At 58.2% G+C, this 54,568-nt stretch carries 60 protein-coding genes and 1 other RNA gene (1 of these 61 running past the window's edge); 35 read left to right on the top strand and 26 right to left on the bottom strand.

Translation table 11 applies throughout. The features are described from left to right. From C1Y43_RS10785 to C1Y43_RS10805, 5 genes are all read left to right on the top strand, one after another. A protein-coding gene (locus tag C1Y43_RS10785; RefSeq protein ID WP_104188201.1) for an adenylosuccinate synthase crosses the window boundary here: on the top strand, positions 1-241 show its end. It extends 1,058 nt beyond the left edge of the window; the window shows 241 of its 1,299 coding nt (coding positions 1,059-1,299); its start codon lies off the left edge, out of view; its stop codon occupies positions 239-241. 195 nt (positions 242-436) lie between these two features. Beyond that, positions 437-880, top strand: a complete 444-nt coding sequence (nsrR, locus tag C1Y43_RS10790; protein WP_021509758.1) for a nitric oxide-sensing transcriptional repressor NsrR — start codon at positions 437-439, stop codon at positions 878-880. Positions 881-896: 16 nt separating this feature from the next. After that, on the top strand, positions 897-3,335 hold the full coding sequence (gene rnr / locus C1Y43_RS10795; RefSeq protein ID WP_021509757.1) for a ribonuclease R: 2,439 nt from the start codon (positions 897-899) through the stop codon (positions 3,333-3,335). A gap of 138 nt (positions 3,336-3,473) precedes the next feature. After that, entirely contained in the window at positions 3,474-4,208 is a 735-nt protein-coding gene (gene rlmB / locus C1Y43_RS10800) for a 23S rRNA (guanosine(2251)-2'-O)-methyltransferase RlmB (protein ID WP_021509756.1), read from the top strand. Between the two features lie 95 nt (positions 4,209-4,303). Then, the gene (locus C1Y43_RS10805) at positions 4,304-5,932 is read left to right on the top strand and encodes an isovaleryl-CoA dehydrogenase (protein WP_021509755.1); all 1,629 of its coding nucleotides are present in this window, start codon (positions 4,304-4,306) and stop codon (positions 5,930-5,932) included. Here the strand turns inward: C1Y43_RS10805 and bsmA are convergent. Both bsmA and C1Y43_RS10815 read right to left on the bottom strand, forming a co-directional pair. Continuing rightward, positions 5,906-6,232, bottom strand: a complete 327-nt coding sequence (gene bsmA / locus C1Y43_RS10810) for a biofilm peroxide resistance protein BsmA (RefSeq protein WP_021509754.1) — start codon at positions 6,230-6,232, stop codon at positions 5,906-5,908. The two genes, C1Y43_RS10805 and bsmA, sit on opposite strands and share 27 nt — an antisense overlap. Positions 6,233-6,287: 55 nt before the next feature. Continuing rightward, on the bottom strand, positions 6,288-8,219 hold the full coding sequence (locus C1Y43_RS10815) for a methyl-accepting chemotaxis protein (RefSeq protein WP_031280156.1): 1,932 nt from the start codon (positions 8,217-8,219) through the stop codon (positions 6,288-6,290). A 159-nt stretch (positions 8,220-8,378) separates the two neighbouring features. On the opposite strand from C1Y43_RS10815, the gene yjfP reads away from it, so the two are divergent. Then, positions 8,379-9,128: an esterase gene (gene yjfP / locus C1Y43_RS10820; protein WP_021509752.1), complete on the top strand. Its 750-nt coding sequence runs from the start codon at positions 8,379-8,381 to the stop codon at positions 9,126-9,128. 52 nt (positions 9,129-9,180) lie between these two features. On the opposite strand, the gene C1Y43_RS10825 is transcribed toward yjfP, so the two are convergent. After that, positions 9,181-9,387, bottom strand: coding sequence for a hypothetical protein (locus C1Y43_RS10825; RefSeq protein ID WP_021509751.1), 207 nt, complete (start codon positions 9,385-9,387; stop codon positions 9,181-9,183). 386 nt (positions 9,388-9,773) lie between these two features. Between C1Y43_RS10825 and rpsF the strand changes: the two genes are divergently transcribed. From rpsF to rplI, 4 genes are read left to right on the top strand one after another with little or no spacing between them, the layout of a single operon-like run. Further along, positions 9,774-10,169: a 30S ribosomal protein S6 gene (gene rpsF / locus C1Y43_RS10830; protein WP_021509750.1), complete on the top strand. Its 396-nt coding sequence runs from the start codon at positions 9,774-9,776 to the stop codon at positions 10,167-10,169. 6 nt (positions 10,170-10,175) lie between these two features. Further along, positions 10,176-10,493: a primosomal replication protein N gene (gene priB / locus C1Y43_RS10835; protein WP_031280155.1), complete on the top strand. Its 318-nt coding sequence runs from the start codon at positions 10,176-10,178 to the stop codon at positions 10,491-10,493. 4 nt (positions 10,494-10,497) lie between these two features. Then, the gene (gene rpsR, locus C1Y43_RS10840) at positions 10,498-10,725 is read left to right on the top strand and encodes a 30S ribosomal protein S18 (protein ID WP_000135199.1); all 228 of its coding nucleotides are present in this window, start codon (positions 10,498-10,500) and stop codon (positions 10,723-10,725) included. A 39-nt stretch (positions 10,726-10,764) separates the two neighbouring features. Beyond that, on the top strand, positions 10,765-11,214 hold the full coding sequence (gene rplI / locus C1Y43_RS10845; RefSeq protein ID WP_021509748.1) for a 50S ribosomal protein L9: 450 nt from the start codon (positions 10,765-10,767) through the stop codon (positions 11,212-11,214). A gap of 55 nt (positions 11,215-11,269) precedes the next feature. On the opposite strand, the gene C1Y43_RS10850 is transcribed toward rplI, so the two are convergent. Then, on the bottom strand, positions 11,270-11,929 hold the full coding sequence (locus C1Y43_RS10850; RefSeq protein WP_150360361.1) for an OapA family protein: 660 nt from the start codon (positions 11,927-11,929) through the stop codon (positions 11,270-11,272). A 184-nt stretch (positions 11,930-12,113) separates the two neighbouring features. Here C1Y43_RS10850 and fklB point away from each other — a divergent pair, with 184 nt between their 5' ends. Then, positions 12,114-12,734, top strand: coding sequence for an FKBP-type peptidyl-prolyl cis-trans isomerase (gene fklB, locus C1Y43_RS10855; RefSeq protein ID WP_021509746.1), 621 nt, complete (start codon positions 12,114-12,116; stop codon positions 12,732-12,734). A gap of 35 nt (positions 12,735-12,769) precedes the next feature. On the opposite strand, the gene C1Y43_RS10860 is transcribed toward fklB, so the two are convergent. After that, entirely contained in the window at positions 12,770-14,728 is a 1,959-nt protein-coding gene (locus C1Y43_RS10860) for a bifunctional 2',3'-cyclic-nucleotide 2'-phosphodiesterase/3'-nucleotidase (protein WP_104188203.1), read from the bottom strand. Between the two features lie 280 nt (positions 14,729-15,008). Between C1Y43_RS10860 and cysQ the strand changes: the two genes are divergently transcribed. After that, the gene (cysQ, locus tag C1Y43_RS10865; protein ID WP_021509744.1) at positions 15,009-15,755 is read left to right on the top strand and encodes a 3'(2'),5'-bisphosphate nucleotidase CysQ; all 747 of its coding nucleotides are present in this window, start codon (positions 15,009-15,011) and stop codon (positions 15,753-15,755) included. Between the two features lie 31 nt (positions 15,756-15,786). On the opposite strand, the gene C1Y43_RS10870 is transcribed toward cysQ, so the two are convergent. After that, the gene (locus C1Y43_RS10870; RefSeq protein WP_058759862.1) at positions 15,787-16,344 is read right to left on the bottom strand and encodes a YtfJ family protein; all 558 of its coding nucleotides are present in this window, start codon (positions 16,342-16,344) and stop codon (positions 15,787-15,789) included. Between the two features lie 313 nt (positions 16,345-16,657). Here C1Y43_RS10870 and C1Y43_RS10875 point away from each other — a divergent pair, with 313 nt between their 5' ends. Next, positions 16,658-16,864 carry a DUF1107 domain-containing protein gene (locus C1Y43_RS10875; RefSeq protein WP_031280153.1) on the top strand — a complete coding sequence of 69 codons (207 nt, stop codon included), beginning with the start codon at positions 16,658-16,660 and terminating at the stop codon, positions 16,862-16,864. Between the two features lie 56 nt (positions 16,865-16,920). On the opposite strand, the gene C1Y43_RS10880 is transcribed toward C1Y43_RS10875, so the two are convergent. Next, positions 16,921-18,264 (bottom strand): hemolysin family protein, encoded by a 1,344-nt coding sequence (locus tag C1Y43_RS10880; protein WP_021509741.1) that lies wholly within the window; start codon positions 18,262-18,264, stop codon positions 16,921-16,923. Positions 18,265-18,718: 454 nt separating this feature from the next. Here C1Y43_RS10880 and C1Y43_RS10885 point away from each other — a divergent pair, with 454 nt between their 5' ends. The 3 genes from C1Y43_RS10885 to C1Y43_RS10895 are packed head-to-tail and all read left to right on the top strand — an operon-like array spanning position 18,719 to position 24,581. Beyond that, a complete protein-coding gene (locus C1Y43_RS10885; RefSeq protein ID WP_031280152.1) occupies positions 18,719-20,458 on the top strand; it encodes an autotransporter assembly complex family protein in 1,740 nt (579 codons plus the stop codon). After that, a complete protein-coding gene (locus C1Y43_RS10890) occupies positions 20,455-24,225 on the top strand; it encodes a translocation/assembly module TamB domain-containing protein (protein WP_104188205.1) in 3,771 nt (1,256 codons plus the stop codon). Before C1Y43_RS10885 ends, C1Y43_RS10890 begins: the two co-directional genes overlap by 4 nt. Before the next feature lie 2 nt (positions 24,226-24,227). Continuing rightward, the gene (locus C1Y43_RS10895) at positions 24,228-24,581 is read left to right on the top strand and encodes a gamma-glutamylcyclotransferase (RefSeq protein WP_031280151.1); all 354 of its coding nucleotides are present in this window, start codon (positions 24,228-24,230) and stop codon (positions 24,579-24,581) included. Positions 24,582-24,661: 80 nt separating this feature from the next. Here the strand turns inward: C1Y43_RS10895 and ppa are convergent, their stop codons facing one another. The 3 genes from ppa to C1Y43_RS10910 form a co-directional block, all read right to left on the bottom strand. Next, positions 24,662-25,192 (bottom strand): inorganic diphosphatase, encoded by a 531-nt coding sequence (gene ppa, locus C1Y43_RS10900; RefSeq protein ID WP_021509737.1) that lies wholly within the window; start codon positions 25,190-25,192, stop codon positions 24,662-24,664. Positions 25,193-25,292: 100 nt separating this feature from the next. Next, on the bottom strand, positions 25,293-25,742 hold the full coding sequence (locus tag C1Y43_RS10905; RefSeq protein ID WP_021509736.1) for a DUF441 domain-containing protein: 450 nt from the start codon (positions 25,740-25,742) through the stop codon (positions 25,293-25,295). Positions 25,743-25,808: 66 nt separating this feature from the next. Then, complete coding sequence (locus C1Y43_RS10910) at positions 25,809-26,222, bottom strand: lysozyme inhibitor LprI family protein (RefSeq protein WP_104188206.1); 414 nt, start codon at positions 26,220-26,222, stop codon at positions 25,809-25,811. A gap of 172 nt (positions 26,223-26,394) precedes the next feature. Here C1Y43_RS10910 and C1Y43_RS10915 point away from each other — a divergent pair, with 172 nt between their 5' ends. Continuing rightward, positions 26,395-27,954, top strand: coding sequence for a methyl-accepting chemotaxis protein (locus C1Y43_RS10915; RefSeq protein ID WP_104188442.1), 1,560 nt, complete (start codon positions 26,395-26,397; stop codon positions 27,952-27,954). A gap of 97 nt (positions 27,955-28,051) precedes the next feature. Here C1Y43_RS10915 and C1Y43_RS10920 read toward each other — a convergent pair whose 3' ends face one another. Then, positions 28,052-28,342 carry a helix-turn-helix domain-containing protein gene (locus C1Y43_RS10920; RefSeq protein ID WP_104188208.1) on the bottom strand — a complete coding sequence of 97 codons (291 nt, stop codon included), beginning with the start codon at positions 28,340-28,342 and terminating at the stop codon, positions 28,052-28,054. Positions 28,343-28,433: 91 nt separating this feature from the next. Here C1Y43_RS10920 and C1Y43_RS10925 point away from each other — a divergent pair, with 91 nt between their 5' ends. Next, positions 28,434-28,697, top strand: a complete 264-nt coding sequence (locus tag C1Y43_RS10925; protein ID WP_021509732.1) for a helix-turn-helix transcriptional regulator — start codon at positions 28,434-28,436, stop codon at positions 28,695-28,697. A 177-nt stretch (positions 28,698-28,874) separates the two neighbouring features. On the opposite strand, the gene fbp is transcribed toward C1Y43_RS10925, so the two are convergent. Next, positions 28,875-29,882, bottom strand: a complete 1,008-nt coding sequence (gene fbp / locus C1Y43_RS10930; RefSeq protein ID WP_021509731.1) for a class 1 fructose-bisphosphatase — start codon at positions 29,880-29,882, stop codon at positions 28,875-28,877. Between the two features lie 168 nt (positions 29,883-30,050). On the opposite strand from fbp, the gene mpl reads away from it, so the two are divergent. Next, positions 30,051-31,406: a UDP-N-acetylmuramate:L-alanyl-gamma-D-glutamyl-meso-diaminopimelate ligase gene (gene mpl, locus C1Y43_RS10935; RefSeq protein WP_058771333.1), complete on the top strand. Its 1,356-nt coding sequence runs from the start codon at positions 30,051-30,053 to the stop codon at positions 31,404-31,406. 238 nt (positions 31,407-31,644) lie between these two features. Here the strand turns inward: mpl and yjgA are convergent, their stop codons facing one another. Further along, positions 31,645-32,187, bottom strand: coding sequence for a ribosome biogenesis factor YjgA (gene yjgA, locus C1Y43_RS10940; RefSeq protein ID WP_058759857.1), 543 nt, complete (start codon positions 32,185-32,187; stop codon positions 31,645-31,647). A 115-nt stretch (positions 32,188-32,302) separates the two neighbouring features. Here yjgA and pmbA point away from each other — a divergent pair, with 115 nt between their 5' ends. The 11 genes from pmbA to C1Y43_RS10995 all read left to right on the top strand — a co-directional run bounded on the left by pmbA (position 32,303) and on the right by C1Y43_RS10995 (position 41,841). Continuing rightward, the gene (gene pmbA, locus C1Y43_RS10945; protein ID WP_058775743.1) at positions 32,303-33,643 is read left to right on the top strand and encodes a metalloprotease PmbA; all 1,341 of its coding nucleotides are present in this window, start codon (positions 32,303-32,305) and stop codon (positions 33,641-33,643) included. A 72-nt stretch (positions 33,644-33,715) separates the two neighbouring features. Then, the gene (gene cybC, locus C1Y43_RS10950) at positions 33,716-34,102 is read left to right on the top strand and encodes a cytochrome b562 (protein ID WP_021509728.1); all 387 of its coding nucleotides are present in this window, start codon (positions 33,716-33,718) and stop codon (positions 34,100-34,102) included. 263 nt (positions 34,103-34,365) lie between these two features. Continuing rightward, entirely contained in the window at positions 34,366-34,704 is a 339-nt protein-coding gene (locus C1Y43_RS10955; protein WP_010617110.1) for a glycine dehydrogenase, read from the top strand. A 19-nt stretch (positions 34,705-34,723) separates the two neighbouring features. Continuing rightward, complete coding sequence (locus tag C1Y43_RS10960; RefSeq protein WP_021509727.1) at positions 34,724-35,080, top strand: SFCGS family glycine-rich protein; 357 nt, start codon at positions 34,724-34,726, stop codon at positions 35,078-35,080. 2 nt (positions 35,081-35,082) lie between these two features. Then, positions 35,083-35,379 (top strand): DUF4312 family protein, encoded by a 297-nt coding sequence (locus C1Y43_RS10965; protein WP_021509726.1) that lies wholly within the window; start codon positions 35,083-35,085, stop codon positions 35,377-35,379. 25 nt (positions 35,380-35,404) lie between these two features. After that, positions 35,405-36,181 (top strand): DUF4311 domain-containing protein, encoded by a 777-nt coding sequence (locus C1Y43_RS10970; RefSeq protein ID WP_021509725.1) that lies wholly within the window; start codon positions 35,405-35,407, stop codon positions 36,179-36,181. Between the two features lie 12 nt (positions 36,182-36,193). Continuing rightward, a complete protein-coding gene (locus C1Y43_RS10975; RefSeq protein ID WP_021509724.1) occupies positions 36,194-36,841 on the top strand; it encodes a DUF4310 family protein in 648 nt (215 codons plus the stop codon). A gap of 92 nt (positions 36,842-36,933) precedes the next feature. Beyond that, positions 36,934-38,067 carry an amidohydrolase/deacetylase family metallohydrolase gene (locus tag C1Y43_RS10980; RefSeq protein ID WP_021509723.1) on the top strand — a complete coding sequence of 378 codons (1,134 nt, stop codon included), beginning with the start codon at positions 36,934-36,936 and terminating at the stop codon, positions 38,065-38,067. Next, the gene (locus tag C1Y43_RS10985; protein ID WP_058759854.1) at positions 38,051-39,172 is read left to right on the top strand and encodes a DgaE family pyridoxal phosphate-dependent ammonia lyase; all 1,122 of its coding nucleotides are present in this window, start codon (positions 38,051-38,053) and stop codon (positions 39,170-39,172) included. The genes C1Y43_RS10980 and C1Y43_RS10985 overlap by 17 nt, the downstream gene beginning before the upstream one ends. Next, a complete protein-coding gene (locus tag C1Y43_RS10990) occupies positions 39,169-39,906 on the top strand; it encodes a KDGP aldolase family protein (RefSeq protein ID WP_104188209.1) in 738 nt (245 codons plus the stop codon). Before C1Y43_RS10985 ends, C1Y43_RS10990 begins: the two co-directional genes overlap by 4 nt. A gap of 24 nt (positions 39,907-39,930) precedes the next feature. Continuing rightward, positions 39,931-41,841 carry a transcription antiterminator gene (locus C1Y43_RS10995; RefSeq protein ID WP_021509720.1) on the top strand — a complete coding sequence of 637 codons (1,911 nt, stop codon included), beginning with the start codon at positions 39,931-39,933 and terminating at the stop codon, positions 41,839-41,841. Between the two features lie 217 nt (positions 41,842-42,058). Here the strand turns inward: C1Y43_RS10995 and C1Y43_RS11000 are convergent, their stop codons facing one another. Beyond that, entirely contained in the window at positions 42,059-42,958 is a 900-nt protein-coding gene (locus C1Y43_RS11000; RefSeq protein ID WP_021509719.1) for a LysR family transcriptional regulator, read from the bottom strand. A gap of 129 nt (positions 42,959-43,087) precedes the next feature. Here C1Y43_RS11000 and C1Y43_RS11005 point away from each other — a divergent pair, with 129 nt between their 5' ends. After that, entirely contained in the window at positions 43,088-43,789 is a 702-nt protein-coding gene (locus tag C1Y43_RS11005; protein WP_104188211.1) for a pirin family protein, read from the top strand. A gap of 30 nt (positions 43,790-43,819) precedes the next feature. Here the strand turns inward: C1Y43_RS11005 and dolP are convergent, their stop codons facing one another. From dolP to C1Y43_RS11025, 4 genes are read right to left on the bottom strand one after another with little or no spacing between them, the layout of a single operon-like run. Continuing rightward, a complete protein-coding gene (dolP, locus tag C1Y43_RS11010; protein ID WP_021509717.1) occupies positions 43,820-44,392 on the bottom strand; it encodes a division/outer membrane stress-associated lipid-binding lipoprotein in 573 nt (190 codons plus the stop codon). A 14-nt stretch (positions 44,393-44,406) separates the two neighbouring features. Beyond that, positions 44,407-44,994, bottom strand: coding sequence for a DnaA initiator-associating protein DiaA (gene diaA / locus C1Y43_RS11015; RefSeq protein WP_021509716.1), 588 nt, complete (start codon positions 44,992-44,994; stop codon positions 44,407-44,409). Between the two features lie 14 nt (positions 44,995-45,008). After that, positions 45,009-45,404 (bottom strand): YraN family protein, encoded by a 396-nt coding sequence (locus C1Y43_RS11020; RefSeq protein WP_021509715.1) that lies wholly within the window; start codon positions 45,402-45,404, stop codon positions 45,009-45,011. Beyond that, a complete protein-coding gene (locus tag C1Y43_RS11025) occupies positions 45,362-47,407 on the bottom strand; it encodes a penicillin-binding protein activator (protein ID WP_059012417.1) in 2,046 nt (681 codons plus the stop codon). The genes C1Y43_RS11020 and C1Y43_RS11025 overlap by 43 nt, the downstream gene beginning before the upstream one ends. 62 nt (positions 47,408-47,469) lie before the next feature. On the opposite strand from C1Y43_RS11025, the gene rsmI reads away from it, so the two are divergent. The 4 genes from rsmI (at position 47,470) to mdtI (ending at position 49,968) form a co-directional block, all read left to right on the top strand. Continuing rightward, positions 47,470-48,333 carry a 16S rRNA (cytidine(1402)-2'-O)-methyltransferase gene (gene rsmI, locus C1Y43_RS11030; protein ID WP_058759850.1) on the top strand — a complete coding sequence of 288 codons (864 nt, stop codon included), beginning with the start codon at positions 47,470-47,472 and terminating at the stop codon, positions 48,331-48,333. Positions 48,334-48,366: 33 nt separating this feature from the next. Beyond that, an RNA gene (gene rnpB / locus C1Y43_RS11035) (RNase P RNA component class A) lies at positions 48,367-48,743 on the top strand. Positions 48,744-49,301: 558 nt separating this feature from the next. Continuing rightward, the gene (mdtJ, locus tag C1Y43_RS11040) at positions 49,302-49,652 is read left to right on the top strand and encodes a multidrug/spermidine efflux SMR transporter subunit MdtJ (RefSeq protein ID WP_058759849.1); all 351 of its coding nucleotides are present in this window, start codon (positions 49,302-49,304) and stop codon (positions 49,650-49,652) included. Continuing rightward, on the top strand, positions 49,639-49,968 hold the full coding sequence (gene mdtI, locus C1Y43_RS11045) for a multidrug/spermidine efflux SMR transporter subunit MdtI (protein ID WP_104188212.1): 330 nt from the start codon (positions 49,639-49,641) through the stop codon (positions 49,966-49,968). Before mdtJ ends, mdtI begins: the two co-directional genes overlap by 14 nt. A gap of 74 nt (positions 49,969-50,042) precedes the next feature. On the opposite strand, the gene C1Y43_RS11050 is transcribed toward mdtI, so the two are convergent. From C1Y43_RS11050 to C1Y43_RS11085, 8 genes are all read right to left on the bottom strand, one after another. Further along, positions 50,043-51,017 (bottom strand): glutathione S-transferase family protein, encoded by a 975-nt coding sequence (locus C1Y43_RS11050; RefSeq protein ID WP_104188214.1) that lies wholly within the window; start codon positions 51,015-51,017, stop codon positions 50,043-50,045. A gap of 80 nt (positions 51,018-51,097) precedes the next feature. Continuing rightward, a complete protein-coding gene (locus tag C1Y43_RS11055; RefSeq protein ID WP_010618799.1) occupies positions 51,098-51,508 on the bottom strand; it encodes a DoxX family protein in 411 nt (136 codons plus the stop codon). Between the two features lie 206 nt (positions 51,509-51,714). Further along, a complete protein-coding gene (locus C1Y43_RS11060) occupies positions 51,715-51,999 on the bottom strand; it encodes a YqjK-like family protein (protein WP_010618800.1) in 285 nt (94 codons plus the stop codon). Continuing rightward, positions 51,996-52,391 (bottom strand): phage holin family protein, encoded by a 396-nt coding sequence (locus C1Y43_RS11065; RefSeq protein ID WP_021312955.1) that lies wholly within the window; start codon positions 52,389-52,391, stop codon positions 51,996-51,998. Before C1Y43_RS11065 ends, C1Y43_RS11060 begins: the two co-directional genes overlap by 4 nt. 1 nt (position 52,392) lies before the next feature. Then, positions 52,393-52,698 (bottom strand): YqjD family protein, encoded by a 306-nt coding sequence (locus C1Y43_RS11070; RefSeq protein WP_021509708.1) that lies wholly within the window; start codon positions 52,696-52,698, stop codon positions 52,393-52,395. A gap of 34 nt (positions 52,699-52,732) precedes the next feature. Then, a complete protein-coding gene (locus C1Y43_RS11075) occupies positions 52,733-53,107 on the bottom strand; it encodes a DUF1090 domain-containing protein (RefSeq protein WP_136546454.1) in 375 nt (124 codons plus the stop codon). Between the two features lie 173 nt (positions 53,108-53,280). Next, entirely contained in the window at positions 53,281-53,649 is a 369-nt protein-coding gene (gene mzrA, locus C1Y43_RS11080) for an EnvZ/OmpR regulon moderator MzrA (protein WP_031280145.1), read from the bottom strand. Continuing rightward, positions 53,649-54,323 carry a DedA family protein gene (locus C1Y43_RS11085; protein ID WP_021509705.1) on the bottom strand — a complete coding sequence of 225 codons (675 nt, stop codon included), beginning with the start codon at positions 54,321-54,323 and terminating at the stop codon, positions 53,649-53,651. Before C1Y43_RS11085 ends, mzrA begins: the two co-directional genes overlap by 1 nt. Positions 54,324-54,568: the final 245 nt, after the last annotated feature.

The following is a 54,568-nucleotide window of genomic DNA, read 5'->3' on the forward strand; positions in this document are numbered from 1 at the left end:
CCGCGAGATGACCACCACGCCGCTGGCGGCAGAAGGCTGGGAAGGCATCGAGCCGATTTATGAAACTCTGCCGGGCTGGAGTGAAAACACCTTTGGTGTTAAAACACTGGAAGGCCTGCCGCAGGCAGCACGTGATTACATCAAACGTGTTGAAGAAGTGACTGGCGTGCCGATTGATATTATTTCAACCGGTCCCGACCGTAGTGAGACCATGATTCTGCGCGATCCGTTCGACGCTTAATCACGTTTTGCAGGCCGGACACTGTCCGGCCTTCGTTTATCTGCTCTTTGACTCCGCTCACTTCATTTTTTCCTGCTGGTTTCGGGAGTTGCAGGAAAAAAGCGCTCCGGGTTTTCCACACTGGTTTATCATCAATGTTAATCGAAGCGCTCACGGGCGTTATAACAACAATATCGATGATTCACTGAGGTACATGTGCAGCTAACAAGTTTTACCGATTTCGGTCTGCGCGCCCTGATTTACATGGCGACATTGCCGCAAGGTCAGCAGACCAACATTACCGAAGTCACCGATACCTACGGGGTATCGCGTAACCATATGGTTAAAATCATCAATCAACTGAGCCGGGCCGGCTTTGTTGCCGCGACACGCGGTAAAAACGGCGGAATTCGTTTAGGCATGGACCCGGAAAAAATCGTCATTGGCGATGTCGTGAGAAAAATGGAGCCTTTGCAGCTGGTAAACTGTAAAGAGTGTGCGATAAATCCCGCCTGTCGCCTGCGTAGCGCGCTGAATAATGCGGTCCAGCTGTTCCTGCAGGAACTGGATAAATATACGCTCGCCGACCTGGTGCAAAACAACGATTCGCTTTACCACATCTTATTGTCCGAACCGCCGGTGGCAATTCCACATAAATGACATCGGAGGAACCGTAATGTCAAAAGATCCCTTTCAGGATAGAGAAGCTGAAAAGTACGAAAATCCTATTCCCAGTCGGGAATTTATCCTCGCGCTATTAGAAAAGCGTGAAAAGCCGGCGAGTCGCGAAGAGATCGCCGAAGAGTTAAACATCACCAGCGAAGATCAGCTTGAAGCACTGCGTCGCCGCCTGCGCGCCATGGAGCGTGACGGCCAGCTGGTGTTCACCCGTCGCCAGTGCTACGCCCTGCCGGAGCGTCTGGATTTACTGCGCGGCAAAGTGATTGGCCATCGCGATGGCTACGGCTTCCTGCGCGTTGATGGTCAGAAAGATGACTTCTACCTCTCGGCGGAGCAGATGAAGTTCTGCCTGCACGGTGATGTCATCCTCGCCCAGCCGGGCGGCTCCGACCGCAAAGGGCGGCGTGAAGCGCGCGTGGTACGCGTGCTGGAACCGCGCAACAGCCAGATTGTTGGCCGCTACTTCACCGATGCCGGCACCGGCTTCGTGGTACCGGACGACAGCCGTCTGAGTTTTGACATTCTGATCCCGGCGGAAGAGACGCTGAATGCGCGCATGGGATCGGTGGTGGTGGTGGAGATCGTGCAGCGCGCGACGCGCCGCAGCAAAGCCATCGGCAAAATTACTGAAATTCTCGGCGACAACATGGGCACCGGTCTGGCCGTGGATATGGCGCTGCGCACCCATGAAATTCCCCACTCATGGCCGGAAGAAGTCGAGAAAGAGATTTCCAGACTGAAAGAGCAGGTACCGGAATCGGCGAAAAAAGGCCGCGTCGACCTGCGTGAACTGCCGCTGGTGACCATCGACGGTGAAGACGCGCGTGACTTCGATGACGCCGTTTACTGCGAGAAAAAACGCGGTGGCGGCTGGCGCCTGTGGGTGGCGATTGCCGACGTCAGCTATTACGTGCGTCCCGGCACCGCGCTGGATAACGAAGCGCAGCAGCGCGGCACCTCGGTCTACTTCCCGTCGCAGGTGATACCGATGCTGCCGGAGATCCTCTCGAACGGCCTGTGCTCGCTCAATCCGCAGGTGGATCGCCTGTGCATGGTGTGCGAGATGACCATCTCGGCCAGCGGTAAACTCACCGGCTTCAAACATTACGAAGCGGTGATGAACTCACATGCGCGTCTGACCTACAACAAAGTGTGGAGCATTCTGCAGGGCAACCCGGAGCTGCGTGAACAGTATGCGGCGCAGGTGAAGCACCTCGAAGAGCTGCACCGTATGTATGAGGTGCTGGAAACCGCCCGTGAACAGCGCGGTGGCATCTCGTTTGAAACCGACGAAGCCAAATTCATCTTCAACGCTGAGCGTCGCATTGAGCGCGTGGAGCGCACCGTACGTAACGATGCGCACAAGCTGATTGAAGAGTGCATGATTCTGGCCAACATCGCCTCCGCGCGTTTCGTTGAGAAACATCAGGAGCCGGCGCTGTTCCGCGATCACGATCGCCCGAGCGAAGACAGCATCACCAGCTTCCGTACCGTGCTGGGCGAGCTGGGTCTCAGCCTGCCGGGTGGGTCGAAACCGCAGCCGATCGATTATGCCGATCTGCTGACGCAGATTGCCGACCGTCCGGATGCTGAAATGCTGCAAACCATGCTGCTGCGTTCGATGAAGCAGGCGGTGTACGATCCGGAAAACCGCGGCCACTTTGGCCTGGCGCTGGCGTCGTATGCGCACTTTACCTCGCCGATCCGTCGCTATCCGGATCTGCTGCTGCACCGTGCCATCAAGTACCTGCTGGCCAAAGAGCAGGGCACGGTAAAAGGCAACACCACGCCAACCGGTGGTTATCACTACGATATGCAGCAGATGCTGCAGCTGGGTCAGCACTGTTCGATGACTGAACGCCGTGCCGACGAAGCGACGCGCGATGTGGCCGACTGGCTGAAGTGTGATTTTATGCAGGATCAGGTGGGTAACGTATTCAACGGCGTGATCTCCAGCGTGACCGGCTTTGGCTTCTTTGTTCGCCTCAACGATCTGTTCATTGATGGCCTGGTGCACGTCTCCACGCTGGACAATGATTACTATCGCTTCGATCCGGTGGGGCAGCGTCTGATTGGTGAATCCGGCGGTCGCACTTACCGTCTGGGTGATGCGGTGGAAGTGCGCGTTGACGCGGTGCACATGGATGAGCGCAAGATCGATTTCGCGCTGATCTCCAGCAAACGCGTACCGCGCGGTGAAGGGAAAACCGCGCGCGAGCGTGAGAAGCGTGGCGGCAAGCCACCGGCGAAGCGGCGTCGCGATGCGGGTCGCAAGGGCAACTTTGAGCCGGACGCCGCTTTCCGCGGTGAGAAGCAGCCGGCTGCGGCGAATAAAAGCGAGAAAAAAAGCAAAAAAGTCTCCGAAAAAACCCGTAAAATCGCCGCCGCAACCAAGGCGAAGCGCGCAGTGAAGAAGAAGGCCAGCGAAGCCTGATGGCCTCTTCACCCGCCAGCGGCCAGGTGCGTCAGCGCTGACGCACCTTGCTCAACCCTGTTTCGCAGGCTGCGCCCCAACGCGCAGCCTGATTAATGTTCTGTATTCAACGATATACATCCAACCTTGAGCAAAGTAATGAGTGAAATAATTTTTGGCATTCACGCCGTGCAGGCGCTGCTGGAGCGTGATCCCCAGCGTTTTCAGGAAGTCTTTATCCTTAAAGGCCGCGATGACCGCCGCCTGCAGCCGCTGATCGCCGCACTGGAAGCTCAGGGAATTGTGATTCAGCTGGCCAACCGCCAGTGGCTCGACGGCCAGGTCGAAGGCGGCGTGCACCAGGGTATCGTGGCGCGCGTTAAGCCGGGTAAAAACTATCAGGAAGGCGATCTGCCGGATCTGCTGGCTTCACTGGATCAGCCGTTCCTGCTGATTCTGGATGGCGTCACCGATCCGCATAACCTGGGCGCCTGCCTGCGCAGCGCCGATGCGGCTGGTGTGCATGCGGTGATCGTGCCGAAAGACCGTTCGGCACCGCTTAACGCCACGGCGAAAAAAGTCGCCAGCGGGGCGGCGGAAAACGTGCCGCTGATTCGCGTCACCAATCTGGCGCGCACCATGCGTCTGCTGCAGGAGTACAACGTCTGGATCGTCGGCACGGCCGGTGAAGCAGACCACACGCTGTATCAGAGCAAAATGACCGGCGCGATGGCGCTGGTGATGGGTGCGGAAGGAGAAGGCATGCGCCGCCTGACGCGCGAACACTGCGATGAGCTGATCAGCATCCCGATGGCCGGCAGCGTCTCTTCCCTCAACGTTTCGGTGGCCACCGGCGTTTGTCTGTTCGAAGCGGTGCGTCAGCGCCAGGCGTGATCGCCGCCGCAAAACCTCAGCTGTACCAGGCATAACTGCACATCCTCTCCATACTTATAGCCACATCAGTACGGGCAACAGGAGAGGAGAGTGCCATGGCCTGGACCACTCACAGCGTATTCAATCAACCATCTCCGCTCAGCAACAGCAATCTCTTCACCGGCGACAGCGCGCTGTGCGAGGCGGTGGTGCGTGAAGGGGCCGGCTGGGACCGCGAATGGCTGGCGTCCGTCGGCCTGCAGCTCGGCAGCGCGGAGTCACTGGAATTAGGTCGCCTGGCCAATGCACAGCCGCCGGAGCTGCTGCGTTACGACGCGCGCGGTGAGCGGCTCGACGAGGTGCGCTTTCATCCTGCCTGGCATCTGCTGATGCAGGGCGTGTGCGCCAGCCGGTTACATAACCTGAGCTGGCAGCCTGACGTGCAGGGCAGCGCCATGGTGGCACGCGCGGCGCGTTTCATTCTGCATGCGCAGGTGGAAGCCGGTTCACTCTGCCCGGTAACCATGACTCACGCCGCGATCCCGCTGCTGCAAACCCATCTGCCCGCTCCCTACGCCGACTGGCACGATCGGCTGCTGAGCGATCGGTATGATGCGCATCATCTGCCCGGCAGCCAGAAGCGCGGCCTGCTGATTGGCATGGGCATGACGGAGAAGCAGGGCGGCACCGATGTGTTGAGCAACACCACACGCGCCGAACCGCCTGGCACGCGTGCGCCGGGCGAACCCTGGCGCATCACCGGCCACAAGTGGTTTTTCTCGGTGCCGCAAAGCGACGCGCACCTGATTCTGGCGCAGACCGCCGCGGGGCTGAGCTGCTTCTTTCTGCCGCGCCTGCTGCCGGACGGCACGCGCAACGCCATTCGTCTTGAACGTCTGAAAGACAAGCTGGGCAACCGCGCCAATGCCAGTGCCGAAGTGGAGTTTCAGGATGCCTTCGGCTGGTTGATGGGTGAGGAGGGCGATGGCGTGCGGCTGATCCTGAAAATGGGCGGTATGACGCGCTTTGACTGTGCGCTCGGCAGCCACGGCCAGATGCGACGCGCGCTGGCGATAGCGCTGCATCACGCCGGTCAGCGCCAGGTGATGGGCAAAAACCTTAGCGATCAGCCGCTGATGCGCGCGGTGCTGGCGCAGCAGGCACTGCAGCTGGAGGGACAAACCGCACTGCTGCTGCGTCTGGCGCGCGCCTGGTCAACGCCAGCCAGCGCGCATGAACGGCTGTATGCACGCCTGTTCACCCCGGCGGCCAAGTTCGTGATCTGCAAAGCCGGTATGCCGTTTGTGGCTGAAGCCATGGAGGTGCTGGGCGGCATTGGCTACTGCGAAGAGAGTGAACTGCCGCGCCTGTATCGCGAGATGCCGGTGAACAGCATCTGGGAGGGCTCGGGTAACGTGATGTGCCTGGATGTGCTGCGTGTACTGGGACGGCATGCGGAGGTGCTTAGTATGCTGCAGGATGAGTTTGATGCAGTGAAGGGCAGCAATCGCCACTTCGATCGCTGCTGGCGTCAGCTGCGGTTGCAACTCGGCAACCTGCGCGAAGAGCAGGGACGGCAGGTCAGCGATATGCTGATTCGGCTGGCGAGTGCCGCGGTGCTGCTGAAAGCGGCAGAACCGCCGCTGGCGGACAGCTGGTGCGCGCGTTATCTTTCATCGCGCCCGGCACAGGCGCTGAGTGATGATCTGAGCGCACGCTTACTGCAGCGTGCTACTGCCGCCTGAGGGCGCGCCGTACAGAATGGCGGTGGCATACCAGAAGCCAGGCATGGTGGTCTCATCGACCATCAGGATCTGATAGTAAACCGCACCGCTCTGATTGGCGCGTGCAGCGATTGCACGCTGCACATCATCCGGCGAGCCGCGTGAATGGGCGCTGACGGTGCCAAGCTTCGGCAGGCCATAGCTTTGCGCGCGGGTGATCTCCTGCGCCTGAGTGGTGGGCGCTGGCGGGGGTTGTGGCGTGGTGTGCAGTGCAGCACAGCCGCTCAGCAGCAGGCCCAGCAGCAGAATAAGCGTACGCATGGTGGCTCCGGAAAACAGGCAGATGACTCAAGTGTAAGCCATCTGCCCCGGCTCATCAGTCGTTGAGGCGGAAAATACTCACCAACTGGGTCAGATGATGGCCTTTCTGACTCAGGTGCTGCGCCGTGTGCTCGGACTGGTTAATCATGTCGCTGCTCTGATGGGTCGCATGGCTGATGTGGTTCATCGCCAGATTGACCTGACCAATGCCCGCGGCCTGCTCCTGAGCGGCGATATTGATTTCCCCCATCAGGGTTTTCACCTGTTCGATATGGCTGACAATATGGCTCATGGCGTCACGCGTTTGTTCCGAGAGCGCATGGCCGGCGGCCACTTTGTCGATCGAACTGGCAATCAGCCCGTCAATCTCCTTCGCCGCATTGGCGCTGCGCTGCGCCAGCGCACGCACTTCCGCAGCGACGACCGCGAAGCCTTTGCCGTGCTCACCGGCGCGCGCCGCCTCAACCGCAGCGTTGAGCGCCAGAATATTGGTCTGGAAGGCAATCGACTCGATCACGTGGGTAATGTCGGCGATGCTCTGCGAGGCAATGCGAATCTCCGCCATGGTCTCTACCGAGCGCGCCACGGTGCTGCCGCCCTGGCTGACGGTGCTGGCGGCTTCACCGACCAGCGCCATCGCCTGACGCACGTTAGCGGCGGTTTGCGCCACGGTTGCGCCAAACTGCTCCATGCTGGCCGAGGTCTCTTCAACGCTGCTCGCCTGGCGGCCAATCTGCTCGCTGATGCTGGAACTGCTGGCCGCAATGGTGTCGGTGCCGTCGCTGATCTCACGCGCGGCGGCGCGTACCTGGCCTACCACTTTCTCCAGGCCGTCGCCAATGCCGTTAATCGCGCTCACCAGCTGGCCGATCTCGTCGCGGCGCGCTGAGTCGAGGTGCGCCTGCAGATTACCCGCCGCATACTGCTCGGCCAGATGGATCACCTGCTGCAGCGGCCGGGTAATGGCGCGCCGGCTATACAGCACAAAGCCAATCGCAAAGGCGAGCACCAGCGCCAGGCCAATCAGTATGAACAGATTGCGGCTGTGGGTGATCGGTGCCAGCAGGCTGGCGCGGCTGACTTCACCGGCGATAATCCAGTTCCAGCCCGGCAGTTGCTGCCATGCCAGCAGGCGGGTTTCGCCCTGATGCGCGATCTCCAGCAGGCCGTGCGGCTGCGTCAGGATCTGCTGCTGTACGCTGCGATCCCAGTCCGGCAGCTTGCCTTCTGACTGACGGGCAAACAGATACTGGCCCTGTGCGCTGCCCGGTGTGCCGTTCAGCACGAAGAAGCTGCCGCTGTCGCCGAGACGTCGCGCCAGCACTTTCTCCCGCATCAGCGCGTACTGTTTATCAATCTGCACGCCAACAAACAGAATGGCGATCACTGCGCCGCTGTCGTCCTGCACCGGCTGGTATTGGGTGATGTAGCGATGGCCGAACAGCGTCGCCAGGCCGCGATACACTTCGCCCTTATTCACGCTGCGCCACGCTGCACTGCTGCGGTCAAGCTGGGTGCCCACCGCGCGGCTGCCATCCTCTTTCTTCAGTGAGGTCGCGATGCGAATGTAATCCTCGCCGTCGCGCACAAAAATGGTGGAGACTGCACCGGTACGATCGAGAAAATCGTCCACGGCGATCTGATCGAGGTTGAGGGTTTTCAGCCCGGCACGCAGCGTCGGCGTGCTGAACGATCCCACCTGAATGCGTGAGCTGTCGTCACGGCTGAATCGCTTTGGTAAAAAGCTCTGAAACAGCCGGGTATAGTTCGCCACTTCTTCCGATAAGGTCGCGTTAAACATCGTGGCCATTTCATTAATGCCGAGCACCTGGTTTTGCATATCGTCGACAGCTAACTGCTCCAGCTGGCGCGCGGCGTTATGGCTGAGCGTTAACGTCAGGGCAAACAGCACGATTGCCACACTGAAAGACGTCAATACAGACAGCTTAATTCCGAGACTCATGGCGCTGAGAGAGAGACGCTTCATAAAGTACCTTTAATAAATAACTGGAGGGGTACAGGATCAACGGCAAAATGCGGCAAATGTTTAGGGCAGAAATTAATCGAAATAAATGTGATGTGGCTCGCGTTTTGGCCGGCAGCACGTACACTGAGACCAGTGATAATCATTCTCAACGGAGACGGTATGATTGAGTTGGCAACGGAGAACCTGGCGGGCATTGAGTGTATTCACGCGGCACCGGCCGGACAGCGGCTGGCGCGCTTACCCACCATCCTGTTTTATCACGGATTTACCTCGTCGAAAGAAGTGTACAGCTACTTTGCCGTGGCGCTGGCGCAGGCCGGTTTCCGTGTGGTGATGCCGGATGCAGAGATGCACGGCGCACGCTACAACGGCGATACCGACGCGCGCATGACGCACTTCTGGGAGATTTTGCGCCAGAACATTGATGAAGTGCCGCTGCTGGAAGCGGCGCTGCGCGACAACGATTGGGTGGCGGACGAGCGTTTCGCCATTGCCGGCGCCTCAATGGGCGGGATGACCGCGCTGGGCGCGATGGCGCGCTATCCACACCTGCACAGCGTTGCCTGCCTGATGGGCTCCGGTTACTTCATGCAGCTCAGTCAGACGCTGTTCCCGCCGCTGGTAGCGCACACGCCAGAGCAAAAAGCGGCGTTACAGGCGCGGCTGGCCCCGCTGGCAGCCTACGATCCCTGTCAGCAGCTGGCGCAGCTGGCTAACCGGCCGCTGCTGTTATGGCACGGTGAAGCGGATGAAGTCGTACCGTTTGCCGAAACGGTACGGCTGGAGAAGGCGTTGCGCGAGGCGCAGCTCGACAGCCGGCTCACCTTTCTGGCGGAAAAGCAGATCGGGCACAAAATCACGCCGCCAGCGCTCACCGCGCTGGTCAGTTTCTTTAAACATCATTTGTAAAACGGAACGGGCTGGCGGCGCGGAGCACGCCAGCCCGGGATAACAGGCCGGACTACAGTTGTGACGACAAGCGGTCGGCGGCGCTGGTGTTCGCGCTGACCGGGTTACCGCCTGGCGCATCCAGCCGGTTAACGTAGACATAGCCTGAAGCCGCTTTGCTGCTGTTACTTCTCATCTGCAGCGCCTGGTCAGCGGAGCTGGCAAGAGCGGGGGTAGACAGGAAGAGACCCAGTAAAGTGGCGATAATGACAGCTTTCATAATCGACTCCTCACTCCAGGGATTTCACTCTCAGGCGCGCTGATTAAGCCAAACCGTTGCGCCTGTAGAGAGTTTAGTTCTTCACCAGTACGACGCCAGATCGTCATGCTGAACGCCTCGTTCAGGGATTTTGAACAATCTCTGACTAACCTGCTGAATCTCAATCCTTAGCACGAAAGGTGTCCCCGCCTGGCACGGCAGCGACAATTTGATGAATTGTGCGCTTGAGTTTCCCCGGCGAGGTCAGTATGATTACGCGTCAATTTTTCAGCTGCATTCAGAGGTGTGTTTCATCTTTTGGGTGATTCGCAACCTATAACGTTCCTTGCTTCCGTGGGCCGCAGCTGACCCTGACAGGAGGCTGAATAATCCGTAAGGAGCTATCGATGCGTCATTACGAAATCGTATTTATGGTCCATCCTGACCAGAGCGAGCAGGTTCCGGGCATGATCGAGCGTTACACTGGTGCTATCACTGGTGCACAGGGCACGATCCACCGTCTGGAAGACTGGGGTCGCCGTCAGCTGGCTTACCCGATCAACAAACTGCACAAAGCACACTACGTTCTGCTGAACGTAGAAGCACCGCAGGAAGTGATCGACGAGCTGGAAACTAACTTCCGCTTCAACGACGCCGTTATCCGCAGCATGGTTATGCGCGTTAAGCACGCGGTAACTGAAGCTTCTCCGATGGTTAAAGCGAAAGACGAGCGTCGTGAGCGCCGCGAAGACTTCGCTAACGAATCGGCAGAAGACTCAGATGCTGGGGATTCTGAAGAGTAATCCACGATGACGGCCAATCGGCTGCGCCTGTCTGGCACCGTGTGCAAGACGCCAGTTCGAAAAGTCAGTCCGTCAGGGATTCCTCACTGCCAGTTCGTGCTTGAGCATCGTTCTGTGCAGGAGGAAGCCGGGTTTCACCGGCAAGCCTGGTGTCAGATGCCGGTGATTATCAGCGGCAGCGCCCATCAGGCGATTACTCAACATATAACGGTCGGCACGCAACTCACACTCGAAGGTTTTATTAGCTGCCATCAGGCACGCAATGGCCAGAGCAAACTTGTGTTACATGCCGAGCAGATTGAATTGATAGATTCTGGAGACTAGCCAAATGGCACGTTATTTCCGTCGTCGCAAGTTCTGCCGTTTCACCGCGGAAGGCGTTCAAGAGATCGATTATAAAGATATCGCAACGCTGAAAAACTACATCACTGAAAGCGGCAAGATTGTTCCAAGCCGTATCACCGGTACTCGTGCAAAATACCAGCGTCAGCTGGCTCGTGCTATCAAGCGCGCGCGTTACCTGTCTCTGCTGCCGTACACTGATCGTCATCAGTAATCGGCAACTGTCCATTAACGACTTTAAGAGGATAAGGTAATGCAAGTTATTCTGCTTGATAAAGTAGCAAACCTGGGCAGCCTGGGTGATCAGGTTAACGTTAAAGCGGGCTACGCTCGTAACTTCCTGGTTCCACAGGGTAAAGCTGTTCCTGCTACAAAGAAAAACGTTGAGTTCTTCGAAGCGCGCCGCGCTGAACTGGAAGCCAAACTGGCTGACGTTCTGGCTGCTGCTAACGCACGTGCAGAGAAAATCAATGCACTGGGCACCGTTACTCTCGCGTCTAAAGCAGGCGACGAAGGTAAACTGTTCGGTTCCATCGGTACCCGCGACATCGCTGATGCAGTTACTGCAGCTGGCGTTGAAGTGGCGAAGAGCGAAGTTCGCCTGCCAAACGGCGTTCTGCGCACCACCGGTGAGCACGAAGTTGACTTCCAGGTTCACAGCGAAGTATTCGCGAAACTGGTTGTGAATGTAGTAGCTGAGTAATTTTTTACTTAGTTTGAAAGCGCCGGCCTTGTGCCGGCGTTTTTGTTTCTGTCGCTTACTGCGCGCGGATAAAGCTGCCGTCCGGCTGGCGGGTAAACAGCACCGGGCCGTTACTGCTCTCGACCGTTAAGCCGGTCACCACGCCCTGCGCGTTCTGACGAATCTTCACCTGCTGACCACTCTGCAGCGCGCTCAGCGGCTGCCCATCGCCTTCCACCCGCGCCATGGCAAACACATCATTGACCGGCAGATTGTTGTCACGGAACAGCTGTGCCAGCGTCTGGCCCGAGGCCACGGTATAGCTGTGCCATTCGCCCTGGGCATCACTCTTTGGCGTCGTATTCTGCGGCGGCTGCGCATTGTTATCGTAGATTTCCGCCTGCATCGGCACCTCTTTGCCGCTGCTCTCTGCCGGACGTTCCACCGGATACTGCGGCGTGCTGGCAGGCCAGAGAAACGCCAGCAGCATCACCAGCAGGGCAATAACGATACCGCGTCGGTGCAGCGGCGGCAGCGGATCCATCCAGCGTACGTTATCCAGCAGATGCCAGATGCGCTGCAGCACAGCGGGTATACGCGACGGGGTTTCAGAAGCCATTCTTTCCTCCTCCTCGCTGGCGGTCGTGACGCGCCTGTCAGGCAGCCAGCGTTGCAACCGGGAAAATAAGGTACGCGGTGCGCGCGTCCTGCGACGTCGTGGGGCGATTTGGCCCATGGATGCTCTCTTGTTCTATAGTATGGGCAAAGCGGGCGCGAAGTGCCTGCCAGCATTGAAAAATTTGACCTGCATATTGTTTCTCTTTCCCCGGGAAATGTCATCCGCGGCGCGCGAGATTTTACGCCAGCCGCCTGCGCTGTTATGCTGCCGGTTCTATTTTCTCCGGGATTAAGGAAACAAGATGACGACCCCTTCATTTGACAGCGTCGAATCACAAGCAAGTTACGGTATCGGTTTACAGGTTGGTCAGCAGCTGCAAGAGTCTGGACTGCAGGGTCTGCAGCCAGAAGCGCTGCTTGCGGGCCTGCGCGACGCGCTGGAAGGGAACTCACCGGCAGTTCCGGTTGACGTGGTACACCGTGCGCTGCGTGAAGTCCACGAGCGTGCCGAAGGCGTACGTCGTGAGCGCGTCGAAGCCATGGCGGCCGAAGGTCAGCAGTTCCTCGAGCAGAATGCACAGCGTGAAGGTGTGAGCAGCACCGAATCCGGCCTGCAGTTCAGCGTCATCACCCAGGGCGATGGTCCGATCCCATCACGTCAGGATCGCGTACGCGTGCACTACACCGGTAAGCTGATTGACGGCACCGTGTTTGATAGCTCCGTTGCCCGTGGCGAACCGGCTGAATTCCCGGTCAGCGGCGTGATTGCCGGCTGGATTGAAGCGCTGACCCTGATGCCGGTTGGTTCGAAGTGGGAGCTGGCCATTCCGCACAATCTCGCTTACGGCGAGCGCGGCGCGGGTGCCTCTATCCCGCCATTCAGCACCCTGATTTTCGAAGTCGAGCTGCTGGAAATCCTGTAATAAACAGCGGGCGCCATATCTGGCGCCCGCGGTCACTACTTCTTCTCTGCCTGCTTCTGTAGATCTACCTGCCAGATGGCAAAGCCCGTTTCATCACTGCCGACGGCTTTCATCGGATAATCAGCATACTTCTCAATAAACTGCGTGGCTTTTGCGCCCGGCGCGGTCTCAAAGCGAATATCCAGCGGCGTTGCGCTGGCGATCGGTGCCAGCCGCCAGTTGTGATCGGCCTGTGGCTGCACCGCGCCGTGGGCGCGGGTTTCGCTGCTGATGTAGGCGGCCACCACCGAGCGGTTCTCATCCGGCGAAGCAAACGCAACATACTGCTCACCGGTACCGGCAAATTTCCCGCCCCAGGCACGGTAATTATTGGTGGCAACGAGGAAGGTCGCTTTGGGGTCGATCGGTTTGCCCTGCCAGCGCAGATCCTGAATACGTGATGCCGCCGGGTTAATCAGCTGGCATTCGGCGTCGTAGCGCGCCGGTTGCGTTACATCGATCTGATACTGCACGCCGTCAATTACATCAAAATTGTAGGTGCGGAAATCCCAGTTGATCAGCGACTGCGGCTGACGACGATGCACGTCGATCTGATTAAACTGCGCTGCCGAGCACTCCAGCCACTCTTTCACCTGCGCGCCGCTGACTTTCATCACCACCAGCGTATTCGGGTAGAGATAGAGATCGGCGGCATTACGGAAGGTAAGATCGCCTTTTTCCACTTCAACATAGCTGGCCGGATCGTTCTTACGGCCGCCGGCCTTGAACGGGGCCGCTGCCGAGAGCACCGGTAAGCGGCCCAGATCGGGATCACCCTGAATGAAGCGTTCGACGTAAGCACGCTGCGCATTATTGACGATCTGCACGGTGGGATCGTCCTGCACCAGCGACAGATAGCTGTACATCACATCCGCCGACTTGCCGATCGGTTTTGCCACAAACTCACGCGTAGCGCGATGATCGTCGGCCAGCACTTTCACCAGATCGGCATCTTCCGCCGCCAGCGATTTTTTCGCCACCGCATCGTAAACTGGCCGCGCTTCGGCTTTACCCAGGGTCACCTGCCAGTTGCCGCTGTCATTTTTCAGCACCAGGTCAACTACGCCGAGATGATCGCCCCACATGCCGGGCATTACCGCCGGTACGCCGTTAAGCGTGCCCTGAGCGATATCCGCGCCTTTAATCTCCGCAAACTCTTTGCCGGGAAACACCGCGTGCGCATGGCCGAACATGATGGCATTGATACCTGGCACCTGACTGAGGTAATACACCGAGTTTTCCGCCATGGCATGGTACGGCTCACTGCTCAGACCGGAGTGCGGAATAGCGATGATTATTTCAGCACCTTTTGCGCGCATTTCCGGCACATAGCGCTTCGCTGTCTCGGTGATGTCATCAACGCGCACTTTACCCTGCAGATTGTTGCGATCCCACACCATAATCTGCGGTGGTACGAAGCCGATATAGCCGATTTTCAGCGTATGCGGCTTGCCGTCGCGGTCTTTTACCGTGGTTTCTTTAATTAAATAGGGGGTAAACAGCGGCTTGCCACTGGTTTCATCGATAACGTTGGCATTGATGTAGGGAAAACGTGCCCCGGCAATCGCCTGCTGCAGATAGGGCAGGCCGTAGTTAAATTCGTGGTTACCCAGATTGCCTACCGCATAATCCAGCGTATTAAGGGCTTTATACACCGGATGGATTTCTCCCGGCTGCAGGCCTTTGGCCGCCATGTAATCACCCAGCGGGCTGCCCTGAATAATGTCGCCGTTATCCACCAGCACGCTGTTTGCTACTTCGCCGCGCGCCTGCTGGATGAGCGTGGCGGTGCGCACCAGACCAAACTTTTCGGTCGGCGTGTCTTTGTAGTAATCGAAATCCATCATGTTGCTGTGCAGATCGGTGGTTTCCAGAATGCGTAAATCCACCGTGGCAGCCTGCACCGTGGCGGCTGCAACGCACAGTGCCAGTAACGACATGCTCGCTTTGAACATGGCTTGCTCCTTGTTCGCTTTAATGGGCCTCTCAAAATAATGTAAAACCATGACGAATTATCATTTCAATTTGTGATGAGGCTCTGGATTTTGCCTCTTTCCTGGGCAAGCTGACGGAGTGCCTGCCATTCAGCATTGCGCCATAGCCGTCACGAGCGAACTATGATATTGATAATCAAAGCGAATACGCTTAGCTGCGGCTGTCACAGCGCACCTGCTAAAATATCTGGAGACGGGCTGCCGGGGTTCAGCGGCAGCATCAGCCGAAATGAGGTGAACAATGTTAGATAAAATTTGCCAGCTGGCGCGCAGCGCGGGCGATGCCATTATGCAGGTCTACGATGGCGCACAACCGCTGGACGTGACGCGTAAATCGGATGATTCACCGGTCACGGCGGCCGATCTGGCGGCACATCAGGTTATCGTGCAGGGCTTAGCGGCCCTGACGCCTGACGTGCCGGTGCTGTCGGAAGAGGATCCACCCGGCTGGGATGTGCGTCAGCACTGGCAGCAATACTGGCTGGTCGATCCGCTCGACGGCACCAAAGAGTTCATCAAGCGTAACGGCGAGTTCACGGTCAATATCGCGCTGATTGAGCACGGCAAACCGGTGCTGGGCGTGGTGTACGCGCCGGCGCTGGGGGTGATGTATTCTGCGGCCGAAGGCAAAGCGTGGAAAGAAGAGGGCGGCCACACCACGCAGATCCACGTGCGTGAAGCGCGACCGCTGCTGGTGGTGGTGAGCCGTTCGCACGCCGATAAAGACGAAGAGCTGAAAGAGTATCTGACCCAGCTGGGCGAGCATCAGACCACCGCTATTGGCTCCTCGCTCAAGTTCTGCCTGGTGGCAGAGGGCAAGGCGCAGCTCTATCCGCGCTTCGGGCCGACCAATATCTGGGATACCGGTGCCGGCCATGCGGTAGCCATTGCCGCTGGCGCGCACGTACATGACTGGCAGGGCAAAACCCTCGACTACGCCCCGCGCGAGTCGTTCCTGAATCCGGGCTTCCGCGTCTCGCTGTTCTGATACGCTATGCGCGCCACCCGCTGTGGCGCGATCACGCCTGCAGCAGCTGATGGATCAGTTTCATCGCCTGCTGCACTTCATCCTGCGTCAGCGGACCGTCCTTGGCGTAACGCACATGGCCGGTCTTGTCCAGAATCACAATCGCCGAACCGCCTTTCTCCAGCTGCCACGCCTTGCGCGCGTTGCCGTTGCTGTCGACAATAAACTGTGACCACGGATACTGCTGTTTATTGCTCTCAATGCTGCTGCGCACAAACATCCCGGTGCCGGGAATGGCATCATCGGTATTAACCACCGTGGTGGTTTGATAGCGGTCGTGCGGCAGCTGGGCGGCTTTGATGGCTTCAATCAGCGCGGCGTTCTGTTCTTTGGCTGACGAGCGTCCGGCAATATGCAGGATGACCCGCACTTTGCCACTCAGCTGGGCGCTGTTCCAGGGCTGGTAGCGAAACTTCTCCTGCTGATACAGCAGTTCTCCTTTGTCGTTAACACCGACTGCCGGTACGCGCTCGCCAACCTTAAACGCGTGGGCTGAGGCAAGGCTGGGCAGCAGCAGCGCCAGGGCTATCACGGAATGTGCCAAACGCATGGTAATGCTCCTTAGTGATCCGACCAGTTATTCATGTTTTTGCAATATTAGGCGTGGATGATGCGCCTGTCGCGATGAGATAGCAGCTTTGTAACCCATGCCACAATTCCTTAACCAATGAAGGTTTATACTGGATTTTGTGATCGTTATGACAGAGTTCTCTGTAATGATGTGTCAATTCAGTAAAAAATCCATTTTTTCGGAACATCGGCAAGGAATCATGTTCTATAGTTATGCCTCATTTGCGCTTCAAGGGCTCGTACCGAATTTGGCAACGGCGAAGCGTATTACATCTGTTCAGGAGTTAAACAGCATGAAGATCTTCCAGCGCTATAATCCGCTGCAAATTGCGAAATATGTAAAGACGCTATTTAAAGGAAGGTTGTACATCAAGGATGTTGGCGCGTTTGAGTTCGACAAAGGCAAAGTCATGTTGCCGCGCGTCAAGGATAAACAGCACCTTAGCGTGATGTCAGAAATCAACCGCCAGGTGCTGCGGCTGCAAGCCGAGTACAACTAAGCAAAAGAAAGGGCGCCGCTGGCGCCCTGAATCTTTCTGTAACCGCACGATCACTGCTACGCGGCAGGCCCTTCAGACTCATCCAGCGTACTCTTCGACACATTCAGCACCGGCGGGCGGTCATCAATGCGCGTCACCAGCAGCTGGTCGATGCGGTAGCTGTCGATATCCACCACCTCGAATTTGTAGCCAGAGAATTTGACGAAATCGGTGCGTTTGGGGATCTTACGCAGCATATACATCATAAAGCCGCCGATGGTCTCGTAGTTGCCGGACTGCGGGAACTCGTCGATATCCAGCACGCGCATCACGTCATCAATCGGCGTACCGCCTTCCACCAGCCAGGAATTCTCGTCGCGCGCCACAATCTGCTCTTCCAGCCCCTGACCGACCAGATCGCCCATCAGCGTGGTCATCACGTCATTAAGCGTGATAATCCCGACCACCAGCGCATATTCGTTCATGATCACCGCGAAGTCTTCGCCGGCGGTTTTAAAACTCTCCAGCGCCTCTGACAGCGTCAGTGTATCCGGCACAATCAGCGCCGAACGAATCTGCACGCCGCTGTTGAGCGTCATGCTTTGGTTGCCCAGCACGCGCAGCAGCAGCTCTTTGGAATCAACGTAACCAACGATATGGTCGATATCGCCGTCGCACACCAGAAACTTCGAATGCGGGTGTTGCGCGATTTTGGTTTTCAGGCTGGTTTCGTCTTCGTGCAGATCGAACCACACGATATTTTCACGCGAGGTCATGGACGAAGGCACGGTGCGTGATTCCAGCTCAAACACGTTCTCGATCAGCTCGTGCTCCTGCTTACGCAGCACGCCGGCCAGCGCGCCCGCTTCTACCACCGCGTAAATGTCATCCGAGGTGATGTCATCTTTACGCACCATCGGCAGCTTAAAGATGCGAAAGAACACGTTGGCCAGGCCATTGAACAGCCATACCAGCGGGCGGAAAACCAGCAGGCAGAAGCGCATCGGATTGATGATGCGCAGCGCGATGGCTTCCGGCGCGATCATGCCGACGCGTTTTGGCGTCAGGTCGGCAAACAGAATAAACAGGCTGGTGACGATGGTGAAGGAGCAGATAAAGCTGAGCTGATCCGCCAGTTCCGGCTCCATAAAGCGGTTGAACAGGCTGCTGAAGGCGGGCGAAAACGCCGCATCGCCGACGATACCGCCGAGAATCGCGACGGCGTTGAGGCCAATCTGTACCACGGTGAAGAACATGCCAGGCTGTTCCTGCATCTTCAGCACGCGCTGCGCGTTGATGTTGCCTTCATCGGCCAGCAGTTTCAGTTTGATCTTGCGGGCAGCCGCCAGCGAGATCTCCGACAGAGAAAAAAATGAACTGATTACGATCAGTAAAAGAATGACAAGCAGGCTATCAAGCATAAAAGATCCGTTGGGTTAATCACTTGTCATTTTTGGCCTGGGCAGCGCGAAGAGGCGTACATCCGGTACTTACCCGTCAAACAGGGCTATCCGTGCCAAAAATGTCTGCGCCAGTTCGACAAAGTCACGTTAACGTCGGGGCAGAAATGCGTGCAGGCGAGGCCTGCTGGTCGCTGATTATAGCAGCAGCGCTATTGCTGCCGCCAGCGGCGTGATTGGCCGGCTCGGATTAATCCGAGTGGCGGCTGGTGGTGCGCAGAAGCACGGCTTCGTTGTTGTATCGGTACGCACATTTACCGACAATAGCAGTCGATTTGGCTTAGCGGCCGTTTTTACGCAGCCGCTCGCAAAAAAGAGCGGCTATGCTGATGGGTATGCAAGGTGTGGTGATACCCTTTCCACCAGAGTTAACGCCCCTGCGGAATAGGGGCAGGCATTATTAACAGGAGTACGCGTGCCGCGATTTCATGCTTATTGCTTGGCCAGCCTGCTGCTTGCCGCACCTGCTGTTGAGGCAGCCAAAGTGCGACTGCAGCTGGAAGGCCTGACCGGGGAGTTACAGAAAAACGTCAGGGCGCGCTTGTCCACTATCGGCAGTGACGAGGTGTCGAACGACGGCCGTTTCCAGGCGCGCGTGGCTGCCGCGATCAAAGAAGGCCTGCGCGCGCTCGGCTATTACGAGCCGCAGATCGACTTTGAATCACGCCCGGCACCGCCGCAGGGTGGCCGTCCGGTGCTGATTGCCCGCGTCACCGCCGGTGAGCCGGTGAAGATTGGCGGCAGCACCATCGTGGTGGAAGGTGCCGCGAAAGACGATCCTGACTATCAGGCGTGGGTGAAGCAGGGCAGGCCTAAAGTCGGCAGCCAGCTTAATCACGGCGACTACGATAAATTCAAAAACGGCTTCTCCAGCCTGGCGCTGCGTAATGGTTACTTCGACGGTGACTTTAAGCAGAGCCAGCTTGGTGTCTCGGTCGAACGGCGTTTAGCATTCTGGGATATCGACTACGACAGCGGCCCGCGCTATCGCTTCGGCGATGTCAGCTTTGAGGGCTCGCAAATCAATGAAGCCTATCTGCGCAACCTGGTGCCGTTCAAAAAGGGCGATCCCTACAGCTCACGCGATTTGGCCGAACTCAATCGTCGCCTCTCCGCCACCGGCTGGTTTAATTCTGTCGTCGTGGCACCTGAGTTCGATAAAGGGCGCCAGACCAAAGTGCTGCCGCTCAGCGCCGCCGTGTCGCCGCGCGTGGAGAACACCATCGAAGCTGGTGTCGGTTACTCGACGGACGTCGGACCGCGGCTGAAAGGTACGTGGAAAAAGCCGTGGATCAACGACAGCGGCCACAGCCTGACCTCCAGCGCCTATATCTCCGCGCCGGAGCAGCAGCTTGATCTCAGCTATAAAGTGCCGCTGCTGAAAAGTCCGCTGGAGCAGTACTACACCTTCTCCGGCGGCCTGAAACGCACCGATCTCAACGACACCAAATCGGACACCACCACGCTGGCGATGTCGCGTAACTGGGACAGCAGCTCCGGCTGGCAGCGCGCGGTTAACCTGCGCTGGAGTCTCGACCACTTTACTCAGGGCAGCGTCACCAACACCACCATGCTGCTCTATCCGGGCGTCAGCCTGAACCGCACCCGTTCGCGCGGCGGCCTGATGCCGACCTGGGGCGATTCACAGCGCTACTCGGTAGACGTGTCGGACACCACCTGGGGTTCAGACGTCGACTTCCTGATCCTGCAGGCGCAGAACGTGTGGATCCGCACGCTGGGCGAGAAGCATCGCTTTGTGGCGCGCGGTAACCTTGGCTGGATTGAAACCAACGATTTCGAAAAAGTGCCGCCCGATCTGCGCTTCTTCGCCGGCGGTGACCGCAGCATTCGCGGTTACAAATACAAAGATATCTCGCCGCGCGATGACGAAGGCAAACTCACCGGTGCCTCAAAACTGGCCACCGGCTCGCTCGAGTATCAGTACAACGTCTCGGGCAAATGGTGGGGCGCGGTATTCGTCGACTCCGGCGAAGCGGTCAACGACATCAAGCAGAGTAATGTTAAAACCGGTGCAGGCTTCGGCGTGCGCTGGTCTTCTCCGGTAGGGCCGATCAAGTTTGATATCGCGCGCCCGATTGGTGACGACAAGGAGCATGGATTGCAATTTTATGTAGGACTGGGGCCTGAACTATGAAGCTGTGGAAAAAGGTCCTGATCGGTATCGGTATTTTCGTGCTGGTGCTGTTGGCCAGCGTGGCGTTTCTGGTGGGCACCACGCCCGGATTGCATCTGTTGTTTAAAGGTGCCGATCGCTGGGTGCCGGGCCTGTCGATTAACAAGGTGGAAGGCGGCTGGCGCGATCTGACGCTGAGCGGTGTGAAATACCAGATGCCGGGCGTCAGCGTGGATGCCGGGCGCTTCCATCTGGCGCTCAACCTCAACTGCCTGCTGCACTCCTCGGTGTGCGTGAACGATATCGCGCTGCAGGATGTCAGCGTGGTGGTCGACAGCAAAAAAATGACGCCCGCCAGTGCGCCGCCGCCGGAAGAGGAGAGCGGCAGCAGCAATCTCAGCACGCCATACCCGATTACCCTGAGCCGGGTCAGCCTGCATAACATTAACGTCAAAGTCGATGACACCGCCATTTCACTGCTCGACTTCACCAGCGGCCTGCAGTGGCAGGATCGCGCGCTGACGCTCAATCCCACCCATATCCAGAGCCTGCTGATCGCGCTGCCGAAGGCGGCGAAAGTGGCTGACGAACAGGTGGTGCAGCCTAAAGTGCAGCAGCCGCAGCCGGATGAGAAACCGCTGGGCGAAACGCTGCAGGCGATGTTTGCCGAGCCGCTGCTGCCGGCACTGCCGGATTTCCAGCTGCCACTCGATATCAACGTGCAGCAGCTGTTGGGTGAGCAGTTGCGCATCACCGGCGATACGGATGTGGCGATTACGCGTCTGCTGCTGAAGGCCAAAACTACCGACCGGCATGTGCAGCTGGAGACCTTTGACGTCGACTCGCCGCAGGGACAGCTCAACGCCAGCGGCGATGCCCGGCTGGCGGATAACTGGCCGGTCAATTTTGTGCTCAACGGCTCGCTGAATCTCGATCCGATTAAAGGCGAGAAGATCAAACTGAACCTCGCCGGGGCAATGCGCGACGAGCTGAAGCTGGGCCTGAACCTCTCGGGGCCGGTGCGTGCTCAGCTGGACGCCGCCGCGCAGCCGGCGGTAGCCGGTCTGCCGCTGTCGCTCAAACTCACCAGCCCGCAGCTGCGCTGGCCGCTGACCGGTCCGGTGCAGTATCAGGCGGATAATCTCGACTACCAGTTCAGCGGCAAAGCCACCGACTATGTGATGTCGCTGCGCACCGCGGTGAAGGGCGAAGCGGTGCCGCCGGCCACCATTACACTGGACGGTAAAGGCAACGTGCAGCAGTTCAGCCTGGATAAACTTCGCGTGGCGGCGCTGCAGGGCAACATTGACCTTAGCGCGCTGGTGGACTGGAGCAAAGCCATCAGCTGGCGCAGCGAACTGACGCTGGCGGGCATCAATACCGCTAAACAGTATCCTGACTGGCCGGCAAAGCTCGACGGTAAAATCACCACGCGCGGCAGCCTGTACGGCGGTAGCTGGCAGCTTAGCGTGCCGCAGCTGGCGCTGAAGGGCAATGTGAAACAGAACGCGGTGAGCGCCGAAGGCTCGCTGACCGGCAACAGTTACAATCAGTGGAAAATCCCCGGCATTGACATCGCGCTGGGGCGCAACCATCTGGACGTGAAGGGCGAACTGGGCGACGCGCTAAATCTGGATGCCAGTGTCGATGCACCGCATCTGGATAACGCGCTGCCGGGCCTCGGCGGCGTAGCCAAAGGCACCATCAAAGCGCGCGGTACGCTGCAGGCGCCCCAGCTTCTGGCCGATCTTACCGCCAGCGGCCTGCGCTGGCAGCAGTTGCAGATCCGCCGTGTCACGCTGCAGAGCGATGTGAAATCCAGCGATCAGGTCGCCGGTAAACTGCAGCTGCGCGTGGAGCAGCTACAGCAGGACGCGCTTAAGATCGGCCTGCTGACGCTCAACGCCGACGGTAACGAGAAGCAGCATCAGCTGAAACTCAACGTGCAGGGCGAGCCGGTCTCCGGCCAGCTGGCGCTCAACGGCAGCTTTGACCGCCAGACGCAGCGCTGGCAGGGTAATCTCAACAATACGCGTTTTGACACGCCGGTGGGCGAATGGCGCCTGACGCGCGCGATGACGATTGACTACCTGAACAGCAAACAGAGCGCCACCATCGGGCCGCACTGCTGGCAAAACCCCAACGCGCAGCTGTGCGTGCCGGAGCCGATCGAGGCCGGTGCCAGCGGCCATGCGCACGTGGTGCTGAACCGCTTCGATCTGGCGATGATCAAGCCGTTCCTCACCGATGCCACCCAGCTGAACGGCGTATTCAGCGGTGATGCACGCGTGAACTGGACCGCCGACGGCGCGCTGCCGACCGGCACGGTATCGCTTAAAGGAAACGGCGTAAAAGTGGTGCAGGATGTGCAGGGGAATAACCTGCCGATCGCCTTCGACACGCTCAACCTGAATGCGGCGCTGCGTAATGGACGCGCGCAGCTCGACTGGCTGATTCACATCGTGAATAACGGTCAGCTGAGCGGCAACGTGCAGATCGCCGATCCGGAGAATCGCCGCCAGCTGTCAGGCAACATCGGCATCAGCAACATTTCGCTGGCGATGCTCAACCCGGCGCTGATGCAGGGCGAGAAGATCAAAGGCAACCTCAACAGCAATCTGCGTCTCGGCGGCACGTTGCAGCAGCCGCAGATCTTTGGTCAGCTGGGACTGAGCGATGTTGATGTGGACGGCAGCTTTATGCCAGTCGATCTCACCTCGGCCAATCTCAACCTGGTGTTTAACGGCATGAGTTCCACGCTCAACGGCCTGATCCAGACGCAGCAGGGTAACCTCAATCTGGGTGGCAACGCGGACTGGAGCCAGCTGGATAACTGGCGCGCGCGCGTTACTGCGCAGGGCAGCCGTATTCGCGTTACCGTTCCGCCGATGGTGCGGATGGACGTTTCGCCGGACCTGGCGTTTGAAGCCACACCGGCGGCGTTCAATCTTGACGGCAAGGTTGATATTCCGTGGGCGCGCATCACGGTGCAGGAAGTGCCGGAGAGCGCTACCGGCGTGTCGTCGGATGAGGTGATGCTGGATGAGAACCTCAAGCCGATTCAGCCGAAAACCGCCGCGATCCCGATCAACAGCAATCTGGTGATCCACGTCGGCAACGATGTGCGCCTCTCGGCCTTTGGCCTGAAAGCGCGCCTCAACGGCGATCTCAAACTGGTGCAGGATAAAACCGGCCTGGGCTTAAACGGACAAATCAATATTCCTTCCGGCCGTTTCCACGCGTATGGTCAGGATCTGATTGTGCGTAAAGGCGAGCTGCAGTTCGCCGGTCCGCCGGATCAGCCGTACGTCAACCTGGAGGCGATTCGTAACCCGGAAGCCACCGAAGATGATGTGACAGCCGGTCTGCGCGTCACCGGGCTGGCCGACGAGCCGAAGGTAGAGGTCTTCTCCGACCCGGCAATGTCGCAGCAGGAGGCGCTGTCTTACCTGTTACGCGGTCAGGGACTCAGCAGCGATGGCGACAGCAACGCCTTAACCTCGGCGCTGGTTGGACTGGGGGTTGCACAAAGTGGTCAGGTTATGGGTAAAATCGGCGAGACCTTCGGCGTCAGTAACCTTGCGCTTGATACCACCGGTGTCGGCGACAGCCAGCAGGTGCAGGTGAGTGGTTATGTGCTGCCGGGTCTGCAGGTAAAATACGGTGTTGGCATATTTGATTCACTGGCGACGCTCACTTTGCGTTATCGCCTGATGCCCAAACTCTATTTGGAAGCCGTGTCGGGTCTCGATCAGGCACTGGATTTGCTCTATCAGTTTGAGTTTTAGCAATGCGAATAATTGTCTACGGCAGTTTACGGCGCAAGCAGGGAAATAGTCATTGGATGACCAATGCGCAATGGCTCGGCGACCATCAGATTGAAGGGTTTGCGCTCTACAATCTCGGTCACTATCCGGGCGTGGTTGAGGGGGACGGCACGGTGTACTGCGAAGTGTATCGCATCGACGCCAGCACCCTCGGCGAGCTGGATGCCTTGCGCAGCAAGAACGGCGAGTATAAGCGCCAGCTGATCCAGACGCCCTACGGCAGCGCCTGGCTGTACGTGTATCAGCGTTCGATTGCCGGGCGCACCCGCATCGCGAGTGGCGACTGGTTACGGCGCGATGACGCCGCAGAAGCGTAAATAAAAACACCGCCCAGTGGGCGGTGTTTTTTTATCTGCCGATCGCCATACATAGCGATGCGGCAGCGCTGACAGAAAACTTATTTCTTCTGTGCGCGCTCGAAAGAGGAGATGATTTCAGCTTTAGCCGCTTCCGCGTTGTCCCAGCCGTCAACCTTCACCCATTTGCCTTTTTCCAGATCTTTGTAGTGCTCGAAGAAGTGGGTAATCTGCGCTTTCAGCAGTTCTGGCAGGTCGTTCACATCTTTAATGTGATCGTACTCTTTGCTCAGCTTGGTGTGCGGAACCGCTACCAGTTTGGCATCTTCACCTGATTCGTCGGTCATCTTCAGCACGCCCACCGGACGGCAGCGGATGACTGAACCTGGCTGCAGCGGATACGGGGTTGGCACCAGTACGTCAACCGGGTCACCATCCAGAGACAGCGTGTGGTTGATGTAACCGTAGTTGCACGGATAGAACATGGCGGTAGACATGAAACGGTCTACAAACAGGGCGCCAGACTCTTTGTCCACTTCATATTTGATCGGATCGGCGTTGGCCGGGATCTCGATGACGACATAGATATCTTCTGGCAGATCTTTACCTGCAGGCACCTGGTTCAAACTCATCTGGCTTTCCTTCATTAGTCGTAAGTTGAGTGACGGCTATTATAGCCAACTGACTCTGAAAGTATGCCCCCTTTTTGGCGTTTCGGAATGGTCCAGCAGGCTACTTCGTGGTGACAAACAGCGACACAATCCCTGCCGCGATTAGCGGCCCGACCGGCACACCGCGAAAGAACGCCACACCAATCACCGTGCCAATCAGCAACCCACCAATCACCGACGGCTGCACGCTCATTAAACTGACGCCGCGACCGCCGAGCCAGGCAACAAACACGCCAACGATAATCGCCACAATCGACTGCCAGTTAGCAAAGGATTTCAGCAGCGACGAGGCCGGCAGCGTGCCGCTTGCCAGCGGTGCCATGACGGCCACGGTGAGAATGATGATACCAATCTGGATGCCCTGCTTTTCGACGTAGGGAAAGAACTGTGCCAGCGGCGTGAGCTTAATCACCAGCAGGATGAGAATCGAAATGGTGACGGCGCTGTTGTGGACGAAGTAGCTCAGGATGGCGAGGCAGATAAGTATGAGGGTCGAGGCGTAGGCAGCCATGGTTTCTCCGTGAATAATGGGCCGCTGACCGTGGCCAGCGCTAAGCGTGTTTAACGCCCCCATTTATCAACAATCATCGGGATTGGCGCAACTGCCTTTGTTGATTGATTGCAGCATCAGTGCCTGGTTGCGCACCAGACTGACGCCCTGCGCGCCCACTGACAGCGCCGCCATGGAGCCCTGACTGCTGAGGAAATAGCTGCGGCTGGCATCGGTCCAGCTATCACGGTAGGCCAGCCAGGCGCGCTGCGCATTACGCAGTTTGTCTTTGGGCTCACCGGTTAATTTCTTCATCAGCTGGCTATATTGCGCATTCATCTCTTTGTCCCACGCCTTATTGGCCGTGCTGTAGCACTGCGACATGCCGGCGGTGCTGGACTCTTTATTCAGGCATTGATTGAGCTGCTGATCGATAGGGTTTTGCTGTGCCATTGCCACGCTGGACGCGAACAGAAAGGCGAGCGGAAGCCATTTTTTCATCGTTACATTCCTTGCTTTTAGCGCTACGAACTTCAGGAAATCTGAAGCGTAGATGATCGTAATCAGGTTGACCATCAATGAAGGATAAAGTTTCCCCCGGTCACTGCCGATAATCTCTCCGTTTTAGGGCTACTGGATTCTCCCTTTTTTAAAGCGCACGGGAATTATCATGATCACACAGCTATCTATACGCACGGCTTTACTCTCTCTTCTGGCCTTTATGACGCTGCTGCTGCTGGCAGTGAGCGCTATGGGCATCTACGCCATCAATTCCGGCAACCAGTCACTTGACGCCATCAACCGTATTCAGGGCATTGAACTCAACAGCCTGTATCAGAGCAACGCCGATTTGATGCGTGCCCGCGCCAGCGCCGCGCTGGCGGTGCGCAAAATCGAAATCGGCCTGCTGGACGAGGGTGCGACCGTCACCAAACAGGCGCAGGCGGATGTCGCCAGCTCGCAACGCCATCTTACCGCGTTTATTGATGCCGGTACCGTTACCGCGCAGGGCAAAAGCCTCGCCGATGCGGTCGCGGCCGCGTTCAGCGCGTATCAAAAAGGTGCCATGGCACCCATGATGGATGCGCTGCAAAAGCAGTATACCGATGAGTATTACCAGGTGCTGGAAGGCAACCTGTCGCAGCTGGCGGCTAACTATTCGAAGGCAGTGAACGACTTCAGCCTGTATGCCGACGAGGTCTCTGCCGCACGTCTGGCGGCAGCGGCGCACAACGAACTGCAGATGAAGATCATGATTGGCGTCGCCGTCGCGCTGACTCTGTTGCTGATTGCACTGGCCTGGCAGCTGCTGCGCCGCGCGCTACTGCGTCCGCTGGACGGGGCGATCCAGCATCTGGAGCAGATTGCAGCCGGCGATCTGTCGCAGCCGCTGCCGGCAGCGGCCAATAACGAAATTGGCCGTCTGAATCAGGCGCTGACGGGAATGCAGCTGGCACTGCGCAACTCGGTCAGCCAGGTGCGTGAAGCCAGCCTGCAGATTGACGTCGGCAGCCGCGAGCTGTCCGCGGGCACGGTGCATCTGTCGCAGCGCACGGAAGAGTCGGCGGCCTCGCTGGAGCAGACTGCCGCCAGCATGGAGCAGCTCACGGCTACCGTCCGGCTTAACGCCAGTAACGCGCAGCAGGCCAATCAGCTGGCCAGTAGCGTGTCCGATACCGCCGACCGCGGCGCGGAAGTGGTGTGCTACGTAATGGAGAAGATGCGTGAAATCACCCACAGCTCCGATCGGATCGCCGATATTCTCAGCGTGATCGACGGTATTGCGTTCCAGACCAACATCCTGGCGCTCAACGCTTCGGTGGAAGCGGCGCGTGCCGGTGAGCAGGGGCGCGGTTTTGCCGTGGTTGCCAACGAAGTGCGCACCCTGGCCGGGCGCAGCGCCAGCGCCGCCAAAGAGATTCGTGAGTTGATCAGCGAATCACAGACGCGGGTCAAAGAGGGCAGCGACATGGCCACGCGCGCTGGCGAAACCATGGATGAGATCTCCAGCGAAGTGATGCGGGTGACCGCGCTGATGAAGGAGATCTCCATCGCCTCGGAAGAGCAGAGCCGCGGTATTGAACAGGTTAACCAGGCGGTGACGCAGATGGATGAAGCCGCACAGCAAAACGCCGCGCTGGTGGAGCAGGCCAGCGCCGCTACGCAGTCGCTCGAAGCGCAGTCGCAGCAGTTGCAGGCATCTATGGCACAGTTCCGCGTGGCGACAGCATAATCAGGGTGGGGTCAGGGATGACCGGTAACGTTGCCTGCGTTCGCCCTGATGGATGGCGACGCGGGAGAAGATAACGCGGTAATGTAAGCGGTGCGTGTTATTGTGCACCGCTGTTCAGACCGGCGGGAAATGCCAGAATCATGGCTGCCAGCCGATCATCTTCCGCCAGGAAATAGGCTGCCGGCACTTCCAGCACCTGCGCCAGTAATTGCAGCGTTAATAAGTCCGGTTTATGCACGCCCAGTTCATAGCGATTAATACGCGCGCTGGCAGAAAACTCTTCAATCCCTGCGGCAATACCCAATCCTTTCTGCGACAAACCTTTCGCCAGACGCGCTTGTTTCAGGCGTCGACAAAAAGTGTCTTGCAGCGAGGAGGTCGGTTTCATGACTACGAGAATCGTAGATTTAGCGCTTGTCAGATACTACGAGTAACGTAGTATCGTTACGGGAATGGATAAGCGAACTAAGGAGAGTTGCGTGAATAATGCGAAGTCAGACTGGCATCCGGCCGATATCATTGCGGCGCTGCGTAAAAAGGGAACCTCAATGGCGGCGTTATCCCGACAGGCGGGATTATGTTCCACCACGTTAGCCAACGCGCTGGCGCGTCCGTGGCCGAAAGGGGAATTAATTATTGCCGAAGCAATTGGTATTTCGCCGGCTGAGATCTGGCCGAGTCGTTATTATGCGGAGAATGGTGAATTAATTAATCGTCAGGCAAGAATCAGAAATAAAAAATAAGTAAGCCTGGGCAACGGCGTAGTGCCGATTTAATTGCAATTAATCTCTGTATGCCGGTGCGCATAAATGCGCACCCAACATAAACCGTGCCATCAACCTGTAGGGTCGCCATTAATGGCGACCGAAAATCATTTACTAACAGGCTTCACACGCAGGCATGTTAAATACCCGCTTACATTACGCCTGATGTTCGTCCGGGAACTCACGCATGAAGCGTTCAACGTCGTCGACCATCGCATCATTACCGCAGAAGAACGGGCAGCGCTGGTGCAGCGTTTCCGGCTGAATATCGAGGATACGGTTTTTACCGTCGCTGGCTTTACCGCCCGCCTGTTCGGCGAGGAAGGCCATTGGGTTGCACTCATACAGCAGGCGCAGCTTGCCTTTCGGGTGGCTGGCGGTGCTGGGATAAAGATAAATGCCGCCTTTCAGCAGGTTGCGGTGGAAATCCGCCACCAGCGAACCGATGTAACGTGAGGTGTAAGGGCGCTTCGTTGATACATCTTCTTCCTGGCAGAACTTCAGGTACTTTTTCACGCCCTGCGGGAAGCGGATGTAGTTCCCTTCGTTGATCGAGTAGGTGTAGCCTTTTTCCGGGAAGGTCATGCGTTCGTGGCTCAGGCAGAACACACCGAGCGACGGATCGTAAGTGAAGGCATGAACGCCCACGCCAGTGGTGTACACCATCATGGTTGAGGAACCGTACACCACGTAACCTGCAGCAACCTGCTTGTGGCCCGGTTGCATGAAATCGGCTTCAGTGATCGGCGTGCCTGGCTCGCTAATACGATGATAAATCGAGAAAATGGTGCCGACGGAAACGTTAACGTCGATGTTCGAAGAACCATCCAGCGGGTCCATCAATACTACGTACTTACCGTTCTCCGAACCTTCAAAGATGACAAACTCATCTTCTTCTTCGGAAGCAATCCCCGCGACCACACCGCGCGCCTTCAGTGCCGCTTTCAGCTTTTCGTTAGCGAACAGATCCAACTTCATCTGCTGCTCACCCTGCACGTTCTCTACGCCGCTGGCCCCAAGAATATCCACCAGACCCGCTTTGTTGATGTCGCGGTGGATGATTTTTGCGCCCAGCTTGATGGAGGAAATCAGCGCCGTCAGTTCACCTGTGGCGTGAGGAAAGTCGTGTTGCTTCTCGACGATGAATTCGCCTAACGTTTTCATAACACATTCCCTGAATCTACGATGGAGTGGCAGCAGCTGTAACAAGCTACCAACGTATGCGTACGCAGTTTAGCCGATTGAACTTCAAAAACCATAGTCCTAATCCGTTTCTTCCCTCCGGACTCGGCGTTACACTGTGCGCCGAACTTTTGAGTAATGGATCTTTTTATGCGCATTCACATCCTTGGGATTTGTGGCACTTTTATGGGCGGACTGGCGATGCTGGCCCGCTCGCTCGGACACGAAGTGACCGGTTCAGATGCCAATGTCTATCCGCCGATGAGCACGCTGCTGCAACAGCAAGGCATTGAATTAACTGAAGGTTACGATGCTTCTCAGCTGGACCCGGCACCGGATCTGGTGATCATTGGCAACGCCATGACGCGCGGCAACCCGTGTGTGGAAGCGGTGCTGGAACGCAACATTCCTTACCTTTCCGGACCGCAATGGCTGCACGATTTCGTGCTGCGCGATCGCTGGGTACTGGCGGTGGCCGGTACCCATGGCAAAACCACCACAGCCGGCATGGCAGCGTGGATTCTCGAGGCCTGCGGCCTGGAACCAGGCTTTATTATTGGTGGGGTGCCGGGTAACTTCGACGTATCGGCAAAATTAGGAAAAAGTCCATTCTTCGTCATTGAGGCGGATGAGTACGACTGCGCGTTTTTCGACAAGCGTTCCAAGTTTGTACATTACTGCCCGCGCACCCTGATCCTCAACAACCTTGAGTTCGATCATGCCGACATCTTCGACGATCTGCGGGCGATCCAGAAGCAGTTCCACCATCTGGTGCGCATCGTGCCGGGTCAGGGCAAGATCCTGCTGCCGGAACACGATCACAACATTAAGCAGGTGATGGCGATGGGCTGCTGGAGCGAGCAGGAGAGCGTGGGCGACAATGGTCGCTGGCAGGCGAAGAAGCTGGTGCCGGATGCCTCGCGCTGGGAAGCGTGGCTCGACGGTGAGAAAGTGGCGGAAGTGAACTGGGCGCTGGTCGGCGAACACAACATGCACAACGGCCTGATGGCGATTGCCGCCGCACGTCACGTTGGCGTGAAGCCGTGCGATGCCGGCGAGGCGCTGAACAGCTTCATTAACGCGCGTCGTCGCCTCGAGCTACGCGGCGAAGTGAACGCGATTAAGGTGTATGACGATTTTGCCCATCACCCAACGGCGATTCTCGCTACGCTGGCGGCGCTGCGCAGTAAAGTCGGCGGCACCGCACGCATTCTGGCGGTGCTTGAGCCGCGCTCTAATACCATGAAGATGGGCGTGAGCAAGAACGAACTGGCCCCTTCGTTAGGGCGTGCCGATGAGGTATTCCTGTTCCAGCCGCACCACATTCCGTGGCAGGTCGCGGACGTTGCGGACGCCTGCATTCAGCCGGCGCACTGGAGCGCGGACATTGATACGCTGGTGGAGATGGTGGCTAAAGCGGCGCAGCCGGGTGATTCGATTCTGGTGATGAGCAACGGCGGCTTTGGCGGGATTCATCAGAAACTGCTGGAGCGGTTAGGTAAGTAATGCGTGGCCGGCCCTGGGCCGAGAGGCGATCTGCCCTCATCCCAGCCTTCTCCCGCAAGCGGGAGAAGGGGCCGCCCGGTGCGGACGTCACATTCAGCGTTCGTCCTCAGCTACCTCGGCATACTGCCTCAGCTACCTCAGCACTGTGCTTCAGCTACCCCAGCACTGCGCTTTACATTCCCTCTCCCGCTTGCGGGAGAGGGTTAGGGTGAGGGCAGGGCAACCGTCCGCAGCGGACTTACGCTTCAGCCAGCTCGCGCAGGTACTGGAAAATCTGGCGGGCGGCTTTTGGCGGCTTACTGGCGGCTTTCTCTTTCTGCGCGTTGCGGATCATACTGCGCAGTTGCTGACGGTCGGCGTGCGGATAGAGATTCAGCACTTCCGCCACCGCGTCATCACCCTGTTCAATCAGCCGATCGCGCAGCTGCTCCAGCTTGTGGAACAGCGCAACCTGCTGGTTGTGGCGGTTCTTCAGCTTATCCAGCGCCAGGCGGATTGGCTCTTCGTCGCGCTGACGCAGCATTTTACCAATCAGCTGCAGCTGGCGGCGGCGGCCTTCCTTCTTAATGCGCTGCGCCAGTTCAATGGCGTCACGCAGCTGTTCATCAAGCGGGATCTTATCCAGGGAGTTCTTCCCTAAATCCACTAACTCGGCGCCCAGGCGTTTCAGCTCCTCGGCGTCGCGTTTAATTTCACTTTTACTGACCCAGATAATCTCTTCGTCTTCTTCTTCCTGATTATCCGGCACATCGTCGAGCCAGTCTTCGGGCTGCTTCGTCATCTGTTGGCTCCCTAAAAAAAGAGGCTAATCCTACCAGTTTATCGGGCGACTGCGAAATTGTTCTCTGAGTCTGATAGACTCAATAAATTCATACTTAAGATTAGACGGCAGGTCGATGAACGTATCTACTCAGGTTGCAGAACAACGTAAAGTGTTGGAACAGGCTGTCGCGCAGGCGCTGGAACTGGCGCAAGCCAGCACCGACGGAGCAGAAGTGGCGGTCACCAAAACCACCGGAATCGGTGTCAGTACCCGCTACGGCGAAGTGGAAAACGTCGAATTCAACAGCGATGGCGCGCTTGGCATCACCGTCTATCACCAAAACCGCAAAGGCAGTGCTTCCTCGACCGATCTCAGCCCGGACGCGATTAAGCGCACCGTGCAGGCGGCGATCGATATCGCGCGCTATACCTCGCCCGATCCCTGTGCTGCGCCGGCCGAGCGCGATCTGCTGGCGTTTGAGGCGCCGGATCTTGATCTCTATCACCCGTGGGAGATCGACGCCGATCGCGCCATTGAGCTGGCCGCGCAAGCCGAGCAGGCCGCGCTGCAGGCTGATAAGCGCATCACCAATACCGAAGGGGGCAGCTTTAACAGCCACGTCGGTATCAAAGTCTTTGGTAACAGTCACGGCATGCTGCAGAGCTACTGCTCGAGCCGGCATTCGCTGTCGAGCTGCGTCATTGCCGAGCACAATGGTGACATGGAGCGCGACTACGCCTACACCATTGGCCGCGCGATGGGCGATCTGCAAAGCGCCGACTGGGTGGGCGCGGAGTGCGCGCGCCGCGTGCTGGCACGTCTTTCGCCACGTAAGCTGCCGACCATGAAAGCGCCGGTGCTGTTTGCGCCGGAAGTGGCCACTGGCCTGTTCGGCCATCTGGTGGGCATGATCAGCGGCAGCAGCGTTTACCGCAAATCCACCTTCCTGCTCGACGCGCTGGGCCAGCAGATTCTGCCGTCGTGGCTGACGATTGAAGAGAAGCCGCACCTGCTGAAAGGGCTGGCCTCGACGCCGTTCGACAGCGAAGGCGTACGCACCGAAGCGCGCGAAATCGTGAAAGATGGCGTGCTGCAGAACTGGCTGCTGACCAGCTATTCGGCGCGTAAGCTTGGCCTGCAAAGCACCGGCCACGCGGGCGGCATTCATAACTGGCGCATCGCCGGTCAGGGCCACAGCTTTGACGATCTGGTGAAGCAGATGGGGCGCGGTTTGATCGTTACCGAGATGATGGGTTCCAGCGTCAGCGCCATGACCGGCGACTACTCACGCGGTGCGGCTGGCTTCTGGGTTGAAAACGGTGAAATTCAATACCCTGTGAGCGAGATCACAATTGCGGGCAACCTCAAAGATATGTGGCTCAATATGGTAACGGTCGGTAACGACATTGAAACGCGCAGCAATATACAATGCGGATCGGTGCTGCTGCCGGAGATGAAAATCGCCGGACAATAAAGACATCGCTTGATGAAAGCAGCCCACAGCGGCTGCTTTTTTTTCGCCTGATAATAATTAAAGGAAAACGTTATGCGTAAGCATGTGATTGCTATGTTGTCTTTGTCGTTGCTGTTCTCTTCAGCCAGCCTGTTCGCGGCTGACCTGGAGCAGGATATGGATACCCTGAAAGACGGGCTGAGTGTCGTTAAGAAAACCTCTGACGCCCAGGAAATGCACGCTGCACTGGGCAAGATGCGTGCCGCTGCGCAGGATGCAAAAAAATCCACGCCGGAAAAACTGGAAGGTCAGGGCGCTGACAGCGCACAGATCAAGGATTACCACGCCGGTCTGGACTCACTGATTGCCCAGATCGACGTTGTCGACCAGCTGGCGCAGGCTAACAAGCTGGACGAGGCGAAAACCGAAGCGAAGAAACTGGAAGACATCCGTAACGCCAACCATAAGAAATTCCGTTGATAAACCGGGCCAGCCTGCAGGCTGGCCTTATTCCTGCCGCGGCCTCGCGTCATTCCACCGTTTTTATCCCGCTTTTTACCTCATTTCATGCATTTCGTGAGCGAACTCGCATAGTTCGTGCATCGTGCGATCTGGCGCACAGTCGCCCGTGGGATTTCCACTTTGAGGTGGAAATGTTGCGTCTCCACACTCCCAGGCAGACAGCGTAATTTCTTCTCAACGCGAATTATCTGACATTGTCCGCTGTAAACAGGAGTAACAAGGTGAGGAGTGATGCTGTCCCGCTGAAACCGAGCACGCCGGAGGCAATCCAGGCGCTGGCGGATAAGGTGATGAATCAAATCGCGGCGCTGTATGCCGCGCACCACATTGCAGCCAACGCGGTGCAACAGCAAATGCTGGCCTCACATGTCCGCGCCATGGCGGCTCGCTCTCTCACCGGAGAGGCGCTGCCGGACGTCGAAGCCGAACTGTTTGAGGACATCTCGCCTGAGACCATGGCGCTGGCGCAGCAGGTGGTGGATCTGTTTGGCAATTTGCCTGTCGAAGAAGCCTGGCTGCTGTCGGTGCATATCGAAGTGGCGAAATCGAACGAAGCATGAATTGAGAGAGGAACGGAATATGGTAACGGTAGTGATTGGCGATCGTCTGGGTAAAGGACAGAAAGTGGCAGCTGGCGTGGAAAAAGCCGGCGGCCGGGCAGTAGTGGTGCCGGGCGTGGCGGCGGATATGAAACTGGGCGATGTGATGAAGGCGGAAAACGCTGATTTCGGCATCTCCTTCTGCGGCAGCGGCGGTGCCGGTGCCATCACCGCGCAGAACAAGTACGGCTACAAAGCCAAACACGGCATGCGTTCGGTTGACGAAGGGGTAACCGCCATCAACGAAGGTGCCACCGTGCTCGGTTTTGGCTTCATGGATAAAGAAGAGCTGGGTGAGCGTCTGGTGCAGGCCTGGAATAAAAAACACGGCAGCTAAGCATGAAACAACAGTATGAGACGCAGGTTACGGTGCAGGGCAAAGGCGACAGCAAAGCAAAAGCCTTCGCCGATGCGCTCAGCAAGGTGCAGCAGCAGGTGCTGCGCACCAGCCAGAAAATTCTGTTGCGCATTGAACCGCTCGATGTGCGGGTGCTGCGCGCGCAGGAGAGCGTGCGGAAGGAGAAATTTCTGTTCTTCTTCCTCGCGCGTGAACGGCGGAATTACAGCGTGGAGCTGGAAATTACTGTCAGCGTCACTGTGATCGACACCGAGAGCGTGACCTTCACAGCAACGTAAGAATAACGACAACAAGGGTAACAATATGTTTTTAATCATTTTGTTTAAGTCGTTGATCATAGGTGGATTAGTCGGCGTGGGCGTTGGAGCGGGCGCGGCGCGCATGTTCCACGCGCCCGTCACGCAGGGGATGGGTGCCTTCCGTACGCTGGGCGAGCTCAACTCCTGCGAGGGCGATCCGGCTTCGCACTTCTCCTTTGGTCTCGGCTTCTTCTTTAACGCCTGGGCATCCTCCGTTGCCGCGGGCTCCTTCACGCAGGATGTGGATCACCGCATTCTGCCGAACTGGGGCGCGGCCGCACTGATGGTAAAGAACCGCAACGTCGCGGAAACGCTGCATAACCCGAAGCGCATGGCGATTGCCTGCGGCATCATCGGCATGATCGTGGTGGCCTTCCTGAACAGTACCGCTTCCGCCGTACCGGCTGCGCTGCAGGTTACCGCGGTAAAAGTGCTGGTGCCGGCGGCGAATCTGCTGGTGAACACGGTGATGCCGGTGATCTTCTGGCTGGCGGCAATTGATGCCGGTAAGAAATCGGGCTTCTGGGCAACCATTTTTGGTGGTCTGGCGCAGTTGATCATGGGTAACGCCGTGCCGGGTCTGGTGCTGGGCATTCTGATCGGTAAAGGCGTGGAAGAGAGCGGCTGGAACAAAGTCACCAAAGTGATGATGGCTGCGATTGTCCTGCTGTTTGTGCTGAGCGGCTTCTTCCGTGGCTTCGATGTGAAACTGCTGCAATCCTTCCAGCTCGGCATCCCTGGCTGGCTCGACATGATCCACAACAGCCTGAGCGGCAAATAAGGAGCCTTCAGCATGAACGAGAACGAAAACAAAGGGTTCTGGTACGCCGACTGGTCTTTCCCGCTGTTTGTCGGCCTGCTCTCCTCCGGCGTATTCGCCGGGACGCACATGTACTACCTGTACGGCATCGGTGCTTTTAACGAAGTGGCATTCGTTTCGATGCTGCGCTCCGGCATGGAAACCGGCGTGTACGGCGCGGTGGCGGCGTTTGGTGCCAGCTTCCTGTTTGCCCGCATCATTGAAGGCTCGCTGGTAGGGATTCTGGATATCGGCGGCGCGATTCAGACCGGCGTCGGCCTCGGTGTGCCGGCGCTGCTGCTGGGAGCCGGTATCGTGTTTCCGGTGGCGAACTTTGCCGCCTCGCTGGCTACCGGGCTGGTGATTGGCGTGGCGATTGGCTACGTGATTATCCTCGCGCGTAAATTCACCATCAACCAGAGCGATTCCACCTACGGCGCGGACGTAATGATGGGGGCCGGTAATGCCTCGGGTCGCTTCCTTGGTCCACTGATTATTCTGTCTGCCATGGCGGCGTCAATTCCGATCGGCCTCGGTTCGCTGGTCGGTGCGCTGCTGTTTTACCTGTGGAACAAGCCGATTACCGGCGGCGCAATTCTCGGTGCCATGGTGCTTGGCGCTATCTTCCCGGTTTCGCTGTAAGCGCGAAATGGCTGCACAATCCCGTAGCGGCGCGATTTATCGCGCAATAAATTGCGCCGCTACGGCATGTGCGCTCTGTAAATGGGGGTTTTATGTTTGATCTGATTCTGCGCCGCGCGCGTCTGTGTGATGAACAGCTGGTGGATATCGCGATTCGCGCCGGCAAAATCGCGGCGGTCGGTAAGGTGGACGGCGCAGCGCAACAGGAGCGCGATCTCGGCGGCCGCTACTACGTCAGTGCCGGCTGGATTGACAGCCACGTACACTGCTATCCCAAATCGCCGATTTACCACGACGAAGCCGACGCGATTGGCGTGGCGCAGGGCGTCACCACCGTGGTGGATGCGGGCAGCACCGGTGCCGATCACATCGACGACTTTTATCAGCTGACGCGCAGCGCGAAGACCGAAGTGCGCGCGCTGATCAACATCTCGCGCACCGGCATCGTCACGCAGAACGAGCTGGCCGATATGGCGCAGATCGACGGCGAAGCGGTGGTGCAGGCGGTACAGCGTCGCCCGGACTTTATTGTCGGCCTGAAGGCACGCATGAGCAGCAGCGTGGTCGGCGACAACGGCATTCAGCCGCTGGTGCGCGCCAAAGCCATTCAGCAGGCGGCGGGCAATCTGCCACTGATGGTGCACATCGGTAACAACCCGCCAGTGCTGGAGGAGATCGCCGCGCTGCTCACTTCCGGCGACATCATCACTCACTGCTTCAACGGCAAGCCGAACCGCATTCTGTCACCGCAGGGCGAGCTGAAAGCGGCGGTAAAGCAGGCGATCGCGCGCGGCGTGAAGCTGGATATCGGCCACGGCAGCGCCAGCTTCAGTTTTGCGGTGGCGCGCGAGGCGATTGCCCAGGGCATTCTGCCGGACACCATCAGCTCCGATATCTATTGTCGCAACCGCATCAACGGCCCGGTGCACAGCCTGGCGCACGTGATGTCGAAATTTTTCTCCATCGGCATGACGCTGCCGCAGGTGATCGCCTGCGTCACCGTTAATGCCGCAGCGGGTCTGCGTCTGGCCGGTAAAGGGCATCTGACCGCCGGTTATGACGCCGATCTGACCATTTTTACCGTCAAAGAGGAAGCCCGCCCGTTCGTCGATGCTGAAGGCGAACGGGTCACGGGTGAGCAACATTTGCTGCCGCTGGCCGTGGTGATCGCGGGCCAGTGGCATCTGACTGAGGAAGGGAAAGCGCATCATGTCTTCGATTTATGAGAAATATGACCTGAAACAGGTGATCAACGCCTCCGGCCGTATGACCATTCTTGGCGTGTCGACGCCGTCCGCCGACGTGGTGGATACCGTCAGCTACGGCCTCAATCACTACTTTGAGATCAAAGATCTGGTCAACAAAACCGGTGCCTACATCGCGCGCCTGCTGGAAGTCGAAAACGCGGTGGTAGTGTCCTGCGCCTCGGCCGGTATTGCCCAGTGCGTAGCGGCGGTGATCGTTAAAGATAACGACTGGCTGCTGGATAACCTGCACGCCGCGCCGCTCAGCGTGCCGCACGACATTGTGGTGCCGAAAGGCCATAACGTGAACTACGGCGCGCCGGTGGGCAGCATGGTGGCGCTGGGCGGCGGACGCCTGATTGAGGCCGGCTACAGCAACGAGTGCTCGCCAGAACAGCTGGCGGCGGCCATCACGCCGACCACCGCGGCGCTGCTGTACGTCAAGTCGCATCACTGTGTGCAGAAAAGCCATCTCAGCGTCGAACAGGCGGCAGTAGTCGCGCGCAAACACGGTATTCCGCTGATTGTCGATGCGGCGGCCGAAGAGGATTTGCAGTGCTATTACCAGATGGGCGCCGACCTGGTGATCTACAGCGGTGCCAAAGCGATTGAGGGGCCAACCAGCGGCCTGGTGATTGGCCGCAGCCAGTACGTCGAGTGGGTGAAACGCCAGAGCAACGGCATTGGCCGCGCGATGAAAGTCGGCAAAGAGGGCATTCTCGGTCTGACTCAGGCGATTGAAAACTACCTGCTGCAGAGCAAAACCAGCGGTGCCGACATGGTGGCGAAGATGACGCCCTTTATCGATAACCTCAACACGCTGAACGGCGTCAGCGCGCGCGTGGTGTGGGATGCGGCCGGTCGTGATATCGCCCGCGCTGAGATCAAATTTGATGAAGCGGTGACGGGCTGGCCAACCGGCGAGCTGGTGCAGGCGCTGAAAAACGGCGACATCGCCATCTATTTCCGCGGCTATAAAGCCAACGAAGGCATTATCGAAGCGGATGTGCGCAGCGTCAGCGCGGAACAGCTGCACATCATCTTTAGCCGCATCCAGGCGCTGCTCAGCGGAGGAAAACGCGCATGAATCTCAACCCCAATTTCTATCAGGGCCGTCTGTGCCTCAACGTGCTGGCCGGTTCAAAGCAGAATGCGCAGGCGATCTGGCAGGCGGCAGAAGGGCATGTGCTGGTCGGCGTTTTGTCGAAAAACTACGCCTCGAATGAGGCCGCGATTGCCGATATGCGCGAGTACGCGGCGCTGATTGATAATGCGCTGTCGGTCGGGCTGGGCGCGGGCGACCCGAATCAGTCGGCGATGGTCAGTGAAATCTCGGCAGAACTGCAGCCGCAGCACGTTAATCAGGTCTTTACCGGCGTGGCCACCAGCCGCGCGCTGCTCGGACAGTCACACACTATCGTGAACGGTCTGGTTTCACCAACCGGCACGCCGGGCAAGGTGAAAATCTCCACCGGTCCGCGCAGTTCGCAGGCGGCGGACGGCATTGTGCCGATCGCCACGGCGATCGCCATGCTGCAGGATATGGGCGGCAGTTCGGTGAAGTATTTCCCGATGGGCGGCCTGAAAGCGGTGGAGGAGTATCGCGCGGTGGCGGACGCCTGTGCGCACCATGATTTCTGGCTGGAGCCGACCGGCGGTATCGATCTCAGTAATTTCGAAGAGATTGTGCGGATTGCTCTGGAGGCCGGGGTCAGTAAAGTCATCCCGCACGTTTACAGCTCAATTATTGATAGCGTCAGCGGCGACACGCGCATTGACGATGTGCGTCAGCTTCTGGCAACGTGCAAGAAACTGCTGTAACAAATGAGTAACAGGTGAGGCTCCGTGAGATTTCCCAATCAGCGTTTAGCTCAACTCTTCGCGGCGCTGCAAAGCGAAACGCTGCCACAGGATGAGCTGGCGCGGCGTTTTTCCGTTTCAACGCGCACGGTGCGCACCGACATCACCGCGCTCAATGCGCTGCTGGAACAGCACGGCGCTCAGTTCGTGCTGGCGCGCGGCGCGGGCTATCAGCTAAAAATCGACGACGCGGTGCGCTTCGGCCGCCTGCAGCAGGAGAGTGCGGCACCGCTGCGGGTGCCGCGCACCTCGCAGGATCGGGTGCGCTATTTGCTGAGCCGCTTTCTCACCGCCGCGTATTCGCTCAAGCTGGAAGATCTGTCGGAAGAGTGGTTCGTCAGCCGCGCCACGCTGCAGAGCGATATGGCGGAAGTGCGCGAGTGGCTGGGCCGCTATCATCTCAACATCGAAACCAAGCCGCGCTACGGTATGAAACTGTTTGGCAGCGAGGCGGCGATTCGCACCTGCCTGACCGATCTGCTGTGGCAAATCGACCAGCAGACGCCGGACAGCCCGCTGCTGACGGTCGAGGCGCTGCACAGCGGCATGCTGGCGCAGCTGCAGCCGTTGCTGGCGCAGTGCTTCACGCAGCACGCCATCCGGCTGAGCGATGAGGGCGAGCGCTATCTGCTGATCTACTGCGCGGTGGCGGTGCGCCGCATCAGCGAAGGCTTCCCGCTCAGCGATCCCGGCGCGGAGGATGTCGGCGAGGAGATACGCGAGGCGGCGCACGATCTGGTTAATCTGATGCGCCCGCTGGTGGGCAAAGGCATCTCGCAGGCGGAAGAGAACTGGCTGCGCGTCAATATTGCGGCGCGGCAGATTCAGGCGCTGGCCCCCAGCACCATCAACGCCGATGACGCGGATGCGCTGGTGGATTACCTGCTTAACTACATCAACACCCATTACAACTACCGGCTGCAGCAGGATGAGCAGCTGCGCGCCGATCTGCTCACGCACATCAAAACCATGATTACCCGCGTGCGCTATCAGATCCACATCCCCAATCCGCTGCTGAGTAACATCAAACAGCACTACCCGATGGCCTACGATGTGACGCTGGCGGCCGTCACCAGCTGGGGCAAATACACGCCGTATACCATCAGCGAAAACGAGATTGGCTTTCTGGTGCTGCACATCGGCGTCGGGCTGGAGCGACATTATGATGTCGGCTACCAGCGACACCCGCAGGTGTTGCTGGTTTGCGACAGCGGCAACTCCACGCTGCGCATGATCGAGGCGCTGCTGCTGCGCAAATACCCGCAGCTGGTGGTGACGGCGCGGCTGTCGCAGCGCGACTACGAAGTGCGTGCACACATTGATGAAGATTTTGTTATTTCAACCGCGCGGCTCAGCGAGAAGAACAAGCCGGTAGTGATGATGTCGCCATTCCCTACGGAGTTTCAGCTGGAACAGCTCGGCAAGCTGGTGCTGGTGGATCGCACCCGGCCTTACATGCTGGAGAAGTACTTCGACGCGCAGCATTTCATGGTGCTCGACCGGCCAATGAGCCAGTCGGCGCTGTTCCGCCTGCTGTGCGATCGGCTCGAGGCGGAGGGCTATGTCGATGCTGATTTTTATCCTTCAGTCGAAGAGCGTGAAGCGATTGTCAGTACCATGCTGGGCGAAGGGATTGCGCTGCCACACTCGCTGGGATTACTGGCTAAAAAAACCGTGGTTTATACCGTGCTGGCACCGCACGGCGTGAGCTGGGGCGATGAGACGGCCTCAGTGATTTTCCTGCTGGCGATCAGTAAGAGTGAATATGAGGAGGCGATGGCGATTTACGATCTGTTTGTCACCTTCCTGCGCGAAAGGGCGGTGACAAGATTGCGCGACTGCGCTGATTTCGTCAGCTTTAAAGCGGTGGCGATGGATTGTCTGAGCCGGTTGTGATGGGGATGGGTGCGGTTTGTCCCTCACCCTAACCCTCTCCCGCTAGCGGGCGAGGGGACCGATCCAGCGGTGAGTGAGTTCAGGCGCTGATCCTCAGGCCCGGTGGAATGACTGAATTCTGGCCCTCAAACCACGCCAGGACGGCTCCCTCTCCCGCGTGCGGGAGAGGGCTGGGGTGAGGGCTGGGGTGAGGGCGAAAGGCCGCCAGCACCAGAAATCAGCCGCGTTTCGCCAGCAGTTTCGGAATCTCACGCAGGCACCAGGCTTTGGCTTCACCCATGCTATCGCGGCGCCACGCCATAATAATATCCACCTCACGGGTGTACTCGGCGCTGACGACGCGCAGGCGGCCTTCGGCGATATCTTTCTCTACCATCGGATAGGGCATGGTCGCTACGCCCAGACCGGCCAGCAGCGCGCGGCGTTTATCATCCATGCTGCTTACCGTCAGGCGCTGCTGTTTGTCCAGCAGCTGCACCGTCAATACCGGACGTTCGCGCGCGGTGTCCGCTACGGCGATGCCGCGATACTTAACGCGCGTGACCTCGGACAGCGGCTCCGCTTCCTGATGAATCGGGTGATCCGGACTGGCAACATACACGCTCATAATGCTGTACAGCTTGCGCGTGTTGATTTCGGTGGAGGCGCGAAAATGCAAATCCGGCGCGATCACGATGTCGGCGCGCCCCTGTTCCAGTCGCTCCCATGCGCCCGCCAGCACTTCGGTGACCAGCGAAATCTGCGTATTGGCTTTCTCGGCCAGCTTCTCTACCAGCGGGAACAGCAGCTCGGTCGGGATCAGCGCTTCGGCCACGATAGTCAGATGGGTTTCCCAGCCGCGCGCCAGCGCTTCGGCATCGGTGGTGAGTTTATCGGCGGCTTCCAGCAGCACGCGGCCGCGTTCCAGCAGCATTCGCCCGACGTTGGTGAATTTGGTGCGATGGCCGGAGCGGTCAAACAGCACCACATCCAGCTCCTCTTCCAGCTTCTGCATGGTATAGCTCAGCGCCGATGGCACGCGTCCCAGCTCGTCGGCCGCCGCGGCGAAGCTGCCGCGACGGTCAATAGCATCCATCACACGTAAAGCTTCCAGGGTTAACGCGCGCTCTTTAGCCATGCCGACTCTCTGTCAGTAAATTTGAATATGCCAGGCAGATTAACTGGCTAACAATCCGGCGTCCAGCCTTTTACCATTGACGTATAAAGCCTGTGGTGGATTCTCACCGCAGTGCGTCGGAGGTAAAGCATGATGACAACCCGCTGCGCGTCCGCATGTGGCCAGGCCGATTTCGGTTGGTTGCAGGCGCGCTATAGCTTCTCATTTGGCCACTATTTTGATCCCCAGCTGATGGGCTACGCCTCGCTGCGCGTGCTGAATCAGGAAGTGCTGGCACCCGGTGCGGCATTTCAGCCGCGCACCTATCCGCAGGTGGATGTGCTCAACCTGGTGCTGCAGGGTGAAGCCGAATACCGCGACAGCGAAGGCAATCACCTGGTGGCGCTCGAGGGCGAAGCGATGCTGCTGTCGGCTCGTCAGGGCGTCAATTACAGCGAACACAATATCAGCAAGGATCGCCCACTGACGCGCATGCAGCTGTGGCTGGCCGCCTGTCCGGAACGGGAAAATCCGCTGCTGCAAAAACGTGCGCTGCCGCAGCAAACCCATGTGCTGATTGCGTCACCGGATGGCGCGGACGGCAGCTTGCAGCTGCGCCAGCAAGTGTGGGTACATCAGGTCACGCTGGCACCGGGCGAGCAGTACAGCCTGGCGCTGCACGGACCGCGCGCCTATTTGCAGTCGATTCACGGTGCGCTTGAGGTACGGGCCAGCAGTGCGCATCAGGAGCAGCTGCGCTGTGGCGATGGGGCGTTTGTCAGTGAAGAGGCGCAGATTACGCTGCAGGCGGAAACGCCGCTGCGTGCGCTGGTAATTGATATTCCGGTGTAAAAAAGGCGGCCCTGCTGGCCGCCTGTGGCATTATTTCAGAATGGTAAAGGCGGTGGTGACGTGCTTCACGCCGCTGACACGGCTGGCGATATCCGCTGCTGCCTTCGCTTCTTCCTGCGTTACCAGACCCAGCAGGAACACTTCCCCGTTCTCAGTGGTGACTTTCACGTTGGACGATTTCACCTGATCGCTGCCCAGCAGCTGCGAGCGGATTTTGGTGGTGATCCACGTATCCGATGAAGACGTGCCAAGGCTCACTTTCTGCCCGGTGCGAATCTCGTTATACACCTCTGTCGCGCCATCAACGCCCATGGCGATCTGTTTCGCCCGGCTGGCGAGATCGGCTGACGGTGCCTGACCGGTCAGCAGTACTTTGCCCTGATACGCGGTCACGACCACGCGCGCCTGATTTTTGATCTGCTCATCTTTTGCCAGCGCGTTAGTGACGCGCAGCTCCAGCGTGCCGTCATCAACCTGCGTGCCCACGGTACGCGGGTCGGTGGCGGTTTTGGTGGCGACCGCTGCGCCGCCGGCGACAACCGCCACGCAGCCCTGCAGCAGCATGGCGGTTAACAGAATGGCGATAGCGTTCAATGCTTTCATTTGAGCTCCTTCAGTCATTCCTGGTGTGGGAACAAGGTGTTATCAATCAAATCGCACAGGCAGTTCAGCGTCAGCATATGCATCTCCTGAATGCGTGCGCTGCGATGTGACGGAATGCGAATTTCCACATCGTGCGGACCGAGCAGGCCCGCCAGCTCACCGCCGTCATGGCCGGTCAGCGCGACGATAGTCATATCGCGGGTAACCGCAGCTTCCACCGCTTTAACAATATCGCGGGTGTTGCCACGGGTGGAGATGGCCAGCAGAACGTCGCCGGCCTGTCCAAGCGCACGAACCTGCTTGGCATAAATTTCGTCGTGCAGACGGTCGTTACCGATTGCCGTCAGCATCACATTGTCCGCACTCAGCGCCAGCGCCGGCAGGCTGGGACGCTCAGTCTCAAAACGGTTAATCATGCTGGCGGCAAAATGCTGGGCGTTAGCCGCCGAGGCGCCGTTACCGCAGCTGAGGATTTTGTTGCCGTTCAGCAGTGACTGCACCAGCGTCATCGCGGCGCGGGAAATCGCATCTGGCAGCGCTTCGGCTGCGGCGATTTGCGTCTGAATACTTTCGGTAAAACACGCTTTAATTCTGTCCTGCACAAGACCACCTGGTTCTATCCATCCGCACGAAAGGCATCGGCCAGCCACACCAGTTCGCGCCCGGTGATGGCGATGATGTCAAAACGGCAATTCACCGTATCAAAACTGCCGCCGCGTGCCAGCAACCACAGCGCAGCGGTACGCAGCAGCTTTTGTTGTTTCTGGCGCGTCACGCTGGCAGCCGCGCCGCCAAAACGTGCATCGCGCCGATAGCGCACTTCAACAAACACCCAGCAATCCGCGTCGCGCATAATCAGGTCGATTTCCCCGCTGCGGCAGCGCACATTGCTGGCTTCCCACTGCAGTCCGGCGCGCTCAAGGTAGCGACGCGCCTGCTGCTCCTGCTCAGCGCCGAGGCGCTGGCGGTTTACTGCACCGGAACGATTTGTCCCTGACGATACTGGTTCCATGCCAACTTCCTGTTGATCACGCAATCCGTGTCGGCGCTCAGCTTGCCGGTGTTGCCATCAATGGCGAAGCCCGGTACCTGACGCATCTGGTTAAACTGGTTCGCCAGCGTCCAGGCATCAATGCCCATCGCATAGAGGCGTACCAGCGAATAGTCGTTGTTGAAACTGCGCGCCGCCTGCTGCATCAGGCCAGGATTGGCGCCGGACAGCAGCGGAATATCGCTGAACTGCAGGCCATCCATCTCCAGCCGGAAGTCCGGACCGGCACCGGCCTGCGCGCTGCGCGAGCTGGCATACAGGGCGATGTTATTGCGGCTGCTGGTGCGCATGGCAATCATCGGCTTGATCAGCTGCAGTTCGTCCTGGGTAGCAATAATGTAAACCGCATCAACGCTGCCGCTGCTGCTGGCGCTCTCAGGTGCAGGAGCGCTCGTCTGCGGTGCCGGAATCGTCAGACCGGCGACCGCCACGCCCTGCGGCTGGTCCGGCTGTACCGTCAGCGGCGTGCCGCTCAGTGCAATACCGGCGCCGCTGTTGATGCCCTGTTTCAGCTCGCCCACGCCGCCGAAACGCTGCTGCAGCACGGTTGCGCCGCCCAGCTTCTGCCACTCCTGCGCAAACGCTTTGCCCACGCGGTCGCCATAGCTACTGCGCGGCATCAGCAGCAACGGCTGGCGTTTGCCCTGATCCCAGATATGGTGCGCGGCATCGCGCGCTTCGTCTTCAGGAGAAAGCGCAAAATAGCAAATATTCGGATGGTTCTGGATCTGCTCTGGTTCGTTGAGCGCCAGCACGTTCAGCGGTGTCTGGCTGTTGGCGACCTGTTCCACGTTATTTTTCAGCAGCGGACCAACCACCAGGGTGGCACCATCCTGCTGCGCCTGCTGCATCACCTGAGCAATCGGCTGGCTGCTGGTGTCATACACTTTCACCTGGGCGCTGCTGGCAGGCTGCGCGACGGCTGGCTGTGCGGCGGGCTGCTGCGGCTGTGCGCTGTCTGACGGCGTGATGGCCGCGGCCGACGGACTGACTACCGCGTTGGCATCGCCACTGGCTGGTGTTGCCGTGCTGGCGGGCTGTTGCGTGGAGGCGCTGGCATCGCTGCTGGCGGGTGCGGCAGGGGCTGCCGGCGCAGTCAGCACACCGTTTTTCGCATCGTTGAAGCCTTTCTGGATGGCACTGGCGAACACCTGCGCCTGACCATTAAGCGGCAGCAGCAGCGCGATAGTGCTGGTCGAAGCTTTAGTGAAGTTCTGCACCTGGCTGAGCTGGGTCGGCAGGGTTTTCGCGCCAGGGTTTTGCGGATAGCGCGTCTGCCAGTCGCTAATGGCGGCTTTCAGCATCTGGGCATCCTGACTGTTGGCGTGCCAGGTATTCAGCAGGTCGAGCCAGCCCTGCAGCGTATTTTCGTCGGCGTTGATCACCACGCTGTTGAGCTGATCCTGGGTTAGCTGGGTCAGCGCCTGCCAGGTGGCGTCAATATTGCTCTGGTGATCGGCGCCTTTCAGCAGCGGTTCCTGAGCAATATAGGCGCGCAGCAGCGCGAGCGACGGACGATTTTGCGCAGCGGCAATCTGCAGCGCGTAGTAGCGCACCTGCTGATCCTGCGACAGGTCAGCGGCTTTTATCTGTCCCAGCAGCTGCTGAGCACCGTTGAAATCCTGCTGGGCAATTTGCAGCTGGGCGCGCAGCAGCAGCAGTTCCTGCTGTTGTACATCAGAGAGCTGCTGTGGCAGCTGACCGAGCTGGTTTTGCGCCTGTGGATACTTTCCTTCCTTCAGCAGGGCACGGATGGCAAGTAATTGCCAGTCGGTCTTGCTATCATCGCTGCTTTGCTGCACCTGCTGCAGATAATAGTCAGAGCGGCCCGTGGCAGGACCCTGCACGTTTACGCTTGAGGTTTGCTGCGGTCCCTGGCCGCTACAGGCGGCCAGAATCAGGCCCGCGAGCAAAACAGGGACCAGGCGTCCTGCTTTATGACGTACGACTTTCGAAGGAAGCATACTGTATCCAGTGATGTTTTTTTCAAGATGCTCAATATTAAATCGGCAATTCGGATGAAACAATGAAACAACTCGATCGGGCAGAGATTTCTGCCAGCACGCTCTATATCGTTCCTACCCCGATCGGTAACCTGGGTGATATCACGCAGCGTGCGCTGACGGTGCTTGCGAGCGTCGATCTGGTCGCTGCGGAAGATACACGTCATACCGGGCTGTTGCTACAACATTTCGCCATCAATGCGCGACTGTTCGCACTTCACGACCATAACGAACAGCAGAAGGCCGACGTGCTGTTAGCGAAGCTGCAGGAGGGCCAGAGCATTGCGCTGGTTTCCGATGCGGGCACGCCGTTAATCAACGATCCGGGCTACCATCTGGTGCGCCGTTGCCGCGAGGCCGGGGTGCGTGTGGTGCCGTTGCCCGGTGCCTGCGCGGCGATCACAGCATTGAGCGCGGCGGGATTACCGTCCGATCGTTTCTGTTACGAAGGGTTTCTGCCGGCCAAAAGTAAAGGACGTTGCGATGCGCTGCGTGCACTGAGTGACGAGCCGCGCACGCTGATTTTCTACGAATCGACCCATCGCGTGCTGGATACGCTACAGGATATGGTCAGCGTATGGGGCGCGGCGCGCTACGTGGTGCTGGCACGGGAGCTGACCAAAACCTGGGAGTCATTGTACGGTGCGCCGGTCGGTGAATTGCTGGCGTGGGTGCAGGCGGATGAGAATCGCCGCAAGGGCGAGATGGTGCTAATTGTCGAAGGCCATAAAGCGGATGAAGAGACGCTGCCGGCAGAGGCGCTGCGCACGCTGGCGCTGCTGCAGGCTGAGCTGCCGCTGAAAAAGGCGGCGGCGCTGACGGCGGAAATTCATGGCGTTAAGAAAAACGCCCTGTACAAGTATGCGCTGGAGCAGCAAGAGGCGTGACAAACGCGGGCGGATCGCCTATTATCCCGCGCCGAAGCTGACCAGACAGTCGCCGCTTTGTCGTCGTCCCTTTCGGGGGAGACGGGCAGAGGGGAGGAAAGTCCGGGCTCCATAGGGCAGGGTGCCAGGTAACGCCTGGGGGGCGCAAGCCTACGACCAGTGCAACAGAGAGCAAACCGCCGATGGCCCAGTAATGGGATCAGGTAAGGGTGAAAGGGTGCGGTAAGAGCGCACCGCGCGGCTGGCAACAGTCCGTGGCACGGTAAACTCCACCCGGAGCAAGGCCAAATAGGGGTTCACATGGTACGGCCCGTACTGAACCCGGGTAGGCTGCTTGAGCCAGTGAGCGATTGCTGGCCTAGATGAATGACTGTCCACGACAGAACCCGGCTTATCGGTCAGTTTCGACTTTTTATAAAGACGCCCGCAGATGAAAATCTGCGGGCGTCTTGTTTTTGGGGAGGGTGCGTGCTGTCCCTCATCCTAACCTTCTCCCGCAAGCGGGAGAAGGGACCGATTGTGCGTGGGATGAGTTGAGTATTCGGCCTCCAACACCACACTTAACTATTCCCTCTCCCCGTGGGAGAGGGTTAGGGTGAGGGCAGAAAACCGCACGTAGACAGATAAAACCGCACAAAACTCCCATTTCTCTGCGTAAAGAAACGCAAATCCGCAAAAACATTCTTTTCCCTGTGCCAGAATAGGCGCGTGTTCAACTACTGAGGACAATTTTTCATCCACACCGGGAAAAGCAACAACGTGGATAAGTTGTAAAATTATGGATAACCATTTCGTTACACTTTACGTATTAACCTCTTCACCTACCTGCGTTTTCTCCTGCTCACTGAGCGATCGGCACTGGCGCTTCGCGCTGTAGTTTTTTCTCTCCTTCTTAGCTTTTTATCTTTTTCAGCTATCACGCTGCTGTTTGCGCGTGAATGGCGTTTATTTCTCACAGGAGAGAAATCATGCTGTACTGGATTTTATTAGCGTTAGCGATTGCTGCCGAAATTACGGGCACCGTGTCAATGAAATGGGCCAGCGTTAATGGCGGCAGCGCCGGCTATATTTTTATGCTGTTGATGATCGCCCTGTCATACATCTTCCTCACCTTTGCCGTTAAACGTATTGCCCTTGGCGTGGCTTATGCCATGTGGGAAGGCGTCGGTATTCTGTTTATCACCCTGTTCAGCGTGATGCTGTTTGACGAGGCGCTGTCGGTGATGAAGGCGGCGGGTTTAATCACGCTGATCGCGGGTATCGCGCTGATCAAAGCGGGGACATTCAGCCGTAAGGAGCTGCGTCATGACCACGCTTAACGTCGTGCATCTGGCCTGGCTGGCGCTGGCCATTGTGCTGGAAATTGTGGCGAACATCGCGCTGAAATACGCCAACGGCTTCCGCCGTCCGCTGTATGGCGTGGTATCGCTGGTGGCTGTCCTGGCGGCATTCAGTGCCCTGTCGCAGGCGGTGAAGGGGATCGATCTCTCGGTAGCCTACGCCTTGTGGGGCGGTTTCGGTCTGGTGGCTACCGTAACGGCAGGCTGGATCCTGTTCGGACAACGCCTGAACACCCGCGGCTGGCTGGGCGTGGCACTGCTGCTGGCCGGGATGGTGTTGATCAAATTTGCCTGAGGCAGCGCAATACTGCCTGCCTTCCTTTCCCAATAGTGGGAGAGAAGGGCAGGCATGCGTAAGCCAGTCAGCGCTTAACCGCGGCCGTGCGGCTCATCCCAGTCAAAAGCCGGTCCCAGCGAAATAACGCCGTTCGGATTGATGGTCTTGTGGCTGCAGTAGTAGTGATGGCGGATGTGCGGCAGGTTCACCGTATCGGCAATGCCCGGCATCTGATAAATATCGCGCAGGAAGCCGTTCAGGTTACGGTAATCGCTGATGCGATGACGATCGCACTTAAAGTGGGTCACGTAGACCGGGTCAAAGCGCACCAGCGTGGTCCACAGGCGCAGATCGGCTTCGGTGAGGCGATCGCCGGTCAGATAGCGATGCTGACCCAGAATCTGCTCCAGCCGTGCCAGCGCATGGAACAGCGCGGTTACGGCTTCATCATAAGCCGACTGTGACGTGGCAAACCCACTTTTGTAGACGCCGTTATTGACGGAGTCATAAATCCAGCCGTTGAGTTCGTCGATCTTGTCACGCAGCTCGGGCGGGTAGTAATCGCCGGCGCGAGCGCCCTGCGCGTCGAAGGCGCTGTTGAACATACGGATGATATCGGCGGATTCATTACTGACGATAGTGTGCTGCTTTTTATCCCACAGCACCGGCACGGTCACGCGCCCGCTGTACTGCGGATCGGCATGCAGATAGAGCTGATAGAGGAATTCGTTCTGATACAGTGAATCGCCGGTCGCGGCGGGGAAGTCATCGTCGAAGGTCCAGCCGTTCTCCAGCATCAGCGGGTGCACCACTGACACCGAAATCATCTCTTCTAACCCCTTCAGCTGACGCATCAGCAGGGTGCGATGCGCCCACGGGCAGGCCAGCGAAACGTATAAATGATAACGATCGCGCTCGGCGGCAAAGCCGGCTTTCCCGGTTGGCCCGGCGCTGCCGTCTGCCGTGATCCAGTTACGCCAGACTGCTTCTGTGCGTTTGAAGCGGCCACCGGTTGACTTCGTATCGTACCAGGTGTCATGCCAGACACCGTCAATCAGTTGTCCCATAAGCCCTCCATAAAAAAACGGGGCGAGGAAAATCCCCGCCCCTGCTATTCAGTATATGTGCTGTTGCACGGCTTGTGTGCTTAGCGTGCGGTTGCTGGCATAAAGCGCTGACGAATCAGGCGGTCAATGCTGTAGGCGCCCGGACCCACCAGACCCAGCACCAGGAAACCACCGGCGATGGACAGGTTTTTCATGAACATCAGCTGGTTAACGCCTTCCGCAAAGTTGCTGTGGAACAGGAACGCGGTCAGCAGCGTGAAGCCGGCGGTGAACAGCGCGGTGAAGCGCGTCAGGAAGCCGAACAGAATCGCCAGGCCGCCCCCCAGTTCCAGCAGAATCACCAGAGGCAGCAGGAAGCCGGGCACGCCCATCGCCTGCATGTACTGTGCGGTACCCGCATAGGCGGTGATCTTGCCCCAGCCGGCAGTAATAAACAGGATGGTCATTAATACGCGTGCCAGCAGCAGGCCTGAGTCTTCGAATTTTTTCATCATTTACTCCAACAAGGTTTTTGGCGCAGGTTGTTGGCCTGCCGGGTTATTTTCCCGCTAAACCGCGTTAAACAGTTCGTCGGGCTGATGGAGGGAGATGATAGTCGCGCGCAGCAATAGTTGTAAGCGAGATAAACTGTCGATGTTATTCAGGAATTCTGAAGGAGGAAAACCGAACCTTTTCGATCCGGTTTAAGGTGGGGAAGTTAGCGTGGCGGCATCGCCGATTTGATCATGCGCCAGGTGCTCCACAGGCCGAGTCCGCGTTTGGCCCAGCGCATGATGCGGTTGGGGCTGCGGATCGACCAGATGGCGAGCGCGCTGCTGCCAATCGCCAGATAGCGGCGCAGGCTGAGAAACGTCAGCCAGCCGCGATCGTACTGCGCGGTGCTTTCCAGCCAGTCGCGGCGGGCAGCGCTGAGATCCAGCCGCTGCTGCTGTACCTGATTAAGCAATTCATGAATGCGTGCTTCTCGTTCACGCTGACTCATGAGCGATGCTCCTCGAGTAAGGTGCGATCGGTGTCCAGCTCTTTGCGCGTATGGCGCAATAGCGTGGACTGCCGGGATTTACGCAACGTCCATAAACCAAAAATCAGCGCCAGCGCGAATAGCACGCCGGTGGTGATGGCAATCGCCATCAGCCGGTACTGCGCATCCACCGCCCAGATAATCAGCACCATCAGGCTCATTAATCCGAAAGCGGTAAACAGCATGGTCAGGCCTATCATGATCAGCATCTGGATCAGATTGGCCTTTTCCTCTTCCAGCTCGGCAACGGCCAGCCGCACGCGTGTCTCGACCATGCCAACCAGCGTTGTTACCACGCGCTGACCTACATTGAAGACCCCTTTGCCTGGGCCGTGGCTCTGATTCTCGCTCATATCAACGACGTGAAATCAGGATGCCGATCAGCACGCCGACTGCTGCGCCGATACCCACGCCGTGCCACGGATTTTCACGCACGTAGACGTCCGCTTTTTCCGCCGCTTCACGCGTGGTCTGCGCGATGCGTTCGCCGGATTCGCCCAGCCGCTCGCGTGAACTCTCAATGGCACCGCGTGCTTTGTGACGCAGTTTATCCAGCTCGCTTTTCGACTTATCAGCCGAGCTGCTCAGCACTTCTTCCAGGGTGTCGGCAAGGTTTTTCAGTTCCGCACGCAGATGTTCAGATGTGGTGTCTTTAGCCATGGTGTTCTCCATTACATCATTTATTTAAGTCCGATTAATAAGGCTCGGCCTGCAGCTTTTTCAGCTCCTGGCGTGCCTCTTCCAGCTTCCGTTCGCGCTTACCGATTTTCTCCTGGTCTTTGCCTTCCTGGCGATCCTGCTGCAGTTCGCGCTCGCGCTCAGCCACTTTATGCTGCTGGGCTTCAATACGTTCAGCGTGGGCGGATTTCAGTTTCTCGTCAGTGCAGTTGGCGCGGACTTCAGTCAGCGCGCGTTCCAGTCCGGTGACCCGGCGCTGGTTGTCGTGCTGTTTCGCCATCTCAATTTCGCGCTGAATATCCTGCTGTTTTTGCTGACACAGCGATTCCGCTGCCAGCAGTGAACCTGAGAGAGAGAAAAGAATCGCACCCAGCAGTAGTTGTTGTTTCATCAGGTTTTTACCTTCCATTGTTGACGACCTGTCGCAAACCGGACAGGAGGGGCATCCCAGCTTGTCGTCTGCTCGCGCTTACTTAAGAATAGACAGCAGACGAAAAAATTCAAAAAACACGCGGGGATAGCGAGGATTGAGGTGCCGCCGGGCGGTGAACCCGACGGCGGGGATCAGCTATAGGTGGGGCGATTAGCGTCCACCACCTGCTGTGACGCCTGCGGACCCGCCGCCACGACAAAGCCCTGTGGCAGCAGGCGGCGCAGTACTTTCTGCGCGGCCAGGCTCTGCTCTTCATTCTCAAAATGAATGACCAGCGCATCGCCTGCCGAGGTAATACTTTTAATCCGCACGCCCTGCGCCGAAAGCTGCTGGTAGAGATAAAAGCCGTCCGGCAGATTGGTGCCACTGTGTGCCACGCGGATCTTCACCACCGTTTCATGCTGCATCAGTTTGGGCACAATGCCGATAGCCAGCAGCGCCAGCACGCCAGCGCACAGCCAGGGGAGTAAACGCCTGGGGAAATTACGCAACCCTGTCATTACTGTGACTTCCCGTTCTGACCCGCCTGACGTTTACGCCACAGCACTACCAGTGAACCCACCAGACCGATGACCAGCAGCACCAGCGGCAGCAGCATCAGGCAGAACATCAGCTCATCTTCATAGCGGCGGAAAATGGGTGTTTTCCCCAGCGCAAAGCCGAGCACGGTAAGAATCAGCACCCACAGGAAGCCGCTCATCCAGTTAAAGAACTGGAAGCGGGCATTGCTCAGGCCAGAGAGGCCGGCAATGGTCGGCAGCAGGGTACGGACAAAGGCGATAAAGCGGCCAATCAGCAGCGCAGACAAGCCGTGGCGGTGGAACAGACTGTGGGCGCGCTGATGATACTGCGCGGGCAGATGGGAGAGCCATTTCTGCACCGTCGGCGTATTGCCAAGCCAGCGGCCCTGAATGTAACTGACCCAGCAGCCAAGGCTGGCGCCGGTGGTCAGCACCAGCAGGGTCAGCGGGAAGCTCATGGTGCCTTTCGCGATCAGCACGCCGACCAGAATCAGCAGACTGTCACCAGGCAGAAACGCGGCGGGCAGCAGGCCATTTTCGAGAAACAGAATCATGAACAACACGCCATAAATCGCCCACACCAGGGTGGGGTCGGAGAGCATTTCGTAATCCTGCTGCCACAGGGCATGCAGCAATGCTTGCAAAATATCCATCAATCATTCCTGAACATCATTGTTAAACGTGCCCGTGAGGGGCTTAGGCGCAGGCGGGTTAAGTTATACATTTTAGGTATGCCACCTGAGCAGGATTTCCGGATCCATCCAGAATTGATTGTTAAATCAGCGACTTTTTATAGCCCTGTCGCAAAGGGTAAGAAAAGGGCGATAACTGTAACAAAAATCGCGGGATTCAGACAGTGTAAAGTCGCGGTCGCACAGGAGTTTTACCTTTTGACGCA

This window comes from Pantoea sp. ICBG 828, assembly GCF_002928355.1.
GTDB lineage: Bacteria > Pseudomonadota > Gammaproteobacteria > Enterobacterales > Enterobacteriaceae > Pantoea > Pantoea dispersa.

Excerpts from the sequence above, each read along its gene's own strand:
- C1Y43_RS10990 (WP_104188209.1), top strand. The coding sequence starts at position 39,169 with ATGAATCTCAACCCCAATTTCTATCAGGGCCGTCTGTGCCTCAACGTG.
- C1Y43_RS10960 (WP_021509727.1), top strand. The coding sequence starts at position 34,724 with ATGGTAACGGTAGTGATTGGCGATCGTCTGGGTAAAGGACAGAAAGTG.
- C1Y43_RS10920 (WP_104188208.1), bottom strand. The coding sequence starts at position 28,342 with ATGAAACCGACCTCCTCGCTGCAAGACACTTTTTGTCGACGCCTGAAA.
- C1Y43_RS10850 (WP_150360361.1), bottom strand. The coding sequence starts at position 11,929 with ATGGGCCAAATCGCCCCACGACGTCGCAGGACGCGCGCACCGCGTACC.
- C1Y43_RS10815 (WP_031280156.1), bottom strand. The coding sequence starts at position 8,219 with ATGAAGCGTCTCTCTCTCAGCGCCATGAGTCTCGGAATTAAGCTGTCT.
- C1Y43_RS11075 (WP_136546454.1), bottom strand. The coding sequence starts at position 53,107 with ATGAAACAACAACTACTGCTGGGTGCGATTCTTTTCTCTCTCTCAGGT.
- C1Y43_RS10985 (WP_058759854.1), top strand. The coding sequence starts at position 38,051 with ATGTCTTCGATTTATGAGAAATATGACCTGAAACAGGTGATCAACGCC.
- C1Y43_RS10825 (WP_021509751.1), bottom strand. The coding sequence starts at position 9,387 with ATGAAAGCTGTCATTATCGCCACTTTACTGGGTCTCTTCCTGTCTACC.
- C1Y43_RS10875 (WP_031280153.1), top strand. The coding sequence starts at position 16,658 with ATGAAGATCTTCCAGCGCTATAATCCGCTGCAAATTGCGAAATATGTA.
- mpl (WP_058771333.1), top strand. The coding sequence starts at position 30,051 with ATGCGCATTCACATCCTTGGGATTTGTGGCACTTTTATGGGCGGACTG.
- rplI (WP_021509748.1), top strand. The coding sequence starts at position 10,765 with ATGCAAGTTATTCTGCTTGATAAAGTAGCAAACCTGGGCAGCCTGGGT.
- cybC (WP_021509728.1), top strand. The coding sequence starts at position 33,716 with ATGCGTAAGCATGTGATTGCTATGTTGTCTTTGTCGTTGCTGTTCTCT.
- C1Y43_RS10910 (WP_104188206.1), bottom strand. The coding sequence starts at position 26,222 with ATGAAAAAATGGCTTCCGCTCGCCTTTCTGTTCGCGTCCAGCGTGGCA.
- mdtJ (WP_058759849.1), top strand. The coding sequence starts at position 49,302 with ATGCTGTACTGGATTTTATTAGCGTTAGCGATTGCTGCCGAAATTACG.
- yjfP (WP_021509752.1), top strand. The coding sequence starts at position 8,379 with ATGATTGAGTTGGCAACGGAGAACCTGGCGGGCATTGAGTGTATTCAC.
- mzrA (WP_031280145.1), bottom strand. The coding sequence starts at position 53,649 with ATGACAGGGTTGCGTAATTTCCCCAGGCGTTTACTCCCCTGGCTGTGC.
- C1Y43_RS10890 (WP_104188205.1), top strand. The coding sequence starts at position 20,455 with ATGAAGCTGTGGAAAAAGGTCCTGATCGGTATCGGTATTTTCGTGCTG.
- rsmI (WP_058759850.1), top strand. The coding sequence starts at position 47,470 with ATGAAACAACTCGATCGGGCAGAGATTTCTGCCAGCACGCTCTATATC.
- yjgA (WP_058759857.1), bottom strand. The coding sequence starts at position 32,187 with ATGACGAAGCAGCCCGAAGACTGGCTCGACGATGTGCCGGATAATCAG.
- C1Y43_RS11065 (WP_021312955.1), bottom strand. The coding sequence starts at position 52,391 with ATGAGCGAGAATCAGAGCCACGGCCCAGGCAAAGGGGTCTTCAATGTA.
- C1Y43_RS10805 (WP_021509755.1), top strand. The coding sequence starts at position 4,304 with ATGGCCTGGACCACTCACAGCGTATTCAATCAACCATCTCCGCTCAGC.
- C1Y43_RS10880 (WP_021509741.1), bottom strand. The coding sequence starts at position 18,264 with ATGCTTGATAGCCTGCTTGTCATTCTTTTACTGATCGTAATCAGTTCA.
- cysQ (WP_021509744.1), top strand. The coding sequence starts at position 15,009 with ATGTTAGATAAAATTTGCCAGCTGGCGCGCAGCGCGGGCGATGCCATT.
- pmbA (WP_058775743.1), top strand. The coding sequence starts at position 32,303 with ATGAACGTATCTACTCAGGTTGCAGAACAACGTAAAGTGTTGGAACAG.
- C1Y43_RS10870 (WP_058759862.1), bottom strand. The coding sequence starts at position 16,344 with ATGCGTTTGGCACATTCCGTGATAGCCCTGGCGCTGCTGCTGCCCAGC.
- C1Y43_RS11025 (WP_059012417.1), bottom strand. The coding sequence starts at position 47,407 with ATGCTTCCTTCGAAAGTCGTACGTCATAAAGCAGGACGCCTGGTCCCT.
- C1Y43_RS10905 (WP_021509736.1), bottom strand. The coding sequence starts at position 25,742 with ATGGCTGCCTACGCCTCGACCCTCATACTTATCTGCCTCGCCATCCTG.
- C1Y43_RS10965 (WP_021509726.1), top strand. The coding sequence starts at position 35,083 with ATGAAACAACAGTATGAGACGCAGGTTACGGTGCAGGGCAAAGGCGAC.
- C1Y43_RS10980 (WP_021509723.1), top strand. The coding sequence starts at position 36,934 with ATGTTTGATCTGATTCTGCGCCGCGCGCGTCTGTGTGATGAACAGCTG.
- bsmA (WP_021509754.1), bottom strand. The coding sequence starts at position 6,232 with ATGCGTACGCTTATTCTGCTGCTGGGCCTGCTGCTGAGCGGCTGTGCT.
- rpsR (WP_000135199.1), top strand. The coding sequence starts at position 10,498 with ATGGCACGTTATTTCCGTCGTCGCAAGTTCTGCCGTTTCACCGCGGAA.
- dolP (WP_021509717.1), bottom strand. The coding sequence starts at position 44,392 with ATGAAAGCATTGAACGCTATCGCCATTCTGTTAACCGCCATGCTGCTG.
- C1Y43_RS11020 (WP_021509715.1), bottom strand. The coding sequence starts at position 45,404 with ATGGAACCAGTATCGTCAGGGACAAATCGTTCCGGTGCAGTAAACCGC.
- C1Y43_RS11060 (WP_010618800.1), bottom strand. The coding sequence starts at position 51,999 with ATGAGTCAGCGTGAACGAGAAGCACGCATTCATGAATTGCTTAATCAG.
- priB (WP_031280155.1), top strand. The coding sequence starts at position 10,176 with ATGACGGCCAATCGGCTGCGCCTGTCTGGCACCGTGTGCAAGACGCCA.
- C1Y43_RS10895 (WP_031280151.1), top strand. The coding sequence starts at position 24,228 with ATGCGAATAATTGTCTACGGCAGTTTACGGCGCAAGCAGGGAAATAGT.
- ppa (WP_021509737.1), bottom strand. The coding sequence starts at position 25,192 with ATGAGTTTGAACCAGGTGCCTGCAGGTAAAGATCTGCCAGAAGATATC.
- rpsF (WP_021509750.1), top strand. The coding sequence starts at position 9,774 with ATGCGTCATTACGAAATCGTATTTATGGTCCATCCTGACCAGAGCGAG.
- C1Y43_RS11050 (WP_104188214.1), bottom strand. The coding sequence starts at position 51,017 with ATGGGACAACTGATTGACGGTGTCTGGCATGACACCTGGTACGATACG.
- C1Y43_RS10860 (WP_104188203.1), bottom strand. The coding sequence starts at position 14,728 with ATGTTCAAAGCGAGCATGTCGTTACTGGCACTGTGCGTTGCAGCCGCC.
- C1Y43_RS11070 (WP_021509708.1), bottom strand. The coding sequence starts at position 52,698 with ATGGCTAAAGACACCACATCTGAACATCTGCGTGCGGAACTGAAAAAC.
- fbp (WP_021509731.1), bottom strand. The coding sequence starts at position 29,882 with ATGAAAACGTTAGGCGAATTCATCGTCGAGAAGCAACACGACTTTCCT.
- C1Y43_RS11085 (WP_021509705.1), bottom strand. The coding sequence starts at position 54,323 with ATGGATATTTTGCAAGCATTGCTGCATGCCCTGTGGCAGCAGGATTAC.
- C1Y43_RS10970 (WP_021509725.1), top strand. The coding sequence starts at position 35,405 with ATGTTTTTAATCATTTTGTTTAAGTCGTTGATCATAGGTGGATTAGTC.
- rlmB (WP_021509756.1), top strand. The coding sequence starts at position 3,474 with ATGAGTGAAATAATTTTTGGCATTCACGCCGTGCAGGCGCTGCTGGAG.
- C1Y43_RS11055 (WP_010618799.1), bottom strand. The coding sequence starts at position 51,508 with ATGAAAAAATTCGAAGACTCAGGCCTGCTGCTGGCACGCGTATTAATG.
- C1Y43_RS11005 (WP_104188211.1), top strand. The coding sequence starts at position 43,088 with ATGATGACAACCCGCTGCGCGTCCGCATGTGGCCAGGCCGATTTCGGT.
- mdtI (WP_104188212.1), top strand. The coding sequence starts at position 49,639 with ATGACCACGCTTAACGTCGTGCATCTGGCCTGGCTGGCGCTGGCCATT.
- C1Y43_RS10975 (WP_021509724.1), top strand. The coding sequence starts at position 36,194 with ATGAACGAGAACGAAAACAAAGGGTTCTGGTACGCCGACTGGTCTTTC.
- C1Y43_RS11000 (WP_021509719.1), bottom strand. The coding sequence starts at position 42,958 with ATGGCTAAAGAGCGCGCGTTAACCCTGGAAGCTTTACGTGTGATGGAT.
- fklB (WP_021509746.1), top strand. The coding sequence starts at position 12,114 with ATGACGACCCCTTCATTTGACAGCGTCGAATCACAAGCAAGTTACGGT.
- rnr (WP_021509757.1), top strand. The coding sequence starts at position 897 with ATGTCAAAAGATCCCTTTCAGGATAGAGAAGCTGAAAAGTACGAAAAT.